The organism is Mycobacterium montefiorense (genome assembly GCF_025823255.1).
Classification (GTDB): Bacteria; Actinomycetota; Actinomycetes; order Mycobacteriales; family Mycobacteriaceae; genus Mycobacterium; species Mycobacterium montefiorense.
Genome location: NZ_JACKVL010000009.1, coordinates 1 through 55,782 on the forward strand (window position 1 = coordinate 1; position 55,782 = coordinate 55,782).

58 protein-coding genes and 4 pseudogenes (1 of these 62 only partly in view) are annotated in these 55,782 nt (G+C 64.4%); 35 read left to right on the forward strand and 27 right to left on the reverse strand.

The genetic code is table 11. The annotated features are described in order from the left end of the window. The 3 genes from H7K34_RS07590 to H7K34_RS07600 all read left to right on the forward strand — a co-directional run. A partial coding sequence (locus tag H7K34_RS07590; protein ID WP_264061564.1) for a hypothetical protein occupies positions 1-135 on the forward strand: 135 nt, incomplete at its 5' end. Between the two features lie 172 nt (positions 136-307). Continuing rightward, positions 308-832: a hypothetical protein gene (locus tag H7K34_RS07595; protein ID WP_264061261.1), complete on the forward strand. Its 525-nt coding sequence runs from the start codon at positions 308-310 to the stop codon at positions 830-832. Between the two features lie 86 nt (positions 833-918). Further along, positions 919-1,845, forward strand: coding sequence for a DUF4436 domain-containing protein (locus H7K34_RS07600; protein ID WP_264061262.1), 927 nt, complete (start codon positions 919-921; stop codon positions 1,843-1,845). Positions 1,846-1,858: 13 nt separating this feature from the next. Here H7K34_RS07600 and pstS read toward each other — a convergent pair whose 3' ends face one another. After that, positions 1,859-2,986, reverse strand: a complete 1,128-nt coding sequence (gene pstS, locus H7K34_RS07605) for a phosphate ABC transporter substrate-binding protein PstS (RefSeq protein ID WP_264061265.1) — start codon at positions 2,984-2,986, stop codon at positions 1,859-1,861. Positions 2,987-3,470: 484 nt separating this feature from the next. On the opposite strand from pstS, the gene H7K34_RS07610 reads away from it, so the two are divergent. The 13 genes from H7K34_RS07610 (at position 3,471) to rplO (ending at position 10,864) form a co-directional block, all read left to right on the forward strand. After that, a complete protein-coding gene (locus H7K34_RS07610; protein WP_264061267.1) occupies positions 3,471-4,370 on the forward strand; it encodes a DUF4436 domain-containing protein in 900 nt (299 codons plus the stop codon). Between the two features lie 43 nt (positions 4,371-4,413). Beyond that, positions 4,414-5,313, forward strand: coding sequence for a formylglycine-generating enzyme family protein (locus tag H7K34_RS07615; protein ID WP_264061271.1), 900 nt, complete (start codon positions 4,414-4,416; stop codon positions 5,311-5,313). Between the two features lie 135 nt (positions 5,314-5,448). Next, on the forward strand, positions 5,449-6,402 hold the full coding sequence (locus H7K34_RS07620) for a DUF4436 domain-containing protein (protein ID WP_264061272.1): 954 nt from the start codon (positions 5,449-5,451) through the stop codon (positions 6,400-6,402). A gap of 253 nt (positions 6,403-6,655) precedes the next feature. After that, positions 6,656-7,024, forward strand: a complete 369-nt coding sequence (rplN, locus tag H7K34_RS07625; RefSeq protein WP_067122526.1) for a 50S ribosomal protein L14 — start codon at positions 6,656-6,658, stop codon at positions 7,022-7,024. Further along, positions 7,025-7,342: a 50S ribosomal protein L24 gene (rplX, locus tag H7K34_RS07630; RefSeq protein ID WP_108921146.1), complete on the forward strand. Its 318-nt coding sequence runs from the start codon at positions 7,025-7,027 to the stop codon at positions 7,340-7,342. It begins immediately after the preceding gene. After that, entirely contained in the window at positions 7,342-7,905 is a 564-nt protein-coding gene (gene rplE, locus H7K34_RS07635) for a 50S ribosomal protein L5 (protein ID WP_108921145.1), read from the forward strand. The genes rplX and rplE overlap by 1 nt, the downstream gene beginning before the upstream one ends. A 4-nt stretch (positions 7,906-7,909) precedes the next feature. Continuing rightward, positions 7,910-8,095, forward strand: a complete 186-nt coding sequence (locus tag H7K34_RS07640; protein ID WP_108921144.1) for a type Z 30S ribosomal protein S14 — start codon at positions 7,910-7,912, stop codon at positions 8,093-8,095. A gap of 85 nt (positions 8,096-8,180) precedes the next feature. After that, positions 8,181-8,579 (forward strand): 30S ribosomal protein S8, encoded by a 399-nt coding sequence (rpsH, locus tag H7K34_RS07645; RefSeq protein ID WP_108921143.1) that lies wholly within the window; start codon positions 8,181-8,183, stop codon positions 8,577-8,579. A 10-nt stretch (positions 8,580-8,589) separates the two neighbouring features. Next, positions 8,590-9,129 (forward strand): 50S ribosomal protein L6, encoded by a 540-nt coding sequence (gene rplF / locus H7K34_RS07650; RefSeq protein ID WP_108921142.1) that lies wholly within the window; start codon positions 8,590-8,592, stop codon positions 9,127-9,129. 38 nt (positions 9,130-9,167) lie between these two features. Next, a complete protein-coding gene (gene rplR / locus H7K34_RS07655) occupies positions 9,168-9,536 on the forward strand; it encodes a 50S ribosomal protein L18 (protein WP_165839753.1) in 369 nt (122 codons plus the stop codon). A gap of 22 nt (positions 9,537-9,558) precedes the next feature. Further along, the gene (gene rpsE / locus H7K34_RS07660) at positions 9,559-10,245 is read left to right on the forward strand and encodes a 30S ribosomal protein S5 (RefSeq protein WP_264061275.1); all 687 of its coding nucleotides are present in this window, start codon (positions 9,559-9,561) and stop codon (positions 10,243-10,245) included. Continuing rightward, a complete protein-coding gene (rpmD, locus tag H7K34_RS07665; RefSeq protein WP_108921139.1) occupies positions 10,242-10,424 on the forward strand; it encodes a 50S ribosomal protein L30 in 183 nt (60 codons plus the stop codon). The genes rpsE and rpmD overlap by 4 nt, the downstream gene beginning before the upstream one ends. Further along, positions 10,421-10,864, forward strand: a complete 444-nt coding sequence (gene rplO, locus H7K34_RS07670) for a 50S ribosomal protein L15 (RefSeq protein ID WP_108921138.1) — start codon at positions 10,421-10,423, stop codon at positions 10,862-10,864. The genes rpmD and rplO overlap by 4 nt, the downstream gene beginning before the upstream one ends. Before the next feature lie 61 nt (positions 10,865-10,925). On the opposite strand, the gene H7K34_RS07675 is transcribed toward rplO, so the two are convergent. Then, positions 10,926-11,852: an LLM class flavin-dependent oxidoreductase gene (locus tag H7K34_RS07675; protein WP_264061281.1), complete on the reverse strand. Its 927-nt coding sequence runs from the start codon at positions 11,850-11,852 to the stop codon at positions 10,926-10,928. Positions 11,853-11,891: 39 nt separating this feature from the next. On the opposite strand from H7K34_RS07675, the pseudogene sppA reads away from it, so the two are divergent. Continuing rightward, positions 11,892-13,695: pseudogene (sppA, locus tag H7K34_RS07680) on the forward strand (signal peptide peptidase SppA). A 3-nt stretch (positions 13,696-13,698) separates the two neighbouring features. Here sppA and H7K34_RS07685 read toward each other — a convergent pair. The 5 genes from H7K34_RS07685 to H7K34_RS07705 form a co-directional block, all read right to left on the reverse strand. After that, complete coding sequence (locus H7K34_RS07685) at positions 13,699-14,613, reverse strand: class I SAM-dependent methyltransferase (protein WP_264061282.1); 915 nt, start codon at positions 14,611-14,613, stop codon at positions 13,699-13,701. 20 nt (positions 14,614-14,633) lie between these two features. Continuing rightward, positions 14,634-15,548 (reverse strand): class I SAM-dependent methyltransferase, encoded by a 915-nt coding sequence (locus tag H7K34_RS07690; protein ID WP_264061283.1) that lies wholly within the window; start codon positions 15,546-15,548, stop codon positions 14,634-14,636. Continuing rightward, positions 15,549-16,514 (reverse strand): class I SAM-dependent methyltransferase, encoded by a 966-nt coding sequence (locus H7K34_RS07695; protein ID WP_264061284.1) that lies wholly within the window; start codon positions 16,512-16,514, stop codon positions 15,549-15,551. A 402-nt stretch (positions 16,515-16,916) separates the two neighbouring features. Next, on the reverse strand, positions 16,917-17,963 hold the full coding sequence (locus H7K34_RS07700) for an esterase-like activity of phytase family protein (RefSeq protein ID WP_264061285.1): 1,047 nt from the start codon (positions 17,961-17,963) through the stop codon (positions 16,917-16,919). Positions 17,964-18,118: 155 nt separating this feature from the next. Then, positions 18,119-18,958, reverse strand: coding sequence for an LLM class F420-dependent oxidoreductase (locus H7K34_RS07705; protein ID WP_276059397.1), 840 nt, complete (start codon positions 18,956-18,958; stop codon positions 18,119-18,121). Positions 18,959-19,715: 757 nt separating this feature from the next. Here H7K34_RS07705 and H7K34_RS07710 point away from each other — a divergent pair. After that, positions 19,716-20,744 (forward strand): agmatine deiminase family protein, encoded by a 1,029-nt coding sequence (locus H7K34_RS07710; protein WP_372510719.1) that lies wholly within the window; start codon positions 19,716-19,718, stop codon positions 20,742-20,744. A 34-nt stretch (positions 20,745-20,778) separates the two neighbouring features. Here the strand turns inward: H7K34_RS07710 and H7K34_RS07715 are convergent, their stop codons facing one another. Further along, positions 20,779-21,423, reverse strand: a complete 645-nt coding sequence (locus H7K34_RS07715; RefSeq protein ID WP_372510710.1) for a class I SAM-dependent methyltransferase — start codon at positions 21,421-21,423, stop codon at positions 20,779-20,781. A 75-nt stretch (positions 21,424-21,498) separates the two neighbouring features. Here H7K34_RS07715 and H7K34_RS07720 point away from each other — a divergent pair, with 75 nt between their 5' ends. Then, positions 21,499-22,350: a helix-turn-helix transcriptional regulator gene (locus H7K34_RS07720; RefSeq protein ID WP_264061287.1), complete on the forward strand. Its 852-nt coding sequence runs from the start codon at positions 21,499-21,501 to the stop codon at positions 22,348-22,350. Here H7K34_RS07720 and H7K34_RS07725 read toward each other — a convergent pair. From H7K34_RS07725 to H7K34_RS07740, 4 genes are read right to left on the reverse strand one after another with little or no spacing between them, the layout of a single operon-like run. Next, entirely contained in the window at positions 22,347-23,378 is a 1,032-nt protein-coding gene (locus H7K34_RS07725; RefSeq protein WP_264061288.1) for an NAD(P)H-dependent amine dehydrogenase family protein, read from the reverse strand. The genes H7K34_RS07720 and H7K34_RS07725 overlap by 4 nt on opposite strands. Next, positions 23,375-24,292, reverse strand: a complete 918-nt coding sequence (locus H7K34_RS07730; protein WP_264061289.1) for an MBL fold metallo-hydrolase — start codon at positions 24,290-24,292, stop codon at positions 23,375-23,377. Before H7K34_RS07730 ends, H7K34_RS07725 begins: the two co-directional genes overlap by 4 nt. Next, positions 24,289-24,954, reverse strand: coding sequence for an L-fuculose-phosphate aldolase (locus H7K34_RS07735; protein WP_264061290.1), 666 nt, complete (start codon positions 24,952-24,954; stop codon positions 24,289-24,291). Before H7K34_RS07735 ends, H7K34_RS07730 begins: the two co-directional genes overlap by 4 nt. Then, positions 24,951-25,931: an NAD(P)-dependent oxidoreductase gene (locus H7K34_RS07740; RefSeq protein WP_264061291.1), complete on the reverse strand. Its 981-nt coding sequence runs from the start codon at positions 25,929-25,931 to the stop codon at positions 24,951-24,953. Before H7K34_RS07740 ends, H7K34_RS07735 begins: the two co-directional genes overlap by 4 nt. 30 nt (positions 25,932-25,961) lie before the next feature. On the opposite strand from H7K34_RS07740, the gene H7K34_RS07745 reads away from it, so the two are divergent. Both H7K34_RS07745 and H7K34_RS07750 read left to right on the forward strand, forming a co-directional pair. After that, positions 25,962-27,338: a xylulokinase gene (locus tag H7K34_RS07745; protein WP_264061293.1), complete on the forward strand. Its 1,377-nt coding sequence runs from the start codon at positions 25,962-25,964 to the stop codon at positions 27,336-27,338. A gap of 34 nt (positions 27,339-27,372) precedes the next feature. Then, positions 27,373-28,038 (forward strand): GNAT family N-acetyltransferase, encoded by a 666-nt coding sequence (locus H7K34_RS07750; RefSeq protein ID WP_264061294.1) that lies wholly within the window; start codon positions 27,373-27,375, stop codon positions 28,036-28,038. Between the two features lie 4 nt (positions 28,039-28,042). Here H7K34_RS07750 and H7K34_RS07755 read toward each other — a convergent pair whose 3' ends face one another. The 3 genes from H7K34_RS07755 to H7K34_RS07765 are packed head-to-tail and all read right to left on the reverse strand — an operon-like array spanning position 28,043 to position 30,831. Continuing rightward, a complete protein-coding gene (locus tag H7K34_RS07755) occupies positions 28,043-28,975 on the reverse strand; it encodes a class I SAM-dependent methyltransferase (protein ID WP_264061295.1) in 933 nt (310 codons plus the stop codon). Between the two features lie 12 nt (positions 28,976-28,987). Further along, the gene (locus H7K34_RS07760; protein WP_264061296.1) at positions 28,988-29,908 is read right to left on the reverse strand and encodes a class I SAM-dependent methyltransferase; all 921 of its coding nucleotides are present in this window, start codon (positions 29,906-29,908) and stop codon (positions 28,988-28,990) included. Between the two features lie 11 nt (positions 29,909-29,919). After that, positions 29,920-30,831, reverse strand: coding sequence for a class I SAM-dependent methyltransferase (locus H7K34_RS07765; protein ID WP_264061297.1), 912 nt, complete (start codon positions 30,829-30,831; stop codon positions 29,920-29,922). Between the two features lie 257 nt (positions 30,832-31,088). On the opposite strand from H7K34_RS07765, the gene secY reads away from it, so the two are divergent. The 10 genes from secY (at position 31,089) to H7K34_RS07815 (ending at position 40,239) form a co-directional block, all read left to right on the forward strand. After that, on the forward strand, positions 31,089-32,414 hold the full coding sequence (gene secY / locus H7K34_RS07770; RefSeq protein ID WP_264061298.1) for a preprotein translocase subunit SecY: 1,326 nt from the start codon (positions 31,089-31,091) through the stop codon (positions 32,412-32,414). Next, positions 32,411-32,956: an adenylate kinase gene (locus H7K34_RS07775; protein WP_108921122.1), complete on the forward strand. Its 546-nt coding sequence runs from the start codon at positions 32,411-32,413 to the stop codon at positions 32,954-32,956. Before secY ends, H7K34_RS07775 begins: the two co-directional genes overlap by 4 nt. A gap of 2 nt (positions 32,957-32,958) precedes the next feature. Further along, positions 32,959-33,759 (forward strand): type I methionyl aminopeptidase, encoded by an 801-nt coding sequence (map, locus tag H7K34_RS07780; RefSeq protein ID WP_108921121.1) that lies wholly within the window; start codon positions 32,959-32,961, stop codon positions 33,757-33,759. Between the two features lie 52 nt (positions 33,760-33,811). Beyond that, entirely contained in the window at positions 33,812-34,345 is a 534-nt protein-coding gene (locus H7K34_RS07785) for a sigma-70 family RNA polymerase sigma factor (RefSeq protein WP_108921120.1), read from the forward strand. Positions 34,346-34,403: 58 nt separating this feature from the next. Continuing rightward, positions 34,404-35,174 carry an anti-sigma factor family protein gene (locus H7K34_RS07790; protein WP_272896351.1) on the forward strand — a complete coding sequence of 257 codons (771 nt, stop codon included), beginning with the start codon at positions 34,404-34,406 and terminating at the stop codon, positions 35,172-35,174. A gap of 73 nt (positions 35,175-35,247) precedes the next feature. After that, positions 35,248-36,990: a thiamine pyrophosphate-binding protein gene (locus H7K34_RS07795; RefSeq protein WP_264061300.1), complete on the forward strand. Its 1,743-nt coding sequence runs from the start codon at positions 35,248-35,250 to the stop codon at positions 36,988-36,990. Then, positions 36,968-37,615: an SRPBCC family protein gene (locus H7K34_RS07800; protein WP_264061301.1), complete on the forward strand. Its 648-nt coding sequence runs from the start codon at positions 36,968-36,970 to the stop codon at positions 37,613-37,615. The genes H7K34_RS07795 and H7K34_RS07800 overlap by 23 nt, the downstream gene beginning before the upstream one ends. Positions 37,616-37,622: 7 nt before the next feature. Further along, entirely contained in the window at positions 37,623-38,642 is a 1,020-nt protein-coding gene (locus H7K34_RS07805; protein WP_264061302.1) for a 3-oxoacyl-ACP synthase III family protein, read from the forward strand. Next, positions 38,642-39,679 carry a pyridoxal phosphate-dependent aminotransferase gene (locus tag H7K34_RS07810; RefSeq protein ID WP_264061303.1) on the forward strand — a complete coding sequence of 346 codons (1,038 nt, stop codon included), beginning with the start codon at positions 38,642-38,644 and terminating at the stop codon, positions 39,677-39,679. Before H7K34_RS07805 ends, H7K34_RS07810 begins: the two co-directional genes overlap by 1 nt. 59 nt (positions 39,680-39,738) lie before the next feature. Next, positions 39,739-40,239 (forward strand): MarR family winged helix-turn-helix transcriptional regulator, encoded by a 501-nt coding sequence (locus tag H7K34_RS07815; RefSeq protein ID WP_108921114.1) that lies wholly within the window; start codon positions 39,739-39,741, stop codon positions 40,237-40,239. A gap of 1 nt (position 40,240) precedes the next feature. Here H7K34_RS07815 and mmsB read toward each other — a convergent pair whose 3' ends face one another. Genes mmsB through H7K34_RS07830 form a run of 3 tightly spaced genes read right to left on the reverse strand, consistent with a single transcriptional unit; the run spans position 40,241 to position 43,830 of the window. After that, entirely contained in the window at positions 40,241-41,134 is an 894-nt protein-coding gene (mmsB, locus tag H7K34_RS07820; RefSeq protein WP_264061304.1) for a 3-hydroxyisobutyrate dehydrogenase, read from the reverse strand. A gap of 10 nt (positions 41,135-41,144) precedes the next feature. Next, positions 41,145-42,305, reverse strand: a complete 1,161-nt coding sequence (locus tag H7K34_RS07825) for an acyl-CoA dehydrogenase family protein (RefSeq protein ID WP_264061305.1) — start codon at positions 42,303-42,305, stop codon at positions 41,145-41,147. Positions 42,306-42,309: 4 nt separating this feature from the next. Beyond that, a complete protein-coding gene (locus H7K34_RS07830; protein WP_264061306.1) occupies positions 42,310-43,830 on the reverse strand; it encodes a CoA-acylating methylmalonate-semialdehyde dehydrogenase in 1,521 nt (506 codons plus the stop codon). 120 nt (positions 43,831-43,950) lie between these two features. Between H7K34_RS07830 and H7K34_RS07835 the strand changes: the two genes are divergently transcribed. After that, complete coding sequence (locus H7K34_RS07835; RefSeq protein WP_264061307.1) at positions 43,951-45,363, forward strand: NAD(P)-binding protein; 1,413 nt, start codon at positions 43,951-43,953, stop codon at positions 45,361-45,363. Positions 45,364-45,398: 35 nt separating this feature from the next. On the opposite strand, the pseudogene H7K34_RS07840 reads toward H7K34_RS07835, so the two are convergent. After that, positions 45,399-45,741: pseudogene (locus tag H7K34_RS07840) on the reverse strand (acyltransferase family protein); the annotation flags it as partial. A gap of 12 nt (positions 45,742-45,753) precedes the next feature. Between H7K34_RS07840 and H7K34_RS07845 the strand changes: the two are divergent. Then, positions 45,754-45,873, forward strand: a pseudogene (locus tag H7K34_RS07845) (Rieske (2Fe-2S) protein); the annotation flags it as partial. On the opposite strand, the gene H7K34_RS07850 reads toward H7K34_RS07845, so the two are convergent. Together H7K34_RS07850 and H7K34_RS07855 are read right to left on the reverse strand one after the other, a co-directional pair. Then, positions 45,830-46,975 carry an acyltransferase family protein gene (locus tag H7K34_RS07850; RefSeq protein ID WP_264061308.1) on the reverse strand — a complete coding sequence of 382 codons (1,146 nt, stop codon included), beginning with the start codon at positions 46,973-46,975 and terminating at the stop codon, positions 45,830-45,832. The pseudogene H7K34_RS07845 and the gene H7K34_RS07850 sit on opposite strands and share 44 nt — an antisense overlap. 100 nt (positions 46,976-47,075) lie before the next feature. Beyond that, positions 47,076-48,216 (reverse strand): annotated as a pseudogene (locus H7K34_RS07855) (acyltransferase family protein). A 299-nt stretch (positions 48,217-48,515) separates the two neighbouring features. Here H7K34_RS07855 and H7K34_RS07860 point away from each other — a divergent pair. Next, positions 48,516-48,926, forward strand: coding sequence for a cupredoxin domain-containing protein (locus H7K34_RS07860; RefSeq protein ID WP_264061309.1), 411 nt, complete (start codon positions 48,516-48,518; stop codon positions 48,924-48,926). After that, a complete protein-coding gene (locus H7K34_RS07865; protein ID WP_264061310.1) occupies positions 48,923-49,852 on the forward strand; it encodes a metallophosphoesterase family protein in 930 nt (309 codons plus the stop codon). The genes H7K34_RS07860 and H7K34_RS07865 overlap by 4 nt, the downstream gene beginning before the upstream one ends. Positions 49,853-50,059: 207 nt before the next feature. Here H7K34_RS07865 and H7K34_RS07870 read toward each other — a convergent pair whose 3' ends face one another. The 6 genes from H7K34_RS07870 to H7K34_RS07895 form a co-directional block, all read right to left on the reverse strand. After that, positions 50,060-51,172 (reverse strand): acyltransferase family protein, encoded by a 1,113-nt coding sequence (locus H7K34_RS07870; RefSeq protein ID WP_264061311.1) that lies wholly within the window; start codon positions 51,170-51,172, stop codon positions 50,060-50,062. A 75-nt stretch (positions 51,173-51,247) separates the two neighbouring features. Further along, positions 51,248-52,324, reverse strand: a complete 1,077-nt coding sequence (locus H7K34_RS07875) for an acyltransferase family protein (protein WP_264061313.1) — start codon at positions 52,322-52,324, stop codon at positions 51,248-51,250. Between the two features lie 183 nt (positions 52,325-52,507). Further along, positions 52,508-53,638 carry an acyltransferase family protein gene (locus H7K34_RS07880; RefSeq protein WP_264061314.1) on the reverse strand — a complete coding sequence of 377 codons (1,131 nt, stop codon included), beginning with the start codon at positions 53,636-53,638 and terminating at the stop codon, positions 52,508-52,510. Between the two features lie 195 nt (positions 53,639-53,833). After that, positions 53,834-54,445 (reverse strand): dTDP-4-dehydrorhamnose 3,5-epimerase, encoded by a 612-nt coding sequence (gene rfbC, locus H7K34_RS07885; protein WP_264061315.1) that lies wholly within the window; start codon positions 54,443-54,445, stop codon positions 53,834-53,836. Between the two features lies 1 nt (position 54,446). Then, on the reverse strand, positions 54,447-55,442 hold the full coding sequence (rfbB, locus tag H7K34_RS07890) for a dTDP-glucose 4,6-dehydratase (RefSeq protein WP_264061317.1): 996 nt from the start codon (positions 55,440-55,442) through the stop codon (positions 54,447-54,449). 26 nt (positions 55,443-55,468) lie between these two features. Further along, positions 55,469-55,782 carry the 3' portion of an LLM class F420-dependent oxidoreductase gene (locus tag H7K34_RS07895; protein WP_264061318.1) on the reverse strand. The gene runs 553 nt beyond the window's last position, so 314 of the gene's 867 nt are visible here — the last part of the coding sequence; its start codon lies beyond the right edge, outside the window — the gene reads right to left on this strand; it ends in the stop codon at positions 55,469-55,471.

Sequence of the window (55,782 nt, forward strand, 5' to 3'; positions counted from 1 at the left end):
TCGGCAGTGTCCAGCCACTACAAAGCCCCATTCACCTTCACCGGCGGCACCATCGCTGCGGTCACTATCGACTTGTCCGGGCGGCCCTATCAGGACGTGGAATCCGAACTTGCACTGGCATTTTCGCGAGACTGAACGCTGCCTGCGAGCGACGCCTGGCGCGCTTGCCGTGGCGGGGATGATCTGTGTGCTGGCATGCATCGTCACAGGGTGTGGCAGAACCACGGGGGGCAACGCCGTTCGAGCCAGCGCCACCACCTCGGTGACGACGTCTAAGTCGCCACACCGATCCGATCCTGCAGAGCCCGTGCTTGGCGTCGAGACCACACTGCCCGAACACATTCCGCCCAATGCCCTGGCATGCTTGCCTGCGGCGACCGGCGACGGCCTGATGACTTCGGCTTCGGTTTCGGATCCGGTGGCGCCTCGGCTCACGGTGCCGTTACCCCCGGGCTGGGACTCGGCGGCGGGCACCGGTGATGTGGCGCTGACCGCGAGTGGGCCGCAAGGTTTGTCGGCGAAGGTGACCATCACCGGAACCGACCTCGAACCTGGTGGGGCGTTCTTGCACTACGGCGCCGACCTGCGCACCGCCAAGCCGGGCGTCCAAGTCAGCGTGGACGCCGCTCAGTTCTGCGGCTACAGCAGCCAGTTGCTCAGCGGCAGCCTGGCAGGAGCCGGTGGGATCGCCTTCGCCGACCGCATTACCCACATCTGGACGAATACCAAGGCATTTCTCGTCGTCATCCATCTGGAGGGGCCCGCGGCTGCGCCCGGTTTCAGCGCGGCGAAATCCACGGTGATGCAGCAATTTGCCGTCGTTATCCCCTGAAATGCAGCGCCCGACTGCTAGCATCTGACCCCGTGCCTGCCGGGAAGGCGTCAAATTGCTCGTCGAATTCGTGGTGGTGATGTTGTATGACCGTTGAGACCCCTTTGCCACCGTCGAGGCCCGATTCGCGGGGACGCCAAATCGCGATCGCTTTCGGTATTCTTGTAGCGCTCATCAGTGTCTACGTCTTGTCCCTGATTGCGGTGCATCTGTTGGCCAAATCGGCACCGCCGCTTGCTGCTGTGGATTTCAGCAAGGTCGAGGCAGAGGACAGTGTCGTGCAGGTGAACCTGAGCGAGCTGAAAACCGTGGCGAATCGCCTGACGGTCAATGTGCTTGTCTACCCGAAAGATTCGCTGTACGACAAGAACTTCGGGGTACTGACCACCGACGCCGCCGTGCGACTGTATCCCGACAACGACCTAGGCGACCTGCAGTACCCGGTAGGTAAAGCGCCGGCGCAAGTCACCACCACCATCGAGGCGCGTGGCGATCCGGGTAACTGGCCGTTCGACTCCTACAAAACGGATGTCATCGCCGCCGACGTGTTCACCGGAACCGGTCCGAGCCGCGAAAAGGCGCCAGCCCGTGTGGAAGTGACCGGAAGGCTGGACGGTTGGGACGCCAGTGTCACCCGAATTCACGACCCTGACGAGGCGGATCCCAATGTCATGGACAACGTGATCATTACGCTGCACCGGGCTAAGGGCCCGCTGATTTTCGATGTCGGTGTGTGCCTGGTGCTCATTGCCCTGCCGATCTTGGCGTTGTGGGTGGCCATTCCGATGGCTTTGGGTAGGACATCGTTCATCCCGCCGTTTATCACCTGGTATGGCGCGATGCTGTTCGCCATCGTTCCGCTGCGCAACATCCTGCCTGGCAATCCACCGTACGGATCCTGGATCGACCAGGCCGTCGTGCTGTGGGTGTTGATAGGCCTGGTCGTCGCGATGACGATATTCGTTTCCGCCTGGTGGCGGCACCGTGATCGAAAGACGCCGAAACAAACCTAGAACTCGGAAAGCCTCAGCCCGAATTCGCTATCGGCGCAGAGGTAATGGCGTCGACTGCGCTGAAGACTCGTGACTGGAAATCGGCCGGCAGCGGGATGTAGCCGTTTTTGTCGAGGTCGGCCTGGCCGGGGCCGACGGCCGCCTGCAGGAACGCCTTGACCGCCTGGCCCTCGTCGGCGTTGGGGTATTTCGAGCAGACGATCTCGTAGGTGACCATCACGATCGGGTAGACGTCCGGCTGAGTGGGGTTATAGAAGGACGTGGTGTTCAACACGAGGTCGTTACCCTTGCCGATGATCTTGGCGTTGGTGATGGTTTTACCGACGCTGTCGGTACCGATGCGTACCGGGCGCAACGACTTCCGGCTCGCGGGGGTTTTTATCTGGGCGGCGAACAGTCCCTCCTGCATAGCGAACGACAACTCGTTGTAGGAGATCGCGCCCTCGGTGTTCTTCACCTCCGCCGAAGTGCCGATATTGCCATGGGCGCCGCTGCCGACGCCCCCGTTGAATATCTTGCCGGTGCCCTTGTCCCAGGCTCCGCCGGACGCGGCCTGCAGGTAGGCCTGGAAGTGGGCGGTGGTGCCGGATGGGTCGGCGCGGTAGACGACGTGGATATTCTCCGGCGGCATCGAGGCGTTGAGCGCGGTGATGGCCGGATCGTCCCAGCGCGTGATGCTGCCATTGAAGATCCGGGCGAGCGTGGGCGCGTCGAGCACCAGCGAGTCAATAGCGTTGAGGTTGTAAGTGATACCGATCGGGCCGAACACCACGGGCAGGTTCCAGGCGTCAGCCCCGCCGCAACGCTGGTTGGCAACCGGGTACTGGTCACCGGACAGCGGCAAGTCGGACCCGGCGAAATCGGTCCTGCCCGCCAGGAAGTCGGCGACGCCCGCGCCCGAAGCATTTGCGGTGTAGGAGAGGTTTTGCCCGTTACAGGCCTTCGTGAACGCGTCGATGAATTGCTTCATCGCATTTGCCTGTGCGGTCGAACCGCTGGCGGTGATCTCTTGTTTACCGCCGCAGTCCACCCTCGATCCGTTGGCGTAGGACAGGGAAGTGTGAGGCTTGCCGCATCCCGAGAGCACCAATGCGGCCGCGGTCAGCACGCTTATGGCGGCAGCCGGTTTGTTGTGCTTCACGTTGATTGCCTCCTCTGTATCGGCAGATGGTGAAACGGCCGTGGGCGGTCACCGACGTCTCGCGACGCGGTGTGCTGCACGGCAGCGGTGACCTGGGATGACCGCATAAATCGGATCGGGGGCTGGCAGATGTGCACTCAGTCTCCGGCAGCATAGATATCGGGCGGGTTGGTACGCGTGGCTGCGACGACCACGACGGCGCCCGGCGTCGGCGGCGAGCCCGGTTTCGGGGTGCATGTCCACCCCGCTTTCGACACACGTCGACATTTACAGTTATCGAAGCGACGCGCAAACAAATATCAGGTGAATTGACCATTGCGCCGCCGACCGCGGGTACCGGCGGCCTACGGCAGTTTGCGAAAAATCGCATTTCACCCATGATTGGCACGAGTTGATTACCATCTGACTTTGTGTCGCCTTCGGTTAGCTGTAATGGCCCGGCGATGTTGAATCTGTTGCCAATCGTCCCCCGCGGAGGTGACCGATGACCGCCCAATCCCCGCCAACGCACGCCGCTCCGCCACCCAAGCAGAAACGCCACTTGCTGCTCAGTGTGGGCATTCTGGTGGCGTTCCTCGCGGTGTACGGTCTGTCGTTGTTCGGCTTCCACCTGTTGGCCAGATCGGGCGCCCCGATCAAGGCGCCGGACCTCAATGCGACCGACGACACCGTGGTGCTGGTCCGGCTCGAGGAGCTCAAGACCGTCGCCAACCGCCTCACGGTGAAGGTTCTTGTGATCCCGCAGGATTCGATGTTCGACAAACGGCTCGACGTTCTCAAGACCGACACCGCCGTACGAATGGATCCGGCGAACGATCTGGGCGACCTGCAATACCCGGCCGGAAAGTCGCCGGCGCAGGTCGCCACCACGGTCGAGGCACATGGCGATCCGAATAACTGGCCTTTCGACGCCTACACCACCGACACCCTTTCGGCCGAGGTGCTCGTCGGGACCGGCGATGCCCGTCAATACGTTCCGGCGCGAGTGGAAGTGACCGGTGCGCTGGACGGCTGGGACGTCAGCGTCGAGCACGTGGGTGAAGCCAGCCAAGACTCGGAGCGCCCCGACAGCGCGATCATCACGTTGCACCGCGCGAAGGGCCCGCTGATCTTCGACCTGGGAATCTGCCTGGTTCTTTTCAGCCTGCCGGCCTTGGCATTCGCAGTGGCCATCCAAATCGCGTTGGGCAAGCGGAAGTTCGTGCCGCCGTTCGTGACCTGGTTCGCCGCGATGCTGTTCGCCGTGATCCCGATGCGCAACTTCCTTCCCGGGGCTCCACCGCCGGGTGCGTGGATCGACCAAGCCTTGGTGATCTGGGTGCTGATCGCGCTCGTCGGGGCGATGGGCATGTACATGCTGACGTGGTATCGGCAATCGGAGTAGCGCGCGGGGCATAACGTGGGCGGGCGCTGCCTACCCTGAGGTGGTGCTCACCGAGTTGGTCGACCTCCCCGGCGGTACCTTCCGTATGGGCTCGACGAGCTTCTACCCCGAAGAGGCGCCGGTCCACACCGTGACCGTGAGCCCGTTCGCAGTGGAGCGGCACCCCGTGACCAATGTGCAATTTGCCGAATTCATCGACGCCACAGGCTATGTCACGATCGCGGAGCAGGAGATCGACCCGGCGCTGTACCCTGGCGCCGATCCCGGCGAGCTAGCAGCGGGCGCGATGGTCTTCCAACCCACGCCGGGCCCGGTAGACCTGCGGGACTGGCGGCAGTGGTGGGACTGGATGCCGGGGGCGAGTTGGCGCCATCCGTTCGGACCGGACAGCGGTGTCGCGGACCGGGCCGATCATCCGGTCGTGCAGGTCGCGTATCCGGACGCCGCCGCCTACGCGCGCTGGGCCGGGCGCCGGCTGCCCACCGAAGCCGAGTGGGAGTACGCGGCCCGCGGTGGGAGCACGACGACCTATGCCTGGGGCGACGAATGCAATCCCGACGGGCAGCTGATGGCCAACACCTGGCAGGGCAGCTTCCCGTACCGCAACGACGGCGCGCTCGGCTGGGTGGGAACGTCGCCGGTGGGCGAGTTTGCGCCCAACGCGTTTGGGCTGCACGACATGATCGGCAATGTGTGGGAGTGGACCGCCACGGAGTTTTCCGCACACCATCGCCTCGATCAGCCGCCGAAAGCCTGTTGCGCGCCGGCGGGACCCGCAGATCCGGCGGTCAGTCAGACGTTGAAGGGCGGTTCGCATCTCTGCGCGCCGGAGTACTGCCACCGCTACCGTCCGGCGGCCCGTTCGCCGCAATCGCAGGACACCGCCACCACCCATATCGGGTTTCGCTGCGTGGCCGATCGTGAACCGGGCGCCGCACGTTAACGGCGGCTAACGCGCAGATGACAAAACCCGTTCTGGCATGCGATTTCACTGCGCGGTGACCCCGGATGTTCGCTACCATCTGCCCGTGTCGCCCCTGAATGTCAGACTTCGCCGGCGAGTTGCTGGCCGGGATCAATGACCACCGAAACTCCGCAGGCTCCGGCGCCCCCACAGCCGGATCAGCGAAGATCAGCGAGCCTGTTCGACTATCTCGGCCGGCACCGGCCGCGCATCTCGCTCGGCGCGTTCATTCTGGCGATAGTCATCGGTGCCTACGGCTTTTCGCTGTTCGGTGTGCACTACCTGCAGCGATCGGCCGGCCCGCTGCCGCCGCTGGACCTGAGCCAGGGAGGGGGCAATGACACGATCGTGCAGTTGCGCCTCGACGATTTCAAAACCACCGCGAATCGGCTGAAGGTCGATGTGCTGGTTTATCCCCCGGATTCGTTGTACGACAAGCGATTCGACGTGCTGAACACCGACGTCGCGGTGCGCCTGTATCCGACAAACGACCTGGGCGATCTGCAATTCCCGAAAGGGAAGGCGCCGGCGCAGGTCGAGACCACCATCGAGGCCCACGGTGATCCTGCCAACTGGCCGTTTGACACGTACAGGACCGAAAAGATCTCGGCGGACACCTTCATCGGCTCCGGCGATGACCGCAAGAAAATACCGGCCCGTGTCGAAGTAACCGGCGGGCTGGATGGCTGGGACGTCGACGTCAGCCGCGTCGATGAAACCAGTGACGTGAACTCGCGCGGTCTCGACGACGCGCAGCTGGTGATCACCATGAAGCGGGCTAAGGGGCCGTTGGTCTTCGACATGTTCATCTGCGTCGTGCTGATCACCCTGCCGACCCTGGCGCTGCTGGTGGCCATCCCGATGGCGATGGGCAAGAGAAAATTCGTGCCGCCGTTCGGCACCTGGTACGCCGCGATGCTGTTCGCGATCGTCCCGCTGCGCAACATCCTGCCCGGATCGCCGCCACCGGGGTCCTGGATTGACCAGGCCGTCGTGCAATGGGTGCTGATCGCCTTGGTGGTGGCGATGAGCCTCTACATCTTCTCCTGGCTCCGGCAAGGGGACTGATTGCGCTGGTCACGGCGTCGACGCTGTAGGTGGCGGTGCGCCGGTGCCCCGGTGTCGGGGCGGCCGGGATTGGCTTGGGCCGGAATTTGGCGCTGAGCAGGTCTTCACCTAGACTCTAGGGGTTGCCTTGGGCAGACCTCGGCCGGTGCGTGCAAGCGTCACAGGCTCTGCGTGCCCTTCGGTAACAAAGACCGCGCATGTCAGGTTTGTGGTGTTTCCTGTCGTGCAAACGTGAACTCAGTCAGGAGATCGAGTGATTCAGCAGGAATCGCGGCTGAAGGTCGCCGACAACACGGGCGCCAAGGAGATCTTGTGCATCCGGGTGCTCGGTGGCTCGTCGCGACGCTACGCCGGCATCGGTGATGTCATCGTCGCCACCGTCAAGGACGCAATCCCCGGCGGCAACGTCAAGCGTGGTGACGTCGTCAAGGCCGTCGTCGTGCGCACCGTCAAGGAGCGTCGGCGTGCCGACGGCAGTTACATCAAGTTCGACGAGAACGCTGCGGTAATCATCAAGCCCGATAACGACCCACGCGGAACCCGCATCTTCGGGCCCGTCGGGCGTGAACTGCGCGAGAAGCGATTCATGAAGATCATCTCGCTGGCCCCGGAGGTTTTGTAGATGAAGGTCAAAAAGGACGACACCGTCCTGGTGATCGCGGGCAAGGACAAGGGCGCTAAAGGCAAAGTGCTGAAGGTTTACCCGGAGCGCAACCGCGTGCTGGTCCAGGGTGTCAACGCGATCAAGAAGCACACCGCGGTTTCGACCAACCAGCGCGGAGCCCAGTCGGGCGGAATCGTCACTCAGGAAGCACCGATCGCCATCTCCAACGTGATGGTGGTCGACTCCGACGGTAAGCCGACCCGCGTCGGTTACCGGGTCGACGAGGAGACAGGTAAGCGCGTCCGTATCTCCAAGCGCAACGGCAAGGACATCTGATGACCACTGCAGAGAAGGTGCAGCCGCGCCTGAAAGAGCGCTACCGCAGCGAGATTCGGGATGCGCTGCACAAGGAATTCGGCTATGGCAACGTCATGCAGATCCCGACTGTCACCAAGGTTGTGGTGAACATGGGCGTGGGCGACGCGGCCCGGGATGCCAAATTGATCAACGGCGCGGTCAGCGACCTCGCGCTGATCACTGGCCAGCGGCCCGAAATCCGCAAGGCCCGCAAGTCCATCGCGCAGTTCAAGTTGCGCGAGGGCATGCCGATCGGTGCCCGGGTCACCCTGCGGGGCGACCGGATGTGGGAATTCCTCGACCGGCTCACTTCCATTGCGCTGCCGCGTATTCGTGACTTCCGCGGGCTTTCGCCCAAGCAGTTCGACGGTGTCGGTAACTACACCTTCGGTCTGGCCGAGCAGTCGGTGTTCCACGAGATCGACGTGGACCAGATCGACCGGGTCCGCGGCATGGACATCAACGTCGTCACCTCGGCGACGAATGACGACGAAGGACGAGCGCTGCTGCGGGCCCTCGGCTTTCCGTTCAAGGAGAACTGAGTAGATGGCTAAGAAGGCACTCGTTAACAAGGCCAACGCCAAACCGAAGTTCGCGGTGCGCGGCTACACGCGCTGCAACAGGTGCGGTCGCCCGCGCGCGGTCTTCCGCAAGTTCGGGCTGTGCAGGATCTGCCTGCGCGAAATGGCGCACGCGGGCGAGTTGCCCGGCGTGCAAAAGAGCAGCTGGTAACAGGCACAGGACGAAAGACCACCCCAGAACAGGTGCGCGACAGGCCCCTAACGGGAACCATCGCGAGGAAGGTACCAACGCTGTCATGACAATGACGGATCCGATCGCAGACTTTTTGACACGTCTGCGCAACGCCAATTCGGCATACCACGACGAGGTGACCCTGCCTCATTCGAAGATCAAGGCGAACATCGCCCAGATCCTCAAGAGCGAGGGGTACATCACTGATTTCCGGACCGAAGATGCTCGGGTCGGCAAATCGCTGGTAGTGCAGCTCAAGTACGGGCCCAGCCGGGAGCGCAGCATCGCGGGGCTGCGCCGGGTCTCCAAGCCCGGTCTGCGGGTGTACGCGAAGTCCACCGGCCTGCCACGTGTGCTGGGCGGGCTGGGCGTCGCGATCATCTCGACATCCTCGGGCCTGCTGACTGACCGTCAGGCCGCCAGACAGGGCGTGGGCGGCGAAGTCCTCGCGTACGTGTGGTGAGGGGGTAACCATGTCGCGCATTGGTAAGAAGCCGATTCCGGTTCCCGCCGGAGTCGATGTAACGATCGACGGCCAGAAGGTCTCGGTCAAGGGCCCCAAGGGTTCCCTGGACATGACCGTCGCCGAGCCGATCACGGTGATACGCAGCGAAGACGGTGCCATTGTGGTCAACCGTCCGGACGACGAGCGGGAAAACCGTTCGCTGCATGGGCTTTCGCGCACCCTGGTGTCCAACCTGGTCACCGGCGTCACGCAGGGCTACACCACCAAGATGGAGATCTTCGGCGTCGGCTACCGGGTGCAGCTCAAGGGCTCCAACCTCGAATTCGCTCTGGGCTACAGCCACCCCGTGTTGATCGAGGCGCCCGAGGGCATCACGTTCGCGGTCGAGACGCCGACGAAGTTCAGCGTCACCGGCATTGACAAGCAGAAGGTCGGCCAGATCTCGGCGAACATCCGCCGCCTGCGTCGCCCCGACCCGTACAAGGGCAAGGGCGTGCGCTACGAGGGTGAGCAGGTCCGCCGCAAGGTCGGAAAGACAGGTAAGTAGTCATGGCGCAGAAACGAGCTACTACCGAGCGGAAGCCGGTGGGGCAGAGCATTTCCGCAACTCGCCGGGTTTCCCGGCTGCGTCGGCACGCCCGGTTGCGCAAGAAGATCGAGGGCACCCAGCAGCGTCCGCGGCTGGTGGTGAACCGGTCCGCACGCCATATTCACGTGCAACTGGTCAACGACGAGAACGGCACCACGGTGGCTGCCGCGTCGTCCATCGAGTCCGACGTGCGTGGAGTGGACGGGGACAAGAAATCCCGCAGCGTGCGGGTCGGCCAACTGATCGCCGAGCGCGCCAAGGCTGCCGGCATCGACAACGTGGTGTTCGACCGTGGCGGATACAGCTACGGCGGACGGATCGCGGCGCTGGCCGACGCCGCCCGCGAGAACGGATTGAAATTCTGATGACAACTGGAAGGACCGCATAATGGCGGAGCAGTCCGCTGGGGGGCAAGGCGCCCCGAACAGCCGTGACGGCCGCGATTCCCGCGACTCCCGCGACGGCCGGGGTCGGCGCGATGGCGGTGGCGGCGGCCGAGGCCGCGATCGGGACGGCGACAAGAGCAACTACCTGGAACGGGTCGTCGCCATCAACCGTGTTTCCAAGGTGGTCAAGGGTGGTCGGCGCTTCAGCTTCACCGCTCTGGTCATCGTGGGTGACGGCGCCGGCATGGTCGGTGTCGGCTACGGCAAGGCCAAGGAAGTTCCGGCCGCGATCGCCAAGGGTGTGGAAGAGGCGCGCAAGGGCTTCTTCCGGGTCCCGCTGATCGGCGGCACCATCACGCACCCGGTGCAGGGTGAGGCGGCCGCTGGTGTGGTGCTGCTGCGCCCGGCCAGCCCGGGTACCGGTGTGATCGCCGGCGGCGCGGCACGAGCGGTGCTGGAATGCGCTGGGGTGCACGACATTCTGGCCAAGTCGCTGGGAAGTGACAACGCGATCAACGTGGTGCACGCCACCGTTGCCGCGCTCAAGCTGCTGCAGCGTCCGGAGGAGGTGGCCGCGCGTCGCGGTCTGCCGATCGAGGATGTCGCCCCCGCCGGGATGCTCAAGGCGCGACGGGAAAGTGAAGCGCTGGCCGCTAGTGCCGCGCGAGAGGGAACGGCACAGCAATGAGCCAGCTGAAGATCACCCAGGTGCGCGGCACGATTGGGTCGCGCTGGAAGCAGCGCGAGTCCCTGCGCACCCTGGGGCTGCGAAAGATTCGCCAATCGGTGGTCCGTGAGGACAACCCTCAGACCCGCGGATTGATCGCGGTGGTGAGCCACCTGGTTGAGGTGGAGGAGACCAAATGACCATTAAGTTGCACGACCTGAAGCCGGCCCCCGGGTCGAAGACGGCGCGCACCCGCGTCGGTCGCGGTGAGGGCTCCAAGGGTAAGACTGCCGGCCGTGGTACCAAGGGCACCAAGGCGCGCAAGAACGTGCCGGCCACCTTTGAAGGTGGCCAGATGCCGATCCACATGCGGCTGCCCAAGCTCAAGGGATTCAAGAACCGGTTCCGCACCGAATACGAGATCGTCAACGTCGGTGACATCGGCCGGCTGTTCCCCGAGGGCGGTGCCATCGGCGTCGCTGAGCTGGTCGCCAAGGGCGCGGTTCGCAAGAACTCGCTGGTGAAGGTCCTCGGCGACGGCGATTTGACCGTCAAGGTCGACGTGTCCGCGCACAAGTTCAGCGGCAGCGCCCGCGAGAAGATCACCGCCGCGGGCGGCTCGGCCACCGAGCTCTCCTAGCCTTTCGCCTCGAGTCCCCGCGCCCATCAACGCGGGACGCCCTTCGGCGCTGGCAACTGAGCTAACCCAGCTGTGGGATCACTTCCGCGGCAAGGCGTTCCATCTGCTCACGGTTCTCCGCAACGTCGAGGCCGAGGGGATTGAGCAGCAGGATCTCGGCGCCGGCGTCGATCACCTCTTTGAGGCCGCGGGCGACGTCGTCGGGTGTGCCCGACACCGGAAACGATTCGATGCCGGGCATCTCGCCGTAGAGCCGGCCCAGCCCGTCGAGCACCCGCTCGCGAGCGCGGGCCGCGTCGTCGTCGATCATCAAGTAGACCCGTTTGCCGATCGGGAAGTGTGCCGGGTCCTTTCCCTGCTCGGCGAGTTCGCGGCGGACGATCGGGACGGCTCCGGCGAAGGCTTCGGTGCCCGACGCGCCCGCGCCCATGAAGGCGTCACCGAGGCGCACCGCTCGGGCCAGGGCCTTGGGGGCCATGCCGCCGAACCAGATCGGCGGGTGTGGGCGCTGCACCGGCTTGTCCGCAAACGGGAGGTCGTCGAAGTGGCGGAACCGGCCGTGAAAGGTCAGGGTCGGCTCGTCGGACCAGGCCGTCTTCATCAGTTTCAGGCCCTCGGTGAAATACGAGATGAAGGTGTCTTTTTCGACGCCGAATGCGGCGAGCGTGGGGCCGCCTCGGCCCGGTGCGACACCGATGTCGAGCCGGCCGCGGCTGATTCGGTCGACCGTCGTTACCGCCGAGGCCAACTGAAGTGGCTCGTGCTGCGAGGTGACTAGTACGGCCACCCCCAGCCGCAGTCGCTTCGTGTACGCCGCGCAAAAAGAAAGCAGCTCCAACGGCGCCAGCAGTGGCGCCCGGCCGATGGTCTGCTCGAGCGTCCAGATTCCTTCGAATCCGAGTTCCTCGGCGCGCTCCACGTAGGAGCGCAGCCCGGCCGCGTCGAAGTCGCTGTAGTCGAATTGCGGGATAGCGATCGAGAACCTCACGACCTCACCCTACGGCCGTCAATCGGTACGCTGCAGAGCATGTTCGCCTTTCTGCCTTCGGTGCCCGGTGTCGACGACGTGCGTGCCCTGGCCGGCCGCGTCGATACGGTCCGCCACCACGGCGTGCCCAACGGCTGCGTGCTCGAATTCAACCTGCGGTCGGTGCCGCCCGAGACCGCGGGCTTCGACCCGATGGCGCTGGTCACCGGGGCGGAGCGACCGATGCGCCTGCGCGAGGCCGTTGCCGCGATCCACCGCGCCGCCGAGGACCCCAGGGTCGCCGGGCTGATCGCCCGCGTGCAGCTCGCGGCCTCGCCGCCGGCGGCCGTTCAGGAGCTGCGCGAGGCGATCGCGGCGTTCAGCGCGGTCAAGCCGTCACTGGCCTGGGCCGAGACCTATCCGGGCACGCTGTCCTACTACCTGGCTTCGGCGTTCAGCGAGGTCTGGATGCAGCCCTCAGGAAGCGTCGGGCTGATCGGCTTCGCGAGTAACGCGACCTTCTTGCGCACCGCGCTGGACAAGGCGGGAATCGACGCCGAGTTCGTCGCCAGAGGCGAGTACAAGTCCGCGGCAAACACTTTCACCGAAGAGGGCTTCACCGAAGCCCATCGCGAAGCCGTCACCCGGATGTTGGAAAGCCTGCAAGACCAGGTGTGGCACGCGATCGCGGGATCGCGCAACATCGATTCCGCTGCGCTCGACGCGCTGGCCGACCGGGCTCCGCTGCTGCGTGACGATGCCGTGGCCGCCGGCCTGGTCGACCGCATCGGCTTTCGGGACCAAGCCCACACCCGAATCGCGGAATTGATTGGTGTGGAAGGTGTTTCGGTAGACGATGGCGACGGCGAGGCCGACCCGGAAAAGCTTGCGCCCCGACTCAATTTGACGCGCTACGCCGCGGCGGCCCGATCGCGGCTGGTGCCGTCGGCGCCGCCGATTCCCGGTCGCCGCTCCAAGCCCACCTTCGCGGTGATCACCCTGCAGGGGCCGATTGTCAGCGGGCGCGGCGGACCCCAGTTCCTGCCGTTCGGCAATTCGAGCGTCGGCGGTGACACGATCGCGGCGGCCCTGCGGGAGGCGGCGGCCGACGAGTCGGTGTCGGCGATCGTGCTGCGGATCGACAGCCCTGGCGGCTCGGTCACGGCGTCGGAGACCATCTGGCGCGAGGTGGCACGGGCCCGCGAACAGCGGCAAGCCCGTGGTGGCATCGATGGGCTCGGTGGCCGCCTCCGGCGGCTACTATGCCGCGATCGCCGCCGACGTGATCGTCGCCAACCCGGCGACTATCACCGGCTCGATCGGTGTGATCACCGGGAAGCTGGTGTTCCGGGATCTCAAGGAACGCTTCGGGGTCGTGTCAGATGTGGTGCGCACCAACGCCAATGCCGACGCGTGGTCGAACGATGTGCCGTTCACGGCGCAGCAGCGCGCCGATCGTGAGGCCGAGGCGGACTTGATCTACGCCGACTTCGTGCAGCGGGTGGCGCAAGGCCGCAACCTGAGTACCGAAGCCGTGGACGCCGTTGCGCAGGGAAGGGTGTGGACCGGTGCCGACGCTCTCGAGCGTGGCCTGGTCGACGAGCTCGGGGGCTTTCGGACCGCGGTGCGCCGGGCCAAAGTCCTGGCCGGCTTGGACGAGGACGCCGAAGTCCGGGTCGCCAGTTATCCGGGATCGTCGTTGCTTGCGCTGGTGCGCCCACGGGCGTCCTCGCAACCGGCCGCCGCGTCGCTGCCGGATGCGCTGGGCGCACTGCTCGGCCGTTCGGTTGCCGCGATCGTGCAAAACCTCGAGCAGGCGGTCAGCGGGGCCAGTGTGCTGTGGCTGGGGGAGTCGCGCTTCTAATCGTCAGCCGGTGAGCCGGCCGCTGATGAAGATGATCTCGCCGAGTGGGTCGTCGTTTTCCGGCGGTGGGACATCTATGTGGTGCTGCTTGAACAGTTCGGTGCGCGTGATGCCCTCGACGGTCCAGCTCTTGGTGTGAAGATAGTCGACGACGTGGTTGCGTTGCCCGGCGTAGACCAGCGATGCCATATCGATGTCGACGCCGTGATCCTTGAAGGAGCCCGACATCTCCCGCACCCGGTCGGCGTCGAAATCCACTATGCCCGGCACGAATTCGGTGGCAATCGTGCTGCCCGGCGCGGACAGTGTGGTGATGTTGTCGAACAACCGGTCTTGGGCCTCCGGCGGCAGGTAGATCAGCAGACCTTCGGCCAACCAGGCGGTCGGCATGCCGGCGTCGAATCCGGCGGACTGCAGGGCCGCCGGCCAGTCCTGGCGCAGGTCGATCGGGATGGTGCGCCGGGTGGCGGTGGGTTGGGCCCCGATACCGGCCAAAGTGGTTGTCTTGAAATCGATTACCTGCGGCTGGTCGATCTCGTACACCATCGTCTCGACGGGCCACGGCAACCGGTAGGCGCGTGAGTCCAATCCGGACGCGAGGATCACGACCTGGCGCACCCCGCCGGCGGTGGCGCTGTGGAAATAGTCGTCGAAATACTTGGTGCGCACCGCCATTCCGTCGATCATCGCCCGCATGCGGATCGGCGTGGCGTTTTCGATGGCCGAGAGGTCGAGTTCACCGTCCATCATCTTGGTGAAGAAATCCACCCCGACCGCGCGCACCAGTGGTTCGGCGAACGGGTCGTTGATCAAACCGCGGGGGTCCTTCGTCGCCATGGCGCGTCCGGTCGCGACCATCGTTGCGGTCGCGCCCACGCTGGACGCCAGATCCCAATTATCGTCGTGCGCGCGAGGCATGTGACGACCCTAGCCAAGCCCTATTTGAGCGTCGCGGCGACATAGCTTATGTCGCCGAAGGCTTCGGTCAGTTCGTTCTCAGGGAACTCGAACCCGTTGCGTGCGTATAGCTCCTTGGCGGAGTGGGCGGCGACTTCCCAGTTGTGGGTTCTCAGGTAGTCGACCACGATGTTGCGCTCGCCGCGGTAGAACAGGTCGGCGGCGTTGAGGTTGAACCCGAAGCTCTGCCACCGCTCGCTGATGCGCTGCAAACGCTCGTCGGAGAAAGCGTTGGGGTCCGGGACGTGCTCGGTGGCCAGCCGGCTGCCCGGCGCGGACAGCGCGGTGACGTTGTCGAACAGCCGGTCCTGAGCTTCGGGCGGCAGATAGGGCAGCAGCCCTTCGGCACTCCACGCGGTGGGCGCGGTGACGTCAAAACCGGCCTCCCGCAACGCCGCGGGCCAGTCGTCCCGCAGGTCGATGCTGATTGTGCGGCGGTCGGCGGTCGGGGCGGCGCCGATGGCGGCCAGCGTGTCGGTTTTGAACGCAATGACCTGCGGCTGGTCGATCTCGTAGACCACGGTGCCCGCCGGCCATGGCAATCGGTATGCCCGGGTGTCCAGGCCGGATGCCAGGATCACCGCCTGCTTGATGCCCGTCTTCGTCGCGCCGGTGAAGAACTCGTCGAAAAACCTGGTTCGCACGGCGATCTGATGTGTCCGGGCCGTGCGGTTCAGCAGCGCGTCGTCCTCGAGGTCGATCTCCCCGTCGATGATGCGGATGAAGGGGTCCAGCCCGACGGCCCGGACAAGCGGATCGGCCAGTGGGTCGTCAAGCAGCGGATTGGGTCCCTGTGATGCCACGGCGCGGGATGCGGCGACCATGGTGGCCGTCGCTCCCACGCTGTTGGCCAGGTCCCAGCTGTCGCCTTCGGTGCGTCCTGTCTCGGCGGTCATCTATTTCGCTTTCTTGTCCAGGGTGCCGCTGGTGTAGAGCATCTCGCCCATCCGTATGTCGTCATCCTCGAATGGGTCAAGTCCGTTGTCCGCGAACAACTCCCGGATGCTGCTGCTGGCCAGGCGCCACCCGCGATCGGCCAGATATCCAACCGCCTCGTTGCGGTCGCCGAGGTAGACCAGCCCCGCCATGTCGAGATCGAAGCCGTGTGCACGCCAGCGTTCGGTGATGGCCTGCATGCGCTCCCTGAGCTTGTCCTGTTCGCCGGGCTCGGGATTGGGCGCGCTCTCGGTGGCCAGCCGGCTGCCCGGCGCGGACAGGGCGGTGATGGTGTCCAGCAGACGGTCCTGGGCTTCTGGCGGCAGGTAGCCGAGCAGCCCCTCGGCGCTGAATGCCGCGGGCTGGGTCGCGTTGAAGCCGGCGGCGCGCAGTGCGGTGGGCCAGTCGTCGCGCAGATCGATGGCCACCACGCGTCGGTCGGCGGTCGGTGCGGCACCCAGGTCGGACAGGGCTCGGGTCTTGAATTCGATGACCTGCGGCTGGTCGACTTCGTAGACCACGGTGCCCGCGGGCCAGGCCAACCGGTAGGCGCGAGAGTCGAGCCCGGACGCCAGGATCACTGCCTGTTTGATTCCGGCGTTCGTCGCGTCGGTGAAGAACTCGTCGAAGAACTTGGTCCGCACCGCCATGTTGTCGGCCATGCGTGACATCGCCCCGGCCGAGCCCGATGTGCCGTCGTGGACGTCATTGAGCTCGGCAGGGTCCAGTTCGCCGCTGGCTAGACGGGAGAGCAGGTCCACGCCGACGGCTTTGACCAGCGGTTCGGCGAATGGGTCGTTGATCAGCGGGCGATCGGTTCGGGATGCGATCGCGCGGGCGGCCGCGACCATGGTGGCGGTCACCCCGACGCTGGATGCCAGATCCCAGGTGTCGCCCTCGTATCTGGTGGAGCTGGTGGAAGTCATATGAGGGTCCCCTTAATCGGATCTATTTAGCGTGCCTTCGTTAATACTTAGCCAATATAACAAGCTTCCACCACTGTACGCTTCCCCCGATTGGGGACAACCTTGACGGATGGCGTACATGGCGGCCGGGAAACGGGTGCTTATCACGGGCGCTTCCATCGGGCTGGGAGCGGCTCTGGCCAGGCAATTGGCCGCGTGACGCCGACAACGTGATGGGCGGCTTCTGCTCTTTTCCGCGGGTAATGGTCACGAGGTGGTCGCCGACGTGTCCCGCGTGTGAAAGCGGCGATTGCAGCATGTGCTGGAGCTTCACCGACGGCGAGACCAACCCGGGCATTGCAATGCGTTGCGCTGCAGCCGTTCTCAGAATTCAGGAGAGCGTTTACGAATGGGTAGCGCGTGTCAGAGCGCGAACATCAGAAACTGAGTGACCTGGTGGGCCAAGAAGTTGTCGTCGCTGACAAGGATGACCGACTGACGTCCGTCAGGAAGTATCGGCCCCAGCGTAATGCCTTCGATATTATCCAGTGGCGTCAGTCGAGGGATCGCATTGAGGTCGGCGACCAGCGATTTGGAGATAGGGGTCGGTGGGTCAGCGACGAAGGACGGGCGGGCCAGCACCTGTGTTGCTTCGCCGATTTCCGCTCGGTAGAGGCGAACCGTAATTTGCTTGCCTGGCTTGTCGACTCCAGCGCGCTCGATAACGAGAAATGAAGAGTCCGAAAGTGCTACTAGGCCTGAGAGCCCGTTCGTCTCCGCGGGTGGGGTCGCCGGCTCGAGTTGGTACGCCCACTCGGCGACAGGGGTTTTGGTCTCTATATCGAATTGGGTAATTCGAGTCAGCGCCCCGTGTTTGTGATTCGGGGGATCGCCATCGGCGTAGCCCGGCCCCTCCATCGCCGCAAAGAGGAACTGGCCACTGGGCGATACTGTCAGACCTTCGAGAGTAAGGTTTCGGCGCTGCCCGATGCCCGGCGACGTTGACATCGACAACCCGGGCGGAAGGTCAAATTCACCGAGGAAGCAGCCGTCGAGACTAGCCACCCATATCCACGGGTCAAGAGCAACGGGGGCTGACCCTCGGCGATTGGATTGCAATCGGCTCCCCTCTGAGGACCAGTACAGTCGTTGGCGCCTACGATCGAATGCGATCCCTTCAGGATCGGGTGCAATGACCGGCGGCTCTGCATCGATGTTCGACGGAGCTAACGTCCGACCGGACCGATCGCGAAGCAGGTGCACGCCAACGAATTTCGGTTCGCCGAAATCATTGTCGGTCAACGGAATCCGGACGGTATAGAAGCGGGCAGGACTCAGCACGGATCTGTCGTCGCTGATCGCGTAGTAGATCTGGCGACCAGGATCGTAGCTGACTGAGGACAGGCCGCCTATGACTGTGCCGGCAAATTTCGCTCGGTGCGGCACAATCCTGTGTCCTAAGTACTCCAAGATATCGCTCCCTTTCGACTATTCCTCGACTCCGACCCCAGAGCCGCCTCAGCACTCCGAGGGTGTCGACGTCGATGCGGTAGGCCGGATGACAGTTGCTACAGCCCGAGCGATTACCCGTGCGTACTGATCTGGAACAGCGTTACAGCAGTGGACTATTGGCCCTCGCGCCAGGCAAGTGCCTTGCTGAGCTCGGTCAAGTCGTAGCCAACGGCTGTGGACCGGATGTCGACGATAAAGCTGGTGGCACCGGCATCACGGTAAGCGTTCGCGCTGGCAGGCCCCGCCCATGCGACGCAGCGTTCGATATCTGTGCCGTCGCGGCCAAACTGTGTTGCGAGGCCGTCAACAGTGGCGCTCGCCTGACGAAATAGCTCGATAGGCAGATACGTATGCCAGAGGTCGGCGTGACGGGCGACGGCCGGGAGGGTGCGTGTACTGCCTGAGCCGCCAATGAGGATGGGAATCCTGCGCAGCGGCGGCGGCATCAACAAGTCCAGGCGTCTCGCGATCCGCAGCAGGCTCTCATCAAAAAGGTCGAAACGGGACTTAAGGCTACCGAAATCGTATCCATAGGTGGCGAAATCCTTTTCGTACCATCCTGATCCGACGCCGAGTATCAGGCGGCCCTCGCTAATGTGATCGACAGTGCGGGCCATGTCGGCAAGCAGGTCGGGGTTACGGTATCCGATGCCTGTCACGAGCAAGCCGATTTCCACGCGGTGGGTAATCTCGCCCCAACTGGCCAGCGCAGTCCAACCTTCGAAGTGATTGACATCGGGCTGGCGGTCATCAAGTACCGGTCTAGCGTTAATGGCAGTACTGAAGGAAGGCGAGTGGAAATGGTCGTAACCGAAGATCAGGTCGGCGCCGACACCCTCTGCGAGAAGTACTGCGGCGCGCCATGATTGATAACTCGGAGTACCGCAGGGCGGTACTTGCACCCCGATGCGAATCGGAAAGGTCACTATGCCCGCTCTCTTTCTTGATGGCATTGAGGGACGGCACGTCTCGCGGGCGGTCATTGGATCCTCGTGCAATCGGGTGCCCGTTTCTCACTCGGTGTCGACGGGTCCGCAGCCAGGGTCGCGGGTGCCCACAGACAGCGGGCTACCGATTGGGTTGATGTGGACGACCTGCATCAGCACCGGGATGGGCCCGAGATTGCGTCCGATGTGAACGTTTTCGGGTCCGCCGCCAGTGCTCGTTGAAGGAGCTGACCCGGCTGCTCAGGCTTCGATTTGCCTCGCACGAGCGTCTTGACGGAGCGAGAGTGACTGGCGAGCAATTGATTTCGTCGATCGCCTACACGCCAAGGTTGTCGAATAGTGGTGTCAGATGGTGGCGGATTGCCGATAGAACCGAAGGTTGGTTCCGCGTCGGGGTCTGGATCGGGTGCAGCCACAGGTGCCAAGCGTTGCCTCCATTCGGGTGAGTCGACCTGACACGTCGATGTCCATCACTCGGCGAGCCCCGGCGATGCGCATGGGTGTCAATGATGGGCCGACTGTCAGCGGCATCACGATCGAAATAGTAAGACTACAGTGAATCAAATGCAACTCAATCGTATCATTTCAAGCGTGTGCGGAGCGGGGCTGGCCGCTGATCAGACGGCTAGAGGGGTTGGTTGGTGATAGCGGAGGTAGAAACCGGCCAACATTCGGTTCATCTCTGGATGGCCGAGGTTGCTTGATGATGGACGAAGATCAGCCCTGCGAGCGCCGTGCCCCTCAATCGCAGCGGCGCGAACCCATCGGCTACCAGATGCCCACAGAAGGGGCCAGGCAAGAGCGGGTCTGGATGGCTTTTCCTGTTGGGTGTTTGGCACTGGGGAGTACCGAAACCTCAAGGCATGAAGCGCGACTCACCTGGGCGGCGGTAGCTCACGCCGTCGCCGAATTCGAACCGGTGATCATGCTGGTCAACCCGACCCAGATGCGCGCCGCGCGCCGTTACCTGTCCCGAGACATCGACATCATCCAAGCCCCAGTCACCAACCCTTGGATGCGAGACATCGGGCCGACATTCGTGCGCACCAGCGACCGCGCTGTGGCTGCTGTCGATTGGGCGGTCAACTGTTGGGGGGACCGAGACTGGGCGCATTGGCACAGCGACTGGCGCACAGGCCGATTCGTCGCAGAGATTGCCGGCACTCCTACAGTGAGTTCATCTCTGGTAAATGAGGGTGGCGGGATCCACGTTGATGGTGAGGGCACCGTCCTGGTCACCGAGACCGTGCAGCTCGATCCCCGCCGCAACCCGGGCTTCACGCGTGCCCACATCGAGGCTGAACTGGCCGCCACGATCGGTGCAACCCACGCCGTCTGGCTGCCCCGGGGCCTGACCCTAGACTCCGAACTCGGCGGCACTGGGGGGCACGTCGACTTCGTCGCTGCGGTTACCTCACCCGGCCGATTGCTGTTGCACACCCAGCGCAATGAAGCCCACCCAGATCATCGAGTTTGCCGGGAGATTCGGGAAGCGCTGGAAGCCAGTCACGACGCTGCCGGCCGGCGGTGGGAGATCACCGATATGCCCGCGCCCGCGACGACAAATGATGCCGAGGGAATCGTGGCCTACAGCTACATGAATCATCTGCTCGTCAACGGCGGCGTGATCGCCTGCAGCTTCGATGATGTTAACGACGCAAACGCCGCGGCGATCCTCGCCGAGCAATACCCCGGAAGGAAGGTCGTGGCGGTCGACTCGCGGCCACTATTCGAGCGTGGCGGCGGTATTCATTGCATCACTTTGCAGCAACCTTCTGCGGACCCAGGCTGAATCAACTGTCCACGGCCGCCGATGCTCACCCGCACTATGCGGGGCGGGTGGCGCGGTAGTAGGTGAGTTGGCCGACGATTCGTCGCCGCTCGGTGCCGAGTTCGATGCAGTCGAACCCTGCGGCACCCAGCAGCTGGGGAATCGCGTCGCCGAGGTTGCCGGCCACGTGGTGATTGTGCCGGATGAGCCGCGCCGTCAAGCCGCCGTTGGTCGTGTCGCCGGAGATGTCGACCAGGTGCAGCCTGCCGCCGGGGCGCAGCACCCGGAATATCTCTGCCGCGGCTGACGGCTTCGCATCGGCGCTGATGTGGTGCAACATCATCGACGACAGGACCCGGTCGAATTCGCCGTCCGCGTAGGGAAGTCGCTCGGCGTACCCCTGTTCGAAGCGGATGCCGGTCAATCGTGCGGCCTTTCGCCTCGCAACCGCCAAAATTCGCGGGTCCGGGTCGCAACCGACCGCGTCCGCGCGGGGATGGGTGCGCTTGGCACGAATCGTGAGATTCCCGGTGCCGCAGCCGATGTCCAGGATTCGATGACCGTCGGCGATATCAGCTTGGGCGACCAGCTGTCGATAGACGCTGTCGAAGCCCATCATGCGTGCGATCAAGTCGTATGCGGGTAGGAACGCATCGTGACCGGTCGCCGGTAAGTAGTCATGTGGATGATATTTCGTCACAGCATCAATAGTGGATCACTGGCTCGCTATAGAATTGGCTGATTCTTGCTGGAAATAGGACTATCTTTTGCAATGATGACGCAGGCAGCCCGGCTGATCAGCCTCCGCGGCGGTGTGCCGATCTATCAATATCGGACCGGCCCGGACACACCTCCGGTGTCGGTGCACCGCCGCCTGGGCGGCCTCGGCGAGCGGGGTCGTCATATCCACGACTTCCCCGCGCTGTGGTACGTGCCCGCGGCGGGTGTGGTGTATGTGGCCGCTCCCGGTGAGGTGCTCGACCCGCACCAGCTGGAAAACCTGGAGGCCGGTGTCGCGGTGTTCTTCGATCCCGCCGCGCTGGGCGAGGACGCTCGATCGCCACGGCCGGCGTGGCGGGGGCATCCGCTGCTCTTTCCGTTCCTGCACGGGCATTCCGGTGGGGTGCTGCGGCTGGAGGTGCCCGCGGCGCGGCAATCCATGTGGAACAACGCGATCGAGTCGATCGAAAACGAACTGACTGTCCGGTGCCAGGGCCACCGGCAGGCGGCCCTGGCGCACCTGACCCTGCTGCTGATCGAGCTCGCGCGGCTGGCTCGTGACGTGGTCGCCGACCTGAGGCGCAGCGGGGAGCCGTTGCTGGCCGATGTGTTCGCGGTGATCGACCGCCGTCACGCCGAAGCCCTGTCGCTGCGCGATGTTGCCGGCGAAATCGGGATGACGCCAGGGCATCTCACCACGGTGGTGCGTCGGCGCACCGGGCGCACCGTGCAGGAGTGGATCATCGAACGCCGCATGGCCGAAGCTCGCACCATGCTGGAAGAAACCGATCTCCCGGTCGCCGAGATCGCCCGCCGGGTAGGGGTTTTCGACCCCGGCTATTTCAGCCGATTATTCAACCGGGAGCACGGCATGCCGCCGCGCGACTGGCGACTGCGAGCCACCTAGACCAACGTGCCCTGAGATCCGATGATAGGCAGATCAATTGGGGTAAGGACGTCAGGCGGCGCATCGCAGACGAAGGGTATGGCGTTGACAGCAGCGACGGCCGTGCTGTCCATCAACACCGTCATCGCGTCCTGTCCCGGATGGCCGAACCGGATCATCGTGTCCACGTACGGTTCGCCTTCGATCATCACGCTGAAACCCTTGGAATCGGTCCATTGCGGGTCGAGCGCGTCGTCGCTCATCGTCCAGCAAATGGCCAGCTCCACGACCGGGCGGCCATTGCGATGGCCACGATAGGTACGGCGCTGGCCGCCGATGGTGCCGGCCGTGAAGTCCACCCACCCCAGATTCAGATCCCGGGTCAGCACCGCCGGCTCGACGAATGCGTCCTTGGACTCGAGTTCGACGCCTAGCATCATGGCGATCATGTCCAGCGTCTCGAAGTAGCCGAGGCCGTATCGCTGTATGTCCGGGTCGATCTGGGTGACCGGCTCGCGGGGTGGTTTGCCGAATCCGAGCACCCGCCATACCTCCCATACGGGGTAGGTGGTGCAGTCCAGGGTCTCGACGAGCTTGACGCTGTGCACCTTTCGGCATGCACCGGTGAGGAAGCCGGCGACGACGTTGATGAAGCCCGGTTCGAATCCCGTTCCCAGGAACGTCGCGCCCCCTTGCTGCGCGGCCTCCTCGAGCGCCGGGAATTCGGCCGGATGGTGGGTGCCGGTCAGGAAGTCGCCCGTTGTGACGACGTTGATTCCGGAGCGCAGCATCCTGGTCACCAGGTCGTAGTCGATGGCGCGGGGCATGTAGTTCACACAATCCGGCGCAAGCTCGATCAGCGCCTCGACATCGTCGGTCGCGGCAACGCCGATCGGGGGACTATCAGCGAGAACCCCCGCGTCACGTCCCACCTTGTCGGGTCCGAAGGCGTGCACACCGACTACGTCGAAGTCGTTGCGGTCGATCAGGACACCTAGTGCTCGCCGACCGATGTTCCCGGTCGACCACTGAACCACCCGATAAGTCATAGCCTTTCAATCTCCAACCATTCGTCGATTTCGAATTGGTCGCCGGCGGCGCGGATCGACGCACCACCGTGGCCGGGGTAATGCGCGGGTATCACGGTGGCGTGTGCTGCTGCGGCCTCGGTGAAGATCCGGCGGCGGGTGGCGGCGGCGGCGCCGGCATTCACGTCGAACGCGCAGGGGTCGGCGGGCCGGCGCAGTTGTAGCGGACTGTGCGTGAGATCGCCGACGAACACCGCGGACTGCCCCGCATCTAGCCACAGCACCGAGGAGCCGGGAGTATGTCCGGGAGCGGGCCGCAGCCGCAGCGACGGACTGATCTGATAGTCATCCGACCATCCGACGAGCTGTCCGGCATCGTCGACGGGCAACACGCTGTCGGCGAACACCAGCTGATCACCATGCTGCTGGGCCGCCTCGGCCTCGGTGCGCGGCGTTTGCCGCGCCGCCGGTCCATCGGGAGCGAAATAGCGGTAATCGGCTGTGGGCGCGAGATATCGGGCGTTGGGAAAGGTCGGCACCCAGGCGCCGTCATCAAGCATGGTGTTCCAACCGACGTGGTCGGAGTGGATGTGAGTGTTGATCACCACGTCCACGGCGCCGCGGTCGATGCCGGCCGAGTCCCACGCGCTGAGGAAACCGGTATTCAGGTGATCCAGCGGCGGCATGTGCGGTCGCTGACGGTCGTTGCCGACGCCGGTGTCCACGACGACGGTCAGTCCGTCGACCTCGACGACCCAGCTTTGCACCGCGATGCGCCACTTATGGGTGTCCGGGTCGAAGAAGTCCGGCACCAGCAGGTCGGAGTTGTCGAGCCAACCCGACGGCGGGGTCTTGGCGAAAGCCTGTGTGCCCAGCTCGAACTGAAACTCCAGGATCCGTGTCACGCGGGCGCGCCCCACCTGTGTACGGCTCATAAAGGATTGGTGCGCAGGTAGCCGTAGACGCTGGCGAAGTTGCGGTTCACGTCTTCGGGAATCGGTACCGGACCACCGAGAGCCCGTGCACCCCAGACAATTTGCGCGGTGCGTTCGACCAGCGCGGTGATGTGCAGGACCTTGTCGGGGCGCGGCCCCACCGCGACCAGGCCGTGGTTGGCGATCAGCGCGGCGCCCCGGCCTTCCAGCGCCTTGACCGCGTTGATCCCGACGTCCGGTGTGCCGGACGCGGCGTAGTCGGCGCACCGAACGTCGCCGCCGACGTAGACCGCGAATTCGTCGATACAGGCCGGAATCGCCTCGTGAGCGATGGCGAACATGGTCGCCCACACTGGATGGCTGTGAATGACGCTGCCGATGTCGTCGAACGCCTGGTAGCACGCCAGGTGCAGCTGCATCTCCGACGACGGCGCCCGCCCCTCCTTGCCATGCTGCACAGCGCCTTCCGAGTCGACCAGCACCAGGTCATCGAGCTCCATGTCGCGGTAGTCGACCGACGACGGCGTGATGACGATGTTGCCGTCGGGGCGCCGCGCCGAAATGTTGCCGGCGGTTCCCTCGACGAGACCGCGGCGCAGCATGTCCTTGGCCGCATCCAGAACCGCGGTTTCCGCGTTGTCAACGGATTTCACCGACGTCATGGGCCGAGCACCTCCGGGTTGACGATATGGGCGGGCGTGTTGCCGGACAGCAACGCTTCCAGATCGTCGGCGACCATCTGCGCCTGCCGCGCCTCAGTGTTCCACGTGGCTCCGCCGATGTGCGGGGTCAGCACGACATTGGGCATGCCCACCAACGGGTGATCGGTCGGCAACCATTCGCCCACGAAGTGGTCCAGGCCCGCCGCGGCCACCTTGCCGCTGCGCAGCGCGTCGACCAGCGCATCGGTGTCGTGCAGCTGCGCGCGGGCGGTGTTGACGAAGACCACGCCGTCGCGCATGGCCGCGAACTGGTCGGCGCCGATCATTCCGGTGGTGTCGTCGGTGACCGGTGCGTGCAGCGAGATGACGTCGGCCTCGCTCAGTAGTTCGTCGAGGCTGTGGTGGGCTTCGTCGTGGTACGGGTCGTGGGCGATGACCCGCATGCCCAGCCCGGACAGCCGCCAGCGCAACGCGCGCCCGACGGCACCCAGGCCGACCAGCCCGGCGGTGCGCCCGGCGATCTCCCAACCCCGAAACCGCTGATAGGGGATGACGCCATCGCGAAAGATGTTGCCGCTGCGGACATCCGAGTCTGCGGCCAACAGATGGCGGGTGGCGGCCAGCAGCAGCGCCACCGCCATCTCGGCGACCGCATCGGCGTTGCGTGCCGGCGTGTTCAGCACCGGGATGCCCGCCGCGGTGGCGCCGGCGACGTCGACGTTGTTGGGGTCGCCGCGGGTGGAGGCGATAGCGCGCAGACCCACGTCGAACACGGGGCCGCGCACCGAGTCGCTCTCCACCACAACGACGTCGGCGGATTCGGCGGCGATCCGTTCAGCCAACTGCTCGGGGCTGTAGATCCGCAGCGGGGTCTGATCGATCCAAGGGTCATAGATCACATCGGTCAGCTGCCGGAGTTTGGCGAATCCCGGACCTCGCAGCGGCGCCGTCACCAGGGTGCGCGGTCTTGATGTCACGAATGCCAATGCTGGCGTACGGTGACGCCCGTGTCACGTAACGGCGTCACGGTCGGCATCGACATCGGCACCACGGCGGTCAAAGCGGTCGCCGCCGACGCCGACGGCCGGGTGACGGCGCGAGTGCGCATCCCGCATCAAGTGCGGGTGCCGTCCCCCGGCCGGCTGGAGCATGACGCCGACGAGGCGTGGCGGCGCGGTCCGGTGGCTGCCCTGGATCAGGTGCAGCGGCATACACCCGGTTTCGACGTCCGCGCGGTGGCTGTCTCGGCGATGGTTCCCTCGCTGGCCGCCGTCGACGCCGCGGGACGGCCAATCACTTCGGGACTGCTGTACGGCGACGAACGCGGCCGGCCGGTGGAGGCCGGGAAAGAACGGGTTCAGCCGCTCCCCGCGTTGGGGGAGGCCGCCGAATTTCTGCGCTGGATGGCTGCCGAGGTCCCCGGGGCGGCCGGATACTGGCCGGCGCCGGCGGTTGCCAACCACGCCCTGGCGGGCGAGGCGGTGATCGACTTCGCGACCGCAGCCACCTCCTACCCGCTGTTCGACGGGACTGGCTGGAATCCGCAGGCCTGCGCCGAACGAGGGGCGAGTGCCGGACAGATGCCACGGGTCGAAACGATCGGAGCCGCGGTCGGGCAGGTCCACGGGTCGGCAGCCGTACTGGCGATCGGTGCCGTCGACGCGCTGTGCGAGCAGATGGTGGCCGGCGCCGATCGCGACGGCGAAGTGCTGGTGATGTGCGGCACCACGCTGATCGTGTGGGTCACCGTCCCCGAGTCCCGCCAGGTGCCGGGGTTGTGGACCATTCCGCACACCAAACCGGGCAAGAGCCTGATCGGTGGCGCCAGCAATGCCGGCGGCCTGTTCCTGGGCTGGGTGGATCGCGTGATCGGCCCGGGCGACCCCGGGTCGGTCGATCCGCGCCGCGTCCCGGTGTGGTCGCCCTACATTCGCGGGGAACGCACGCCGTTCCACGACCCGGACCGCCGGGCCGTGCTGGATGGTGTTGATCTCACCCACGGTCCTGCCGCGCTGCGCAGAGCCGCCTACGAGGCGTCTGGCTTCGTCGTCCGTCAGCTCATCGAGCTCAGCGGAGCGCCGGTGTCGCGGATCGTGGCCACCGGCGGCGGGACGCGACTGCAGCCGTGGATGCAGGCCATCGCCGACGCCACCGGCCGGCCGGTAGAGGTATCCGGGGTGGCCGAGGGTGCCGCGCTGGGCGCGGCCTTCCTGGGCCGGATGGCGGCCGGGCTGGAGACGTCGATCGCCGACGCCGATCGTTGGGTTTCCACCGATCGCGTCGTCGACCCCGATCGCGCCTGGGCGACTGCGGTGCAGGACCGCTACCGGCGGTTCCTGGAACTGGGCGACCAGCCGTCGCGGGCGTCGGACTTGAGGATCTAGCGCGGTAGACGGCTCGGCGTTCTAGTCTGGTGCCATGACTGACCAGGACCGCAAAGCCGCCCGGAGAGAGATCGCAGACGCCCTGTTGAAAGCTCTTGAACGCCGGCATGAAATTGCCGACGTCGTCGTGGAGTCGGAAAACAAGGCAGCCGCGGTCGAGTCGATCGTCAAATTACTCGACACCTCCCACCTCGCCGCCGAAGCGGTGATGGGCATGTGCTTCGAGCAGCTCACCATCGATTCGCGCCGGAAGATCCTGGCCGAACTCGAGGACCTGAACAAGCAGCTGAGCTTCACCCTCGGGGAGCGCCCGGCGAGTTCGGGGGAGAGCGTGGAGCTGCGACCGTTCTCCGCCGACCAGGACCGCGACCTGTTCGCCACCCGCACTGAAGAAATCGGCGCCGCCGGCGACGGATCCGGCGGACCGGCGGGCGACCTCGACGACGAGATCCGGGCGGCGCTGCGCAGGGTGGACGACGAAGAGGCCGCCTGGTTCGTCGCCATCGATTCCGGCGAGAAGGTCGGGATGGTCTTCGGCGAGCTGCTCCATGGCGAGGTAAACGTGCGGATCTGGATCCACCCCGACCACCGCAAACGCGGTTACGGCACCGCCGTGCTGCGCAAGTCGCGCTCGGAGCTGGCCTGGTGTTTTCCCGCCGTACCGTTGGTGGTCCGCGCACCGGCAGCCAAACCGGCCTAAGCGGCTACTCCCGCACCGCGGTGACGGCGATGCTGTTCTGCAGCGATTGCACGCTGTCGCCGGCCGGCACGGACAGCCCGGCCTCGGCGAACAAGTCGGCGCGGGTGCGCGTCGAAACCGACCAGCCATGCGCGGTCAGGTAATCCGCGGCCGGGGTGCGTTCGCCGTCATAGACCAGGGTGGACACGTCGATGTCGAAGCCGAACTTCCTCCAGCGGTTGGCCATCGCCTTGGCACGCCGTTCGAGCAGCGGCATGCCGCCATCGCGGTGGTATTCGGTCGCCAGCCAGCTGCCCGGGGCGCTCAGCGTCGTGATGGCGTCGAACAGCCGGTCCTGGGCGTCGGGCGGCAGGTACATCAGCAGCCCCTCGGCGCTCCACGCCGTGGGCTTGGTTTCGTCGAAACCGCTGCGCCGCAACGCGTTTAGCCAGTCGTCGCGCAGGTCCACGGCGACGGTCCGGCGCTTCGCGGTGGGCTCGGCGCCCAGGTTCGACAATGTGGTGGACTTGAACTCGACGACGGTCGGCTGATCGACCTCGTAAACGACGGTGCCCGCCGGCCAATCCAATCGGTACGCACGCGAGTCCAGGCCCGCGGCCAGGATCACCGCTTGGCGAACACCCGCGGCGGTCGCGTCGGTGAAGAAGTCATCGAAGTACCTGGTGCGCACGGCCATCATGTCGACCATCCGCTGCAGGTTGAACTCCGCCTCGAGGTCGGCGTCGGCAGCGATACCGCCGCTCTCATCGGTGATCTCACCGTCGAGCACGCCGGTAAAGAAGTCCACGCCCACCGCGCGCACCAGTGGATCAGCGAACGGGTCGTCGATCAGAGCGTCGGGTTTCTTGCTGGCTATTGCCCGGGCGCCGGCCACCCAGGTCGCAGTCGCCCCTACGCTCGAGGCCAGATCCCAGGTGTCTTGCTCGGTGCGTGTCATGACAAGGACCCCTTATGTCAGCGTCGCCGAGACGTATTTGATGTCGCCGAACGCGACTACCGACGGTTCGTTAGGAAACTCGAAACCGTTGTGCGCGTACATCTCCGGCGTGCTGTTCACTGTGGTCTGCCAACCCCGCTGGTTGAGGTACGCCACCACGTCGTTACGTTCGCCGTCGTAGACCAACTCCGACCAGTTCAGATCCAGCCCCATGCGGCGCCAGCGTTCGCTGAGCTCGCGACCGCGTTTCTGAACACGGTCGCGAATGTCGGGGACGTAGCCGGTGCCGATGCGGCTGCCGGGGGCGGACAGCGCGGTGATGTTGTCGAACAGGCGGTCCTGGGCGTCCGGCGGCAAGTATCCAAGCAGTCCTTCGGCGATCCAGGCCGTCGGCTGCGATGAGTCGAATCCGTTGCCGCGCAACGCGGCAGGCCAGTCATCACGCAGATCCACCGCTACCGCCCGGCGATCGGTAGCCGGGGCCGCGCCAAGGTCGGCCAGGGTGCGGGTCTTGAATTCGATCACCTGGGGCTGATCGATCTCGTAAAGCACGGTTCCAGCTGGCCAGGGCAACCGGTATGCGCGGGTGTCGAGCCCGGACGCGAGGATGACCGCTTGACGCACACCGGCCTCGGCGGCCTGGAGAAAGAAGGTGTCGAAGTACCGGGTGCGCACGGCCATGCCCTCGCTGAGCCGCTGCGGGGTGAACGCGGGATCGTCCTGCGAGAGCTCGACCTCGCCGTTCATCATCCGGATGAATGCGTCGACACCGACGGCGTTGACCAGCGCCTCGGCGAAGGGATCGTCGATCAACGGGTTGGGGCCCTTGGAAGCCATGGCCCGGCGGGCCGCCACCGCGGTGGCGGTGGCTCCCACACTGGACGCCAAATCCCAGCTGTCTCCGTCGAATCGCTTGCTGTCGGTGCTCGTCATGGCGTGCGCTCCTAGCTCAGAGTTGCGGTAACGGCGACGATGTTGCGCAGTTGGGACAGTGCCTCACTGTCGTGGAAGTCGCGGCCGTAATCGGCGAACAGTTCGCGCCGTGGCCGCGAGTTCACTTGCCAGCCATGGCCGCTCAGATACTCGACCACGTCGTTGCGGTCGCCATCGAAGAACAATCCCGACAGGTCGATGTCGCAGCCCAAATTGAGCCACCGCTGGTTGAATTCCTGAGCACGCTGCGACATCGTTGTCTCCGACGGCGGATGAAACTCGGTGGCCAGCACGCTTGCCGGCGCCGACAGCGAGGTGATGTTGTCGAAGAGCCGGTCCTGGGCTTCGGGAGGCAGATACATCAGCAACCCCTCAGCGCTCCACGACGTCGGCTGGGTCACGTCGAAGCCGCTGCTGCGCAATGCCGCCGGCCAGTCGTCCCGAAGATCGATGCTGACGGTGCGCCGCTCGGTGGCCGGTGCGGCGCCCAGGCTCGACATCGTGGTGGTCTTGAATTCGATGACCTGGGGCTGATCGACTTCGTACACCACGCTGCCGTTCGGCCAGGACAGCCGGTAGGCGCGCGCGTCGAGCCCCGCGGCCAGAATCACCGCCTGGCGGATCCCGTCGCGTGCGGCGCCCTGGAAGAAATCGTCGAAGAAGCGGGTACGCACCGCGATCGAGTCGGTCTCGACCTGCAGGTCTCCCAGGCCGCCCTCGGGCGTTTCCTCGGTGGTGAGTTCGCCGTCGACCATCCGGCGGAAGAAATCCAGCCCGACCGCCCGCACCAGGGGCCCGGCGAACGGGTCGCTGATGATCGGGTTGTCCTCGTTGCTGGCCACCGCACGGGCTGCGGCGACCATGGTTGCCGTGGCGCCCACGCTGGAGGCCAAATCCCAACTGTCCTGGTCAGTGCGTGTCATGGTGCTCCTCGATCCTCGGCAGCCAACTTTGATACTTAGCAAATGCAACGAGCTGACAAAACTCTACGCCTTGTGGCTGTCGGCTTCCTTAATTTTTAAGGCCCTATTGATACGGCTCCATGACGCCCTTTTGAGGATTCGGTCCGACCAGCTGTTAGTCTCGAACACGATTTGACGCGTGACGCCGTACGTCCTGGCCTGCGGGTGTTGAGCGCGCGTAACGCAGGATTACCCCCCGGCCGCGCAGGAGGATAAGAGTGCTTTCGGCTTTCATCTCGTCGCTGCGATCAGTTGACTTGAGACGGAAGATCCTCTTCACGCTCGGCATTGTCGTGCTGTATCGCGTCGGTGCAGCGTTGCCGTCGCCCGGTGTGAACTTCCCGAACGTGCAGCAGTGCATTAAAGAGGCCAGTGGTGGCGAGGCCGGACAGATCTACTCGCTGATCAACCTGTTCTCCGGTGGAGCGCTGCTCAAGCTCACGGTGTTCGCGGTCGGCGTAATGCCCTACATCACCGCCAGCATCATCGTGCAGCTGCTCACCGTGGTCATCCCGCGGTTCGAGGAATTGCGGAAGGAAGGCCAGTCCGGCCAGGCCAAGATGACGCAGTACACGCGTTATCTGGCCATCGCGCTGGCTGTTCTCCAGGCCACCAGCATCGTGGCGCTCGCGGCCAACGGCGGCCTGCTGCAGGGCTGCTCGCTGGACATCATCTCCGACCAGAGCATCTTCACCCTGGTCGTCATCGTGCTGGTCATGACGAGTGGCGCGGCGCTGGTGATGTGGATGGGCGAGCTGATCACCGAACGCGGCATCGGTAACGGCATGTCGCTGCTGATCTTCGTCGGTATCGCCGCGCGCATTCCCTCTGAAGGCAAGACGATCCTGGACAGCCGCGGCAGCATGATCTTCACCGCCGTCCTGGTGGCCGCGCTGATCATCATCGTCGGCGTAGTGTTCGTCGAGCAGGGCCAGCGCCGGATTCCGGTGCAGTACGCCAAGCGCATGGTGGGCCGGCGCATGTACGGCGGAACGTCGACGTATCTGCCGCTCAAGGTCAACCAGGCCGGTGTTATCCCAGTGATCTTCGCGTCGTCGCTGATCTACATTCCGCACCTGGTCACGCAGCTGATCCGCAGCGGCAGCGGCGGCGTGGGCAACAGCTGGTGGGACAAGTTCGTCGGCACTTATCTGTCCGATCCGAGCGATCCGGTCTACATCGGCATCTACTTCGGGCTCATCATCTTCTTCACGTACTTCTACGCGTCCATCACCTTCAATCCCGACGAGCGTGCTGACGAAATGAAGAAGTTCGGCGGCTTCATCCCCGGCATCCGGCCGGGCAAGCCCACCGCCGACTATCTGCGTTTCGTGCTGAGCAGAATTACCCTCCCGGGCTCGATCTACCTAGGTGCGATCGCGGTGCTGCCCAACCTGTTCCTGCAGATCGGCAATGCCGGAGCGGTGCAGAATCTGCCATTCGGCGGAACGGCGGTTCTGATCATGATTGGCGTCGGGTTGGATACCGTCAAACAGATCGAGAGTCAGCTGATGCAGCGCAACTACGAAGGGTTCCTCAAGTGAGAGTCGTTTTGCTGGGGCCACCGGGGGCAGGCAAGGGCACGCAGTCAGAAAAGCTCAGCGAGAAGCTCGGGGTGCCGCAGATCTCGACCGGGGATCTCTTTCGGAGCAACATCGGGCAGGGCACCAAGCTCGGCCTGGAGGCCAAGCGCTACCTGGATGCCGGCGACTTGGTGCCCTCGGAGTTGACCAACCAGCTCGTCGACAGCCGGCTGGATGAACCGGACGCGGCGAACGGCTTCATCCTGGACGGGTATCCCCGCTCGATCGAGCAGGCCAAGGCGCTGCACGACATGCTCGGACGCCGGGGCACCGACATCGACGCGGTGCTGGAATTCCGGGTGTCGGAGGACGAGTTGCTGCAGCGACTCAAGGGCCGCGGCCGCGCCGACGACACCGATGAGGTCATCATCAACCGGATGAAGGTCTACCGCGACGAAACCGCGCCGCTGCTCGAGTACTACCGCGACGAACTGAAGACCGTGGACGCCATCGGAGCGATGGATGAGGTATTCGCCCGCGCGCTGCGGGCGCTGGGCAAGTAACGATGAACCCGCTGGCGCGGTTGCGGAGTCGCAAGGTAGTGCCGCAGCGCAGCGCCGGCGAGCTCGACGCGATGGCTGCGGCCGGTGCGGTGGTTGCCCTCGCACTGCGCGCGGTTCATGCGGCTGCTGTCTGCGGCGCGTCGACGCTGAGTCTCGACGAAATCGCCGAGTCGGTGATCCGGGAGGCCGGCGCGACACCGTCGTTCCTGGGCTATCACGGCTACCCGGCGTCGATCTGCGCATCCGTGAACGACCGGGTGGTGCACGGCATCCCCTCCGCGGCCGAGATCCTCGCCCCCGGTGACCTGGTCTCCATCGACTGCGGCGCGGTGCTGAACGGCTGGCATGGTGATGCCGCGATCACGTTCGGGGTTGGGGCACTCGATCCCGCCGACGAGGCGCTCTGTTCGGCCACCCGAGAGTCGCTGGAAGCCGGAATAGCGGCAATGATCCCCGGTAACCGGCTGACCGACGTCGCGCATGCCATCGAAATGGGCACGCGGGCGGCCGAGGTTCGCCACGGGCGCGCGTTCGGGATCGTTGAGGGCTACGGCGGCCACGGCATCGGGCGGCAGATGCATATGGACCCGTTCCTGCCCAACGAGGGGTCTCCGGGCCGCGGACCGCTGCTGGCGCTGGGTTCGGTGCTCGCCATCGAACCGATGCTGACGCTTGGAACAGGCAAAACGCTGGTGCTTGACGACGACTGGACGGTCACTACCACCGATGGGTCGCGCGCGGCGCACTGGGAGCACACTGTGGCGGTCACCGGCGACGGGCCCCGCATTCTCACCCTGAGCTGAACCTCGAACTAAACACCTACTCGACTCGTGTCAATGGGCAGGAGGTGATCGAGTGGCTCGGGGTGCTGGTACCGCGGCTGCGGAAGCCGCGTTGATGAAGGCGCTCTACGACGAGCACGCCGCCGTGCTGTGGCGCTATGCGCTGCGGCTGACCGGCGACGCCGCCCACGCCGAGGATGTCGTCCAGGAAACGCTGCTGCGCGCATGGCAGCATCCGGAAGTCGTCGGCGACACCGAGCGCTCAGCGCGTGCCTGGCTGTTCACTGTCGCCCGGAACATGATCATCGACGATCGGCGCAGCGCACGGTATCGCAACGTGGTCGGCTCCCTGGATGAAGACGGAGCGCCCGAGCAGGCCACGCCCGACGAGGTCAATGCGGCGCTGGACCGGTTGCTGATCGCCGAAGCGATGACGCAGCTCTCCGTCGAGCACCGGGCCGTCATCGAACGGTCTTACTACCGCGGATGGACCACCGCACAGATTGCTGGGGACCTCGAGATTGCCGAGGGAACCGTGAAGTCGCGACTACACTATGCCGTGCGGGCTTTGCGGCTCACTCTGCAGGAACTCGGAGTTACTCGATGACAGCCCCACCACCAATCCGTGTGGTCATCGGCTCCGAATGCTTGAAGGGTGACAGGAGATGGATGAAATGAAGACGCCGCTACGAGGTGTAGGTCCGCCCGGCGACAACGAGGTTTTTGGTCTGATCATGGGTGACGATCACCGCTACGCGATGTGGGATGCCGCATACGTGCTTGGGTCGTTGTCGTCCGTCGACCGCCGCGAGTTCGAGGGCCACATGGCCCAGTGCCCGGCATGCCGGAACGCCGTCGCCGAGCTCAGTGGAGTGCCGGCCCTGCTTTCGCAGCTTGATCGTGAAGAATTTGCCGCGATCGCCGAGTCGGGAGATCTCCCACCGGCGACACCTGAGATGTCACCCGAGTTGTTGCCGTCGTTGCTGGCGAAGGTGGCCTGGCGCCGCCGCCGCGCGCGCGCGATCACCTGGGTGGCCTCGTCCGCCGCGGCCGCGGTGCTGGCGGTCGGCGTCTTCGTCGGCATTCAGGGGCATTCCCCGTCGGTGCCGCCCGCCCAGTCGGTGGCTGCCTCATCGGAGATGGCGCAGGTGGGTACCAACCTGCTGACGTCCACCGTGCAGTTGTCCAGCCAGCATTGGGGGACGGCCATCAACTTGAAGTGCGTCTGCCTGGCTCCGCCGTATGCGCACCATGACACCCTGGCGATGGTTGTGGTCGGTCGCGACGGCAGCCAGATTCGGCTGGCGACCTGGGTGGCCGAACCCGGTCACACCGCGACGCCCGCCGCGAGCATCTCGACGCCGATTGAGCAGATCGCCGCGGTGCAAGTGGTCGCCGCCGACAGCGGCCAGGTTCTGTTGCAGCGTTCGCTGTAATGCCCGTCAGGTGAACCGTCGGCTCACCTGACTCGTGCCATAGGCATCGTCTCAATCGAACTTAGGTGAGCAGATGCCTTCCAAGCACCGGGTGGTTGACCATATAGTCGGATGCCTCGCGTCAATCGGCGTCGACCACATCTTTGGTGTCGATGGCGCCAACATCGAAGATCTCTACGACGCCGCACATTTCCGGCCCGGCATCACCGCAGTACTGGCCAAGCATGAGTTCTCCGCTGCCACGATGGCCGACGGATACAGCCGCAGCGGGGCCGGTCTGGGTGTGGTGGCCGCGACCTCAGGCGGCGGTGCACTGAATCTTGTTGCAGGCCTGGGGGAGTCGCTGACAAGCCGGGTTCCGGTATTGGCGTTGGTGGGTCAGACCCCCACTACCTTGGACGGTCGCGGTAGCTTTCAGGACACCAGTGGCAACAACGGATCGCTGGATGCCGAGGCGGTGTTCTCCGCGGTATCGGTGCATTGCGAGCGGGTGCTGCGCCCGGCAGAGATCGGCGCCGCGTTGTCCCGGGCCGTCGCCGCTGCGCGCACCGGAGGACCTGCAGTCTTATTGTTGCCCAAGGATATTCAAAAATCGTATGTGTATGCCGATGCCCGGCAGCTGACCACCGATCCGCGGCCGATCGGGAACCCTGCTCCGATCATCCCGTTGCTGCGCAACGCCGATGGACCCATCACCATGATTGCGGGTGAGCAGGTGGCCCGCGACGACGCCCGGACCGAGCTCGAAGAGTTGCGCGCGTTGCTACGCGCCCGGGTGGCGACGGTGCCCGACGCCAAAGACGCTTCCGGCACACCGGGATTCGGCTGTTCGTCCGCACTGGGGGTAACCGGCGTGATGGGTCACCTTGGTGTGGCGGAAGCGGTGGCTGCCAGCGCCGTGTGCCTGGTGGTCGGTACCCGACTGTCGGTCACCGCTCGCACCGGCCTCGATGACGCGCTGGCCAGGGTGCGTACCGTCTCGATCGGCTCTGCGCGGCCGTACGTTCCGTGTGCGCACGTGCACACCGACGACCTGCGCACCTCGCTGCGGATGCTGACCGAGGCCCTGTCCGGCAGCGGGTGCCCCACGGGCGTGCGGGTTCCCGACATCGTGCGTCGCTGCGAACTGACGCCTCCGTCGTGGGTCGGCGAAGGTGTGCGCTACCGCGACGCGATGAGGGTGCTCGACGGCGTGTTGCCCGACGGGGCCGACATCGTGGTCGACGCGGGCAACACCGGTGCGTCCGCCGTGCACTACCTGTCGGCGCGCCGCGGCGGCAGGTATGCGGTCGCACTCGGTATGGGCGGTATGGGCTACAGCTTCGGCGCCGGCATTGGAATGGCTTTCGGACGGCCCAACAGTGGACGGTCGCAGGGGCGCACCGTGGTGATCGCCGGCGACGGCGCATTCTTCATGCACGGCATGGAAGTTCACACCGCGGTGCAGTATCAGCTTCCGGTGACGTTCGTGTTGTTCAACAACAACGCGCACGCCATGTGCGTGACCCGCGAGCAGCTGTTCTACGATAACCTATACAGCTATAACCGATTCCGGCCCAGCCGGCTCGGTGCCGGGCTGGCGGCGATGTTCCCGGGCCTGACGTCGATGGACGTCAGCGACACCGACGGACTCGCCGCCGCGATGGGCGCGGCGCTCGACATCGACGGTCCGGCGGTGGTCACCGTCGAGTGCGCCGCCGACGAGATCCCGCCGTTCGCCCCCTTCCTCTTCGCGGGGAAGACCGAACCTATTGCCCTTGAAGAGATTCCCACGGCTAAGGAGACGTGCACCAATGTCGCTGCCAGCACTTGTTGATATTCCTGACGTCATCGATGGGGTCACTCGCATCGAAACCAGCCCTAGAGAGCAGGCCACGCCGATCATCATGGACATGATGCGGTCGGTCTACCCGCACGATCAGGTGTTCGGCGAATACTGCACCGTGAACAACTACATCGACTGCCCGCCCGACGAGCTGTACGAGTACCTGTCGGACACCCGCAGCCTGGAAGAGTGGACCTACAGTCTGCGCGGGTTCACCCGGACCGACGAACCCGGTCTGTGGCTGGCCTACGACCGGCTCGGCTCGGAGACCGAGATCTACACGCGCACCGTCGCGAACAAGCAGGCCCGCACCGTCGACTACCACTGTGCGTGGGATCAGGGCAAGCACCTGTGGATGGTCTACCTGATGCGCGTCATCGACGCCCAGGTGGTCCTCGACAAGCCGGGTTCGGTTGTGCTGTGGACGAATTGCCATCACCCGTTCTATGACCGCAACCCGTATCCGGAGACCGCACCCACCCAGCGCCCGGTGTGGGTCGGTGACTTCTGGGACATGTTCGGCGCGGGCCATCTGCTGGAAATGAACAACCTCAAAGCAATCGCCGAATACCGCCACCGTAATGGCCTCCCGGTGACCCCCGAATGGATGAGATGAGCGCGCCATGAATAAGCCCAACGTCAGCCTGATCGACGTCTCCAGCTATCTGCCCGGCGCGCCGATCCCCGCCGACTACTACGCACAGTTCGCCGAATCCGACGAGCTCCGCGAGAACGTCATGTTCCGGGCCCCGAAGTTTCGTCATCACGTCGCGCCGGACGAGAGTTCGATCGACATGATCGAGCGTGCGGTGCAGGGACTGATCGAGCGGCATGGTCACGACGTCGTCGAGGGCGCGGACGTGCTGATCACCCACACCCAGGTACCCGACATGGCGTTCTACGGGCAGGGCGGCGGCATCGCGCACCGGCTGGGGTTGCGACCGTCCTGGGTGCTCGACCTGAACAACGGCGGGTGTGCCGCGTTTGTGTTGGCGCTCAACGTGGCCCGCAAGCTGCTGTCGTCGGGTGAGGGGCGCACCGCGCTGATCGCGATCGCGCAGAACGCGGCCGGTCAATTCTTCGACCAGCCCACGATTCGCCGCAAGGCGCAGTCGGCGGTGCCCGGCGACGGCGCCGCGGTCGGACTGGTCACGGTGAGCGATCAGTCGCCGATTTTGGATGTCGAGTGCCGTACCTACGGCGAATTTGCGGGCGAGATGACGCTTTCCTACGACCCGCCGCGTAAGTGGTGGGAGTCGGGGCCCGGCGAGGGGAGCATCGGCTTCACCGAAAGCAAGATCACCAAGGTGCTGGCCCGTGGCAACCGGCAGGTTCCCGAGGTGGCATTCGCGGTGTGCGACCGAATCGGCCTGCCCGCCAAGAACATCGATCTGATGGTGACCAACCAGCCCAACCGGGCGTTCCTGCGCAACTGGCGCGACGCGCTCGAGCTGCCGCCGGAACGACATCGGGACACCTTCGAAGAGTGTGGCAACCTGTTCGGCGCCGGGATCCCGATCAACCTGGATAGTGCGATATCCGACGGGCAGCTCAAGTCCGGTGATGTGGTGCTGATGGCGGGCTTCGCCCATGCCGGTGACTTCGCCGGTGCGGCGGCGGTGCGCTGGGGCGGGCGAGGCTGATGCGACCCTTGGCAACTTCTGCGGCGGCGGAGGTCGACGAGGCGATCGCGCCCGGGATCGACCCATTCGCCTTGTCGCTCAACGAGAATCCGTTTCCTCCGCTTCCGGCGGTGCGGTCGGTGTTGGTCAAGTCGATCGATGCGGCCAACCGGTACCCGGAGTTCCTGCCCGAGCGGTTGCGCAACCTGATCGCGAGTCGGATCGGGGTCGGCTCGGGTCAGGTGGTGCTCGGTGCCGGTGCGACGGGTGTGGTGCTGCAGACCCTGCAGGCACTGACGGTTCCGGGTGACACGATGGTGATGGCAACACCGACCTTCGACGGTTACCCGATCATCGCGCAGATGGCACGGCTGAATTCGGTGACGGTGCCCCTGGACAAGGGCGGTCACAACGACCTCGACCGGCTTGCCGACGCGGCGGCGAGCGCCCGCGTCGTGGTGGTGTGCCGGCCGCACAACCCCACCGGCACCCTGGAGCCGGCGACGCACCTGTTTCGGTTCCTGCGCCGGGTGCGGCGCGAAACCATCGTGCTGCTCGACGAGGCCTACATCGAATTCGCCGCACCCGAACACCAGATTGACGTCTCGGCGCTGGCGCGGCGATTCCCCAACGTGGTGGTGGTGCGGACGTTTTCCAAGGCGTACGGGCTTGCCGGGCTGCGGATCGGTTACGGGGTGGCAGCCGACGAGTTGGCCGCGACGATGTGGTCTCACCAGTTGCCGTTCGGCGTCGCGATGACCAGTTTGCCCGCCGTTGCGGCGTCCTACAACGCTGAAGACGAACTGCTACAACGAATCCGAATGATCACCTCCGAGCGGCGCTATCTCCGGATGCGATTGAGCGCGCTCGGGGTGTACACCACCGATGCGCACGCAAACTTCATGTACCTGCCGTCAAGGGATGGGCAGGATCGCCAGTGGAGTGAGATGTTCGCCGACAGCGGGCTTCGAGTGCGCTGCTATCCGGGTGGCGGCGCGCGGATTACCGTGGGCAGCCGCGCATCCACGCTGGCGGTGCTGGCCGCAGTGGGTAAATGATCACACGCTGAATCGGGCTGGGTTGACGCGTTTTGACCGCAAGTGCGGTATGAAAAGGCGTGGCCCCGGATGACAAGCGTGACCCGATCGCCGCGGCACGGACCAACTGGGACCGTGCGGGCTGGGGTGATGTCTCGCAGGGCATGGTCGCTGTGACCTCGGTGATGCGTGCGCATCAGATCCTGCTGGGCCGCGTGGAGGCGGCGCTGCGACCCTACGACCTGAGCTTCTCGCGCTACGAATTGCTGCGGCTGCTGGCGTTCAGCCGGACCGGAGCGCTGCCCATCGCCAAGGCGTCCGACCGGCTGCAGGTTCACGTCACCAGCGTGACCCACGCGATCCGCCGATTAGAGGCCGACGGGCTGGTCCAGCGGGTGCCGCACCCCACCGATGGGCGCACGACGCTGGTGCAGATCACCGACCTCGGCCGCTCCACGGTCGAGGACGCCACCGTCACGCTCAACGAGCAGGTGTTCGCCGATGTCGGCATGGGCAGCGCCGAATCGGAGGCACTGGTGGAGTCGATTGAAACGTTGCGCCGCAACGCCGGTGACTTCTGACTTAGCTGTTGCGCAGCATCTCGATGACGGCGCTGAAATCCTTGTCCGCGTGGGAGGCATCGGACGCGACGAACTCGGCGTAGATTTCGGCGGCGTGGCTGCCCAGCGGCGCGGTCGAACCGGTTGACGTGACCGCATCCATCGCCAGACCCAGATCCTTGTTCATCAGCGCGGTGGCGAAACCAGGCTTGAAGTCATTGTTGGCCGGCGATGTCGGAACCGGTCCGGGCACTGGGCAATTGGTGTGCACCGCCCAACAGTTGCCGGTCGCGCGGGTGATCACGTCGAACAGCGATTGCGCCGACAGGCCCAGCTTCTCGGCCAGCACGAACGCCTCGCCAATCGCGATCTGTTGCACCGCCAGCACCATGTTGTTGCACACCTTGGCGGCCTGGCCGGATCCGGCGTCGCCACAGTGAATGATCTTGCCCGCCATGGGTTCCAGCACCGGCCGCGCTCGTTGCACCGCGGACTCGTCGCCGCCGACCATGAATGCCAGCGTGCCGGCGACGGCACCCTTGACCCCGCCGGAGACCGGTGCGTCCAACTGTGAAACTCCGTGCGACTGCGCCAGCGCATGCAACTCGCGGGCGTCGTTGACCGAGATTGTGGAGCTGTCGATGAACAGCGCGCCGGCGTGCGCGGCCGGCAGCACCTCGGCGTAGCAGCGTTTGACGATATCCCCGTTGGGCAGCATGGTGATCACCACGTCGGCCTGTGCCACCGCGTCGGCAGCGCTGTCGAAGACCTCGACGCCGCCTTCGGCCGCGGCTGCCGCCGCCGCGGGCACCGGATCGAATCCGCGAACGGTGTGGCCCGCGTTTCCCAGATTCGCCGACATCGGCCCGCCCATGTCCCCCAGCCCTAAGAAGGCGATCTTAAAAGGCTCCGTCATTGCTGCCCTTCTAAGCGGTGACTCGAAATCGTCCGGCCTCGGCGCGACCGACCACGACCCGCATGATTTCGTTGGTCCCCTCGAGGATTCGGTGCACCCGAAGATCGCGGACGATCTTTTCCAGACCATACTCGCGCAGGTAGCCGTAGCCCCCGTGTAACTGCAATGCCTTGTCCGCGACCTCGAAGCAGGTGTCGGTGACATAGCGTTTGGCCATCGCGCACAGCTCGACCTTGTCGGGGTCGTTAGCGTCCAACGCACTTGCCGCCCGCCACAACATCATTCGCGAGGTCTCCAGGCCGGTCGCCATGTCGGCCAGGGTGAAGCGGATCGTCGGTTCGTCGAGCAGTGCGGAGCCGAACGCCTGCCGATCCCGCACATACGCCCCCGCCTTGTCGAAGGCCGACTGCGCACCGCCGAGCGAGCACGCCGCGATGTTGAGCCGGCCGCCGTTGAGGCCGTTCATCGCGATGCCGAAGCCGGTGCCCTCGCCGTCGGCGCCGCCCAGCATCGCCCCGGCGGGAACCCGGACGCCCTCCAGAATCACCTGTGCGGTGGGTTGGGCGTGCCAGCCCATCTTGTCCTCAAGCGCGCCGAAACTCAGTCCCGCAGTGTCCTTCTCGATGATGAAAGCCGAAATCCCGCGCGGGCCCTCACCGCCGGTGCGGGCCATCACCACGTACACGTCCGAGGCGCCCGCGCCGGAGATGAACTGCTTGACGCCGTCGAGCACGTAGTCGCCGCCCTGCTTGACAGCGCGGGTGCTCAATGCGCTGGCGTCGGATCCGGCGCCGGGCTCGGTCAGGCAGTAGCTGGCGATGACATCCAGTGGCGCCAGCCGCGGTATCCACTCTTTGCGCTGTTCGTCGGTGCCGAAGCTGTCGATCATCCACGCGCACATGTTGTGGATCGATAGGAAGGCGGCGGTGGTGGGATCGGCGATGGCGAGCTGCTCGAAGATCCGAACCCCGTCGAGTCGGCGCAGGCCACTGCCGCCGACGTCATCGCGGCAATAGATCGCCGCCATCCCGAGTTCGGCGGCCTCGCGCAACACCTCGGTGGGGAAGTGCTTGGCCGCCTCCCATTCCAGCGCATACGGAGCAATCCGCTTGGCGGCGAATGCGGCTGCCGTCTCGGTGATGACGCGCTCGTCGTCGTTCAGGGCGAACATGAACCTAATCCATTGTCGGGATGGAGAATTCGGCGCCATCCTTGATGCCGGACGGCCATCGCGACGTCACGGTCTTGACCTTGGTGTAGAACTGGATCGATGCCGGGCCGTGCTGGTTGAGGTCGCCGAAGCCGGAGCGCTTCCAGCCGCCGAAGGTGTGATAGGCCACCGGGACCGGGATCGGCACGTTGACGCCGACCATGCCCACCTCCACGCGCGACACGAAGTCGCGCGCGGCGTCGCCGTCGCGGGTGAACACCGCGACGCCGTTGCCGTATTCGTGCTCGGACGGCAGTCGCAACGCTTCTTCGTAGTCGTGGGCCCGCACAATGCACAACACCGGGCCGAAGATCTCTTCGGTGTAGATCGTCATGTCGGTAGTCACGTGGTCGAACAAGGTCGGCCCGATGAAGAAGCCGCCTTCGAGGTTGGCGTCACCGAATGTCAGGTCGTCGCTGCGCCGCTCGCGACCGTCAACCACGATCTCGGCGCCCGCCGCCACACCCTGGTCGATGTAATTGCGCACCCGCGCCAGTGCGGCCTCGGTGACCAGTGGGCCGTAGTCGGCCTTGGGATCCAGGCTGTGGCCGACCCGCAGCTGGTTGATCCGCTCAACCAGCCTGGCGCGCAACCGGTCCGCGGTCTGTTTACCGACGGGCACCGCGACGCTGATCGCCATGCAGCGCTCGCCGGCGCTGCCGTACCCGGCACCGATCAGCGCGTCGACGGCCTGGTCGAGATCCGCGTCGGGCATCACGATCATGTGGTTCTTGGCGCCGCCGAAGCACTGCGACCGCTTGTCGTGGGCCGCGGCCGTCGAATAGATGTAGTGCGCGATGTCGGAGCTGCCGACGAAGCCGACCGCCTTGATGTCGGGGTGGTGCAGGATCGCGTCCACGGCTTCTTTGTCACCATGGACGACCTGGAATACCCCGGGCGGCAGACCGGCTTCGAGAAAGAGCTCGGCCAGGCGCACCGGCACCGACGGGTCGCGCTCACTTGGCTTGAGTACGAATGCGTTTCCACAAGCCAGGGCGGGACCGGCCTTCCACAACGGAATCATCGCCGGGAAGTTGAACGGGGTGATGCCCGCGACCACGCCCAGCGGCTGGCGCAGCGAGTAGACATCGATACCCGGGCCGGCACCCTCGCTGTATTCGCCCTTGAGCAGGTGCGGGATGCCGATAGCGAACTCGATCACCTCGATGCCGCGCTGAATGTCGCCGCGGGCGTCGGGAACGGTCTTGCCGTGCTCCAGGGACAGCAGCTCGGCCAGCTCGTCCATGTTCTTGTTGACCAGCTCGATGAACTTCATCATCACCCGCGCGCGGCGCTGCGGATTCGTTGCGGCCCAGCCTTTTTGGGCCTCAACCGCCGATGACACCGCGGCATCGATGTCGGCCGCCGACGCCATCGGTACTTTCGCCTGCACCTCGCCGGTGCTGGGGTTGAAGACGTCGGCCGTGCGAGTGGACTGGCCGGCGACGCGCTTCCCGTCGATGAAGTGCGGGATCTGTGCGGTCATGGGTGCCCTTGGGTGTCGTTCGCGTATGAAAGCGGATACTTGCATATCCTAGTAACCGGGCTCTGACCTTGGCAAGGTGGGTTACCTGTCGCTACCGCGCGGGCTAGCGTTGAGGCTGGTATGCACAGTATCGAAGCCGATTACCTGGTCATCGGCGCGGGTGCCATGGGCATGGCGTTCGTCGACACGCTGGTCTCTGAGACAGAGGCCAGCGTCGTCGTGGTGGACCGCAACGACGCGCCAGGTGGCCATTGGACCGCCGCTTACCCGTTCGTCCGGTTGCATCAGCCTTCGGTGTTCTACGGCGTCAACTCGCTTCGGCTCGGCCGCGACACCGTCGACCAGGCCGGTTGGAACGAAGGGCTTTACGAGTTGGCGACCTCCGGGGAAGTCTGCGCCTATTACGACCACGTGATGCGCCAGCAGCTGGTGCCGACCGGGCGGGTCCGCTATTTCCCGATGAGCGAATACCGCGGCGCGGGCCGGTTCGTCACGCTGGCGGGTGGCGACTACACCGTTGACGTGGCGCACCGGGTCGTCGATGCCACCTACATGCGGGTGACGGTGCCCGCGATGCGGCCGCCGCCCTACCCGGTCGCGCCGGGTATCGCCTGCGTCCCACCCAATGACCTGCCCAGCCGCACCGCCCACAAGCGCTATGTCGTGGTCGGGGCCGGAAAGACCGGCATCGACACCTGCCTATGGCTGCTGGGCCATGGCATCGCGCCGCAACGGCTGACCTGGATCATGCCCCGCGACTCCTGGTTGCTGGATCGCGCGACAATGCAGCCCGGCTCGATGTTCGCCGATCGGATCAAAGCCGGCTTCATCGCACAGCTGCGCGCGATCAGGGACGCCACGTCATCCGACGATCTGTTCGCCCGGCTCGAGGACGCCGGCACCCTGCTGCGGATCGACCCGGCGGTCCGGCCCACCATGTACCGCTGCGCGACCGTCACCCAGGCCGAGCTCGACCAGCTGCGCCGCATCGACGACGTCGTCCGGATGGGTCACCTGTGCAAGGTCGAGAGCGACCAGATGATTCTCGAGGGCGGCGTACGGGCAATGGACGGGGACGCTCTCTACGTCGACTGCACCGCCGACGGCGCCGAAAAGCGCCCTGCTGCTCCGATTTTCGATGCCGGCCACATCACGCTGCAAAGCGTGCGCGGATGCCAACAGATATTCAGCGCGTCGCTGATCGCTCACGTGGAGGCGGCGTACTCGGATGACCCCACCCGCAACCAACTGTGCGTGCCGTTGCCGCACCCCGACACCGACCTGGACTGGCTGCGCCTCGCCCTGGCCGACTACGGCAATCAACTGCGCTGGTTCGACGACCCCGGCTTGACGGCCTGGCTGTCCGCCTCGCGCCTGGATCTGTTCGGTCATCTGGTGGGCCAGCTGCTTCCGCCGGCCTCGGCCAAGCCCCGGGTGCGCGATCGGATACTAGGGGTCGCCAAAACCGTCCTGTCCGCCACCGCGGCGAAGCTCGACGACCTGGTCGTCGACGAAGCATCCGTGTCGCACTAAAGCCGGCGCTTGCAAAGATAATTCGCGAGGTCTAACTAGCCGGACCCGAGAACTTTTGAAACTGGCTGACCGCCGACGCGGACCGCCACATCGCGGTCATCGGCGGCCCACTTGTGCTTGAGGTGAGACTTGCATGATAGCGCCGGCTTCTCCACCAAGAACCAGCTCAGCGCGGCTAGTGGCAGGGTAGTGATCACGCCAAGGACAAAGAACGCGAACGTATTCAAGCCGGCAAGCCCGCAGACGGCCAGCATCTGTTGAGGGATATGAATAGATGTACATGCCATAGGGCAGATCCGTACGCAGACTCAAGCGCCTGTTGTGGATGAGCGATCCCGAAACGACGATGGCGTACGCCAGCGGAATGGCAGCGGCTACCTCTCTCCCGCGGGGGAAGTACTTACCCATCAACTGCCGATCGCGCCAAAGCCGTTGCCCGCATTGATGGTTCGCGAGGTCGACGGGGTCATCGAGGTATTCGCTCCGCCGAACCCCGAACGGTCTGCCTAAGCGGTCTTTGTGTTGCCGTGGACACTGGGGCATCAGGTCGGCCGGCCTCGGCGGTAGCCCATTTCTTCTTGAGTCGAGATTTGAGAGACATTGCGGGCTTTTCGATGACGAACCAGCTCAGTGCGGCCAACGGCAGGGTAGCTATCGTCGAAATGACGGCGAATGCAAACGGATTGAGATTGATCAGCCCGCTGATCACCAATACCTGCTGGACTGGGAATCCGTAAATGTAGAAGCCATACGACAGATCCGTTGGCAACCTCAAGTGCTTGTTGCGGATGAGCGCGCCAGGAACGACGACGGCATACGCCAGTGGAAGAGCGCCGACAAGACGATAGTCGGGCAGCAGGCTGGCCGCGAGAACGATAATCACACTTACTGCGACGAGCGACCATCGGGCGGGAATGACGTGTTTCCACTGGTACATCACGGCACCGGCGGCGAACATGAGGGCGAAGCGTGTCAGGACTTGGTAACCGTTGATAGCCCCGGGCGGGGTGGGCGGTAAGAGTTGCAAGAACGGAACGCATAACGTAGCTACGGCCACTATTGCCGCAGAAGTCCATCGGCGATTAGCCAGTCGCGCTATTCCGAGAGCGGCCACAGCGAGGTAGCACAGCACCTCAAAGAAGAGGGTCCACAGATTTCCGTTCCAATACCCCGACATCGGGATCCCTGTGGGCGTTCCACCGACGTCCAACTTCGTAATGAACACTGCGCTGTTCGCCGCCACGAAGTCGAATGGCGCGCTGGATCGGAGCAGCTGTCCGGCGGGTCCGCCCTGAATCGCCACACCGATCGGGGCGAACACGAATGCGGTGATGACTAGGCAAACGTAGAACGCGGGGAGGATGCGCAGAGCGCGAGCTATGAGATAGTCACGGACTCGTGGGTGGTTGAGCCAACTTGCGGTGATGAGGAAGCCCGACAGCGCAAAGAATCCGTCGACGCCGACGTCAGACATGAGTTGTAGTAGGGGCGCGGGCGGAAGGACGTGACCGGGAAGCACGAAGGAATGACAGAAGATCACTTCGGAGGCCATGATCAACCGCATCGCATTCAATGCATTGCGGTGTGAATCGAATATCTGCCCAAGCTTCATTCGTCGTTACCAGCCTTTATTCATTGTTACTGGCCGTCCCTGCCACCCGGGTAATCGTGCCCGCACCCGTCCTCCGCCACCAGGTCGGTTCCCGAGTGCCTCAGACAGTCGATTCCGGCTTCGACGGTAAAAGCGGGTAGAGAGGCTTACCAGCTGCCCCGCTGGTGTCGGGTTCGGCGGCTTCGGAGAGCTGGGCCTCAGACCACCTCCTCGTGAGTCGAGATTTGAGAGACAGTGCGGGCTTTTCGATCAGAAACCAGCTCAGTGCGGCCATCGGCATGGTCGCGATCGTCGCAATGATCGTGAATACGAATGGATTCAGACTGGCAAGACCGCAGATAGCCAGCAACTGTTGGATCGGGAATGCGTAGATGTAGGTGCCGTAGGACAGATCCGTCGGTAACCTCAAGTGCTTATTGTGGATCAGCGCGCCGGAAACGATGAGGGCGTACGCCAGCGGTATAGCGCCGACTAGACGGTAGTCGGGCAGTAGGCCGGCCGCGAGAACAACAACAACACTCACCGCGACGAGTGACCATCGAGCGGGAATCACGTCTTTCCACTGATACATGACAGCGCCGGCGGCAAACATGATGGCGAAGCGCGCAAGGCACTGCGGCATGCTCCAAGTTCCGGGGAATGTCATGGGCGGCAAACACGCAGCCAGTACCAGTGCCAGTGCCAATACCACCGCAGAAGTCCATCGGCGATGAGCCAGCCCCGCAATTCCCAGGAGTGCGACGCCGACGTAGCACAGCACCTCGAAGATGAGGGTCCACAGCGATCCGTTCCACATGCCCGGATATGGGATTCCGGCCGGCGTTCCGCCCACATCGAACTTGAGCACCACTATTGCGCTGTTTTCCAAGACGAATTCTAACGGCGCGCCGGACGATAGCAGCTTTGCGGCTGAACCGCCCTGAATCGTCACACCTATCGGCGCGAATACGAAGGCGACGACGATCAGGCAAACGTAGAACCCGGGAAGGATGCGCAGACACCGAGCTATGAGATAGTCACGGACTCGTGGATGGTTGATCCAGCTGGCGGTGATGAGGAAGCCCGAGATCACAAAGAACCCATCGACGCCCAACGTGAACAGCATTTGCCGTACCTGCACCAGCGCCACGACGTTACCTGTGATGCCGAAGGAGTGCCAGAAGATCACTTCGGCGGCTAGCATCAGCCGCAATGCATTCAGTGCATTTTTTTCGTGGATCGAATATCCGCCCGAGTTTCATATGCCGGCACCAGCCATTTTGGCTCTCGGATTCAGCGCCGTGAATCTAGACCTTGTCTTCAGTGCATCAATTCGGACATCGAAAACTTGAGCCCTTATCATCCACCCGCCTCTATCCGTCGGTCCCCCGCCGGATGAGTTTCGGCGCCGATCGTCGATCATATACGATCCGATCATCGTATACGGTCCCTATCCCGAGGATCAACTACCGATTCCCAGAAGTGTTGCCCAACCGGCCTAACGGTGTAACCACTCCTCCTATCTGTTGGCGACAGTTCCACCGCCCCCGGGAGGGTCGTTATGCCTATCTCCATGTTGCGAAAATGCCGGGCGTCGTTCGCGACCGGCCTGCTATTGCTGGCCGGGTGCTCGGTAACGAAGCCCGAGGCGCATCCGTCGGTCATGATGGCCCCGGATGCCGGTGCAACGCCGTTGATCACGGCACCGCCGTCAGCGGCGAATGGTAACGAGGTCGCTATCGATGGTTTCGCGTTTGCACCCGCGACCCTGACGGTCAGCGCGGGCACCACGGTCACCTGGACCAATCGCGACGAAGAACCCCACACGGTGGCCGCAAGCGACGGCTCGCTTCATTCGCCCGGCATGGGGACAGGGGCCACCTTCACCCACATCTTCTCCACCGCAGGAACTTTCGACTATGTCTGCTCGATTCACCCGATGATGCACGGCACCGTGGTGGTGACCCAATGAACCACGGTCCGAACGCGATGAATCGCCGCCAGTTGATCCGGCACACGGCATGGTTCGGCGCGGCGGTCGGGTTCTCTGTGGCCGCCGGTGAGGTGATCTCACAGGTCGCCGGTGCCGAGGCGGCCGAGCGCGCAAAAGCCCTGCCCGCCTTGCGGTTCGCTCAGATCAGCGACAGTCACATCGGCTTCACCGGCGCGCCCAATCCGGACGTGTCCGACACGTTCGGTCACGCAATCGACCAGGTCAACAACCTCAGCTACACACCGGATTTCGTGATTCACACCGGCGACCTCACCCACTTGTCCAGTCCCGGCCAGTTCGACCAGGTCAAGCAGATGATGAGCGGCCTGAGGACGGCGCACGTGTTCACCGTGCCGGGCGAGCATGACTCGGTCGACGATGCGGGGCAGAAGTACCGAAGCGCCTTCGGTGCGGGATCGGTGGGGGATGGTTTGTACAGCTTCGACACTGCCGGCGTTCACGTGATCGCGCTGGTCAATACGTTGAATCTGCGCAAGCTCGGGCACCTTGGGGTTGATCAGCTGGAGTTTGTCGAGAAGGATGTCGCGGGACTGTCGAGCGATACACCGATCATCGTGTTCAGCCACATCCCGTTGTTCGCGATGTACCCGGATTGGGGCTGGGGTACCGACGACGCGACCCAGGCGCTCAGTTATCTGCGCCGATTCGCCTCGGTGACGTGTATCAACGGGCATGTCCACCAATTGTTTTCCAAGACCGAAGGCAACGTCTCGTTCTACAGCGGGACGACAACCGCCTATCCGCTGCCCCATCCCGGCGACGGGCCAGCACCCAAGCCGATCACGCTGCCGGCCGGAAAGCTGTACGACGCGCTCGGCATTCGCGAGGTCAGCTACACCAAGGGTGAGACCGCATTGGCTTTGAAAGAACAGCGGCTGCAATGAATCTCCTGCTCCGGATCGGCTTCGCCGTGTCTTTGCTCGGCAGCGCCGAAAGTCACGCGTACCTCTATGTCCATGGTTACCGGAACATTCCAATGATCGGCATGGGCTTTCTGGTCCAGGCCAGTGTCTCTTTCGCGGTTGCCGTGCTTATCGCGCTCGGCGGTCCGTGGTGGCTGCTCTGGATGCTGGCCGATTACCCCTGGGGCGTCAGGTTCGGGAGGTTTCGGAGAGCTCGGGAGCCGACCACTTCGGCTTCGATGTGAGCCGGGATTTGAGAGACTGTGCGCGCTTCTCGATCAGGAACCAGCTCAGCGCGGCCAGCGGCAGCGTCGCGGTGGTGGCAATGACGAAGAACAGCAAGGGGTTCAAACCGGCAAGGCCACTTACGGCCAGCAACTGCTGAGTCGGTGATGCATATATGTAGGTGCCGTAAGACAGGTCCGCGCGTAATCTCAACCGCTCATTGCGGATCAGCGACCCCGAAACGATGATGGCGTACGCCAGCGGAAGAGCACCGACCACCCGATAGTCGGGTAGCAGGCTCGACACCAAAACGATGAGCACGCTCACCGCGACGAGCGACCATCGAGCGGGAATCACGTCTTTCCACTGATACAGCAGCGCCCCAGCCGAAAACATGATCGCAAAGCGCACGGCCAGCTGTAAGTTGGTCCATTCCCCGGGGAATGTGAGTGGCGGTAACAATGTCGCCCCAAGCACTGCGAACGCGAAGACTGCAAGGGAAACCCAACGGCGATTTGCAAGTCCGATCAGCCCGATTCCCGCAACGGCGAGATAGCACAGCACCTCCCACATCAGGGTCCAGACCGAGGCGTTCCAGACGCCGGCGTCGGCAACGCCCCTCGGTGTGCCGGCGATACCCAGCGCAAGCGCCGACAACAGTGTGCTGTTTTTCAAGACGTACTCGACTGGCGCACTGGATAATAGAAGCTTGCTGACCGGGCGACCCTGAATCGCCAGACTGAGCGGGGCGAACACGAACGCCGTTACCACCAGGCAGACATATAGCCCGGGCAGGATGCGCCGAGCTCGAGCCAGCAGATAGTCACGCAGTTGCGGGTTCCGAAGCCAACTCGATGTGATCAAGAATCCGGAAAGCGCAAAGAAGCCGTCAACCCCGACCGAGAAGAGAAGCTGGAGAACCGGCTTGGACGACACGCTATGGCCCGTGACGGGGAAGGAATGCCACAGGATCACCTCGGCCGCCAACGCCAATCGGAAAGCGTTCAGCGCGTTGCGTCTTGGATCGAACACCTGCGCCAGTTTCGTCTGCGGTCGCGTCACGGTCCCAGCCCCCATGTGACGCCATCATAACGTCACTTTAGGGATGGGTTCGGCGTCCGCACAGAGGCTTTGGCGCAGCAACGACAGCGACTAGGCGGGGCGCCTGACTTCAGTGAGCTCAGCGCCGGACCGCTTGCGCTTGAGTCGCGCTTTCAGCGACTGCGACGGCTTCTCTATCAGGAACCAGCTCAGTGCGGCCATCGGCATGGTAGCGATCGTCGCGACGATCGCGAACACGAATGGATTCAGACTGACCAGCCCGCAGATAACCAGCAGCTGTTGGATCGGGAATGCGTAAATGTAGGTGCCATAGGACAGATCCGTCGGCAACCTCAAGTACTTATTGCGGATGAGCGCACCGGAAACGATGAGGGCGTACGCCAGCGGAATAGCGCCAAGCAGACGGTAGTCGGGCAGTAGGCCGGCCGCGAGAACCATGACCAGGCTCACCGCGACGAGCGACCAGCGGGCGGGAATCACGTCTTTCCATTGATACAGCAGTGCGCCGGCCGCGAACATGATGGCGAAGCGGGCAATGCACTGCTGATTGGTCCACGTCCCCGGGAATGTCATGGGCGGAAGGGATGCAGCCAAACACAACGCTAGTACGAACACCACCGCAGAGGTCCAGCGGCGACGAGCCAGTCCCGCTAGTCCGAGAAGCAGAACCGCGACATAGCACAGCACCTCATAGATGAGGGTCCACAGCGAACCGTTCCACAAACCCGGATACGGGATTCCGGTCGGCGTTCCACCGACATCGAACTTGAGCACCACTACCGCGCTGTTTTCCAACACGAACTCGAATGGCGCGCGGGACATGAGTAACTTTGCGGCCGAACCACCTTGAATCGCCACGCCAATCGGTGCGACGACAAACGCGGTCACCACCAGGCAGACGTAGAGCCCGGGCAGGATGCGAAGAATCCGAGCTACGAGATAGTCACGGACGTGGGGGTTGTTGACCCAACTCCGGGTGATGAGGAACCCCGAGATCGCAAAGAATCCGTCGACCCCCACCCCGAACAGTAATTGGCGTACCGGCGCGGACGGCGGGATGCGACCCGTGACGGCGAAGGAGTGCCAGAGGATCACCTCGGCGGCCATGGCTAGCCGCAACGCATTCAGCGCATTTCTTCGCGGATCAAGTACTTGCCCGAGTTTCAAAGGCTGTCACCAGTCGTCCGTGTTCCCGGCGCTATTCGTCTTTGCATCTAAGCGTATTCGCCCCTTGTTTGCACTCGCGTCACCGGAGTGGCGCCGCGGTTTTCTACTGCGGCACCACCAGGATCGGCCGGACTTGGACTGTTTGGAGCCGAACCGGTTTCGTTTGAGTGCAGGCCGGCCAGGCTACCGTGTGCCATGGCTACCTGGAGTCGACTGCCCGGCAGTGGGGTCCACCACCGAGGGGGCGTCAGCTTGGGGGCGGGCTCGAGCAGACCACTTCTGTTTGAGACGAGACTTCAGCGCCATCGAGGGTTTTTCGATGCTGAACCAGCTCATCGCGGCCAGCGGCAGGGTAGTGCAAAGCGCGACGACGAAGAACACGGCCGGGTGCAGGCCACCGAGCCCAAGCACGACCAGCAGCTGCTGAGTAGGAAATGCGTAGATGTAGACGCCGTAGGACAGGTCCGTACGCAATGTCGTGCGCTTGTTGCGGATCAGCGAACCCGAAACGATGACGGTATATGCCAGCGGAAGGGCGGCGACCACGCGGTAATCGGGCAACAGCATGCTCGCGGCGGCGACGACGACCACGCTCGCAGCGACGAGGGACCAGCGGGCGGGAATCACGTCTTTCCACTGATACGTCAGGGCGCCGGCGGAAAACATGATGGCCGAGCGCACCGCGAGCTGGGGGATGGTCCATGACCCGGGGAAGGTGAGCGGCGGCAAGAACATCGCTGCAACGACCGCGAGCACCAGGATCGCCGGTGAAACCCATCGGCGATTGGCGAGGCCGAGGATGCCGATAACGGCAACCATGAAGTAACACAGCACTTCCCAGATGAGGGACCATAGCGAAGCGTTCCAGACTCCCGGAGATGCGACCTGCAGCGGCGTCCCGGCGACATCGAACTGAAGCACCGACACCAGAGTGGCGTTTTTCAAGACATATTCGAACGGCGCGGTGGACAGCAGTAGTTTCGCGGGCGAACCACCCTGAACCGCGACGCTGAGCGGGGCGAACACGAACGCGGTGATGATCAGGCAGACGTAGAGCCCGGGCAGGATGCGCAGAGCTCGGGCGGTGAGATAGTCGCGGACGCGCGGGTCGCGGAGCCAACTTGCGGTGATCAGGAATCCCGAGATCGCAAAGAACCCGTCAACACCGACCGCGAACATCAGCTGGAGCAGTGCGTGCGGCGGCATGTGGCCCGTGATCGGCCAGGAGTGAAACAGCATGACCTCGGAGGCCAGCCCCAACCGAAAAAGGTTCAGCGCGTTACATCGGGGATTGAAAACCTCCGCAAGCTTCATCTGCACTATCCGTATCTGTTGTCGACCCCCCGCGCAGTCGGGCAGATTTCCGCACGGAATGCCCAAGGTAGCCGATCAACCCCCGACAATCTCGGGTTTAGTACAACCCGACGTCGCTGCTTTGCTAAGGGCGGGCGGCGACAACGTGGAAAGCCTGATGGCCTGTTGTCTTGCGCTATCCGTAGCGCTGGTGCCTCAGGCGTGACCGCGCAGGTCCGCGACAAACTTCTGCGTCTCGTCCCAGCTGGGCAGTAGACCCGCCGCGCGCACTTCGTCGAAGCTGGGGGCGGCGGCATCGCGGTCCGAAAAGCTGGGTGCGGCTCCGTCGACCAGCGGCCAGTCGATGCCCAGCGCCGGGTCGGTGGCAAGGATGGTGTGTTCGCGTTGTGGGGTGTATTCCGCCGAGCACAAATACATCACCGTCGAATTATCCTGCAGAACAAGGAAACCGTGCCCAAGACCTTCTGAGACGTAGATCGTTTTGTGATCCTTGTCGTCGAGTAGCACCGCGTCCCACTGGAGGAACGTCGGAGAGCCCACCCGAATGTCGACCACCACGTCGAATACCGCGCCGCGCACACAGGTCACATATTTGGCCTGGCTAGGGGGCACCTGGGCGAAGTGAATACCCCGCAGGACGCCGGCGGACGACACCGAGCAATTGGCCTGCTGCACATTCAACCCATGACCGGCGACGGAGCTGAAATCGCTGTCTTTGAGCCATTCGAAGAAGATGCCGCGGGAATCGCCGTGAACTTTCGGAGTGATCTCCCAAGCCCCGGGCACTTTGAGTTCGCGAACTTCCATCTCACTGCCCTCGTTCTTCGTAACGGGCTTCCGACGCATCTTTGAGCGGACGCCACCAGGATTCGTTGGCCCGATACCAGTCAATAGTCTCGCGCAATCCCTCTTCGAAGTCGGTATGCTTTGGCGCCCAGTGCAATTCGTCATACAACAGGGACGGGTCGATGGCGTAGCGCAGGTCGTGGCCGACGCGGTCGGTGACATGGTCGAAGTCGTCGGGCTCGCGACCCATCAGCGCAAGCACCGTGCGCAGCACGGTCAGGTTGTCGTGCTCGCCCTCGGCGGAGATCAGGTAGGTCTTTCCGATCTGACCCTTGTCGAGGATCTGCCAGACCGCACTGTTGTGGTCGTCGACGTGGATCCAGTCGCGGACGTTGGCGCCGGTGCCGTACAGCTTGCACCGTCTGTCGGTTAACACATTGGTGATCTGCCGTGGGATGAACTTCTCGATGTGCTGATACGGCCCGTAGTTGTTGGAGCAGTTGGACAAGGTTGCGCGCACGCCGTACGACCGCACCCAGGCCCGGACCAGCATGTCGGCGGCGGCCTTGGTGGCCGAGTAGGGGCTCGACGGATTATAGGGCGTCGACTCGGTGAACCGCTGCGGGTCGTCGAGTTCCAGGTCGCCGTAGACCTCGTCGGTCGAGATGTGGTGCAGCCGGACCCCGCGGCGCCGCACCGCCTCCAGGATTGTGTACGTCCCGACCACGTTGGTGTGCAGAAACGGCTCGGGGTTGTCCAGCGCGTTGTCGACGTGGCTCTCGGCGGCGAAATGCACGACCGCGTCCGATTCGGCGATCAGCTGGGACACCAGCTCGGCGTCGGTGATGTCGCCCTCGACCAGCCTGATGGCATCGTCGACGTCGGCCAGCGACTCGCGCCGTCCTGCATAGGTCAGGGCGTCAAGCACCGTCACAGAAACGTCGGGACGCTCGCGCACGGTGCTGTGCACGAAATTGGCGCCGATGAAACCGGCGCCACCGGTGACCAGCAGTTGCATGGTCAAACCCTATCCGAGGGTCGCGATCAGCTTGCGGGGGTCAGCCCAAGCGGCTTGGCAAGTTCACTCAGCGCAGGCAGCAGTGTCTCTTCGTTGTAGCCGCCCAGCACCTGGATCGCGACGTGGTCGGCGCCGGCCTCGAGGTGCTCGTTGAGTCGTTTCACGATGGTCTCCGGGGTGCCGTAGGCCACCACCGCCTCGATCAGCCGGTCGCTGCCCGGCTTGCGCACGTCGTCCTCGGTGAACCCCAGCCGCAGCCAGTTGTTGACGTAGTTACTCAGCCCCAGGTAGTGCTCGACGAGCCCGCGGCCGGTGGCAAGCGCTTCGTCGCGGTCGGTCG

What these genes read in the sequence shown, in the direction of transcription:
- rplO (WP_108921138.1), top strand. Translation starts at nt 10,421, where the DNA reads ATGACCATTAAGTTGCACGACCTGAAGCCGGCCCCCGGGTCGAAGACG.
- H7K34_RS07735 (WP_264061290.1), bottom strand. Translation starts at nt 24,954, where the DNA reads ATGACGTCGGTGAAATCCGTTGACAACGCGGAAACCGCGGTTCTGGAT.
- rfbC (WP_264061315.1), bottom strand. Translation starts at nt 54,445, where the DNA reads ATGGAAGTTCGCGAACTCAAAGTGCCCGGGGCTTGGGAGATCACTCCG.
- H7K34_RS07810 (WP_264061303.1), top strand. Translation starts at nt 38,642, where the DNA reads ATGCGACCCTTGGCAACTTCTGCGGCGGCGGAGGTCGACGAGGCGATC.
- H7K34_RS07750 (WP_264061294.1), top strand. Translation starts at nt 27,373, where the DNA reads ATGACTGACCAGGACCGCAAAGCCGCCCGGAGAGAGATCGCAGACGCC.
- rpmD (WP_108921139.1), top strand. Translation starts at nt 10,242, where the DNA reads ATGAGCCAGCTGAAGATCACCCAGGTGCGCGGCACGATTGGGTCGCGC.
- H7K34_RS07685 (WP_264061282.1), bottom strand. Translation starts at nt 14,613, where the DNA reads ATGCCTCGCGCGCACGACGATAATTGGGATCTGGCGTCCAGCGTGGGC.
- H7K34_RS07830 (WP_264061306.1), bottom strand. Translation starts at nt 43,830, where the DNA reads ATGACCGCACAGATCCCGCACTTCATCGACGGGAAGCGCGTCGCCGGC.
- H7K34_RS07610 (WP_264061267.1), top strand. Translation starts at nt 3,471, where the DNA reads ATGACCGCCCAATCCCCGCCAACGCACGCCGCTCCGCCACCCAAGCAG.
- H7K34_RS07850 (WP_264061308.1), bottom strand. Translation starts at nt 46,975, where the DNA reads ATGAAGCTTGGGCAGATATTCGATTCACACCGCAATGCATTGAATGCG.
- H7K34_RS07705 (WP_276059397.1), bottom strand. Translation starts at nt 18,958, where the DNA reads ATGCCATCAAGAAAGAGAGCGGGCATAGTGACCTTTCCGATTCGCATC.
- H7K34_RS07730 (WP_264061289.1), bottom strand. Translation starts at nt 24,292, where the DNA reads ATGAGCCGTACACAGGTGGGGCGCGCCCGCGTGACACGGATCCTGGAG.
- H7K34_RS07695 (WP_264061284.1), bottom strand. Translation starts at nt 16,514, where the DNA reads ATGACTTCCACCAGCTCCACCAGATACGAGGGCGACACCTGGGATCTG.
- rpsE (WP_264061275.1), top strand. Translation starts at nt 9,559, where the DNA reads ATGGCGGAGCAGTCCGCTGGGGGGCAAGGCGCCCCGAACAGCCGTGAC.
- H7K34_RS07805 (WP_264061302.1), top strand. Translation starts at nt 37,623, where the DNA reads ATGAATAAGCCCAACGTCAGCCTGATCGACGTCTCCAGCTATCTGCCC.
- H7K34_RS07620 (WP_264061272.1), top strand. Translation starts at nt 5,449, where the DNA reads ATGACCACCGAAACTCCGCAGGCTCCGGCGCCCCCACAGCCGGATCAG.
- mmsB (WP_264061304.1), bottom strand. Translation starts at nt 41,134, where the DNA reads ATGACGGAGCCTTTTAAGATCGCCTTCTTAGGGCTGGGGGACATGGGC.
- H7K34_RS07795 (WP_264061300.1), top strand. Translation starts at nt 35,248, where the DNA reads ATGCCTTCCAAGCACCGGGTGGTTGACCATATAGTCGGATGCCTCGCG.
- H7K34_RS07865 (WP_264061310.1), top strand. Translation starts at nt 48,923, where the DNA reads ATGAACCACGGTCCGAACGCGATGAATCGCCGCCAGTTGATCCGGCAC.
- H7K34_RS07790 (WP_272896351.1), top strand. Translation starts at nt 34,404, where the DNA reads ATGGATGAAATGAAGACGCCGCTACGAGGTGTAGGTCCGCCCGGCGAC.
- H7K34_RS07870 (WP_264061311.1), bottom strand. Translation starts at nt 51,172, where the DNA reads ATGGGGGCTGGGACCGTGACGCGACCGCAGACGAAACTGGCGCAGGTG.
- rpsH (WP_108921143.1), top strand. Translation starts at nt 8,181, where the DNA reads ATGACAATGACGGATCCGATCGCAGACTTTTTGACACGTCTGCGCAAC.
- map (WP_108921121.1), top strand. Translation starts at nt 32,959, where the DNA reads ATGAACCCGCTGGCGCGGTTGCGGAGTCGCAAGGTAGTGCCGCAGCGC.
- rfbB (WP_264061317.1), bottom strand. Translation starts at nt 55,442, where the DNA reads ATGCAACTGCTGGTCACCGGTGGCGCCGGTTTCATCGGCGCCAATTTC.
- H7K34_RS07690 (WP_264061283.1), bottom strand. Translation starts at nt 15,548, where the DNA reads ATGACCGCCGAGACAGGACGCACCGAAGGCGACAGCTGGGACCTGGCC.
- H7K34_RS07755 (WP_264061295.1), bottom strand. Translation starts at nt 28,975, where the DNA reads ATGACACGCACCGAGCAAGACACCTGGGATCTGGCCTCGAGCGTAGGG.
- rplX (WP_108921146.1), top strand. Translation starts at nt 7,025, where the DNA reads ATGAAGGTCAAAAAGGACGACACCGTCCTGGTGATCGCGGGCAAGGAC.
- H7K34_RS07825 (WP_264061305.1), bottom strand. Translation starts at nt 42,305, where the DNA reads ATGTTCGCCCTGAACGACGACGAGCGCGTCATCACCGAGACGGCAGCC.
- H7K34_RS07800 (WP_264061301.1), top strand. Translation starts at nt 36,968, where the DNA reads ATGTCGCTGCCAGCACTTGTTGATATTCCTGACGTCATCGATGGGGTC.
- H7K34_RS07880 (WP_264061314.1), bottom strand. Translation starts at nt 53,638, where the DNA reads ATGAAGCTTGCGGAGGTTTTCAATCCCCGATGTAACGCGCTGAACCTT.
- H7K34_RS07760 (WP_264061296.1), bottom strand. Translation starts at nt 29,908, where the DNA reads ATGACGAGCACCGACAGCAAGCGATTCGACGGAGACAGCTGGGATTTG.
- H7K34_RS07600 (WP_264061262.1), top strand. Translation starts at nt 919, where the DNA reads ATGACCGTTGAGACCCCTTTGCCACCGTCGAGGCCCGATTCGCGGGGA.
- H7K34_RS07860 (WP_264061309.1), top strand. Translation starts at nt 48,516, where the DNA reads ATGCCTATCTCCATGTTGCGAAAATGCCGGGCGTCGTTCGCGACCGGC.
- H7K34_RS07725 (WP_264061288.1), bottom strand. Translation starts at nt 23,378, where the DNA reads ATGACTTATCGGGTGGTTCAGTGGTCGACCGGGAACATCGGTCGGCGA.
- rplE (WP_108921145.1), top strand. Translation starts at nt 7,342, where the DNA reads ATGACCACTGCAGAGAAGGTGCAGCCGCGCCTGAAAGAGCGCTACCGC.
- rplF (WP_108921142.1), top strand. Translation starts at nt 8,590, where the DNA reads ATGTCGCGCATTGGTAAGAAGCCGATTCCGGTTCCCGCCGGAGTCGAT.
- H7K34_RS07640 (WP_108921144.1), top strand. Translation starts at nt 7,910, where the DNA reads ATGGCTAAGAAGGCACTCGTTAACAAGGCCAACGCCAAACCGAAGTTC.
- H7K34_RS07720 (WP_264061287.1), top strand. Translation starts at nt 21,499, where the DNA reads ATGACGCAGGCAGCCCGGCTGATCAGCCTCCGCGGCGGTGTGCCGATC.
- H7K34_RS07835 (WP_264061307.1), top strand. Translation starts at nt 43,951, where the DNA reads ATGCACAGTATCGAAGCCGATTACCTGGTCATCGGCGCGGGTGCCATG.
- H7K34_RS07765 (WP_264061297.1), bottom strand. Translation starts at nt 30,831, where the DNA reads ATGACACGCACTGACCAGGACAGTTGGGATTTGGCCTCCAGCGTGGGC.